The following is a 57,239-nucleotide window of genomic DNA, read 5'->3' on the forward strand; positions in this document are numbered from 1 at the left end:
ACCTCCACCCCCCCCCCCCCCTCAACTCCCCCCGGTAACCACCAACCTTCCCCACCCCCCCGCTCTCCCGAGGGGGGGGGGGGCGGGGGGGGGGCGCGGCCGATCTGGGATCATCCGGCCGCGCACCGGGCCCGGCGGAGCGGGTCGTTTCAGGAAGTGGGTTCAGGAGGCGGGTTCAGGAGGCGGGTTCAGGAGGCGCAGGTCAGCACGGGAGCCGCCCAGTCGATCCGGTCGTAGCGGTTGGTGTCGGGCCCGATGGTCCCCACCAGCCGCAGATACTGGGCACCCCGGAGGTCGGCGGTGAGCGGAACGGCCGAATCCCGCCAGGTGCGCAGCCCGCTGTCGGCCCGCTTGGTCCCGTCGGCCCAGATCTCCGCCGTGACCGTCCCCTGGTCCGGCTCGCGCGGATCGCGCTCGTCGTCGACGCCGACGTCGGTGGCGAATCCGGTGCACCGTCCGCCGAGGTAGTAGACGAGCTGGACGGGGGCGTGGGTCCCGAGCCCCTTGGCGTAGGTGACGCCGTTGACGGTGAGCGTGCGGCCGTCCCCGGCCTTGGCCCCGCCGTTGGACATGTCGCGCTCCACGGGCCCGTAGCCGTTGCTCGCCCAGGCCCAGGTGAGCTGCCCGAGATCGGAGACGCCGGCCGGGACGGGCCGCGGCACCGTCAGGATCTCGTCGGCGGTCCGCTCGACCCTGCCGTGGCGGGAGGTGCGGAAGGTGAGCCCGGTGGCGAGGGGGGCGGTGCCGGGGGGCGTGGCGGCGGGCGGGGTGAGGCGCCAGCGGGCGGTGAGGGTCTTGCCGGTGGTGAGGACGTCGGTGTCGTTGTCACCGAGCGACTTGAGGCGCCAGCCCTCGGGCGCGGTCAGCCGCAGCCGGGGGGAGAGCAGCGGGGTGCGGCCCTGGTTGGTGGTGGTGACCTTGACGGTGAGGCTCCTGCCCGCGGGGGTGATGTTGCCCGGCACTCCCTGAGCGGCCGACGGCAGGTGCAGCCCCAGTTCGACGGCGGGCGGCTCCTCGCGCCAGTCGCCGTCGGCCGAGACCCGGTAGAGCGCGGTGGCGTGCGCCGGGAGGGTGGCGCTGACGGTGCCGACGGTGTGCGCGTTCTGGCCCTTCCAGAGGTCGCGCACGACATAGCCGGAGCGCTGGGGCAGCCCGATCTCGGCGGCGGTGGTGCGGATGGTGGTGGTCTGCTCGGACTCGTTGAAGAGCGCCACGGCGATGTCCCCGCCGGCGAGGGGCTTGGCGAGCACCCAGTGCCCGTCCGCGCTGCGGACGACCCTCGCCTGGCGGCCCAGCGGGTCCTGGTCGACGGCGATGACCTCGCGGTTGGAGAGGATCTCCAGGGTCCGCGAGGTCGCCTTGCGCAGATCGGTGCCGATCAGCAGCGGGGCGGCCATCACGGACCAGAGGCTGAAGTGGGAGCGGTACTCGGTGTCCGTCATGCCGCCGTTGCCGACCTCCAGCATGTCGGGGTCGTTCCACCGGCCGGGTCCCGCGTGCTCGGCGAGCGGCGCGTTGAGCTTGAAGAGGTTGACCACGGACTGCCAGCTGTCGTTGATGTCCCCGGTGGTGCGCCAGAGGTGGCCGACGTCGGCGCCCCACTCCCAGGGCTTGTTCTCGCCCCACTCGCAGAGGGAGTAGACGATCGGGCGGCCGGTCGCGCGCAGCGCGTCCCGCATCGCGGTGTAGCGCTCCAGGGCGGGCCTGCCCTGGTTGTTGCAGTTGTCGTACTTGAGGTAGTCCACGCCCCAGTCGGCGAAGGTCCGGGCGTCGATCTCCTCGTGGTCGAGCGAGCCCGGCATCGTCTTCGCGCAGGTGAGGGTGCCGGCGCTGGTGTAGATGCCGAACTTCAGCCCTTTGGAGTGCACATAGTCGGCGAGGGCCTTGATCCCGCCGGGGAAGCGGGTGGGGTGGTGGGTGAGCCGGCCGGTGAGCGGGTCGCGCTTCTCGGCGGCCCAGCAGTCGTCGACGTTCACATACTCGTAGCCCGCGTCCTTGAGACCGGTGGAGACGAAGAGGTCGGCGGTGTCGCGGATCATCTTCTCGTCGATGGCGCAGCCGGTGGAGTTCCAGTTGTTGAAGCCCATCGGCGGGGTGGCCGCGAGGCCGTCGGGGAGCCGGGGCGCCGCGGTGGTGCGGGCGGGCTCCGCCGGGGCGCCGGCCTGGGCGGGGACGGTGAGCGGGGCGGTCAGCAGAGCCAGCCCCAGTAAGACGGTCAGGGGCCTGGGCATCGCGCGCATACGTACCCTCTCTATCGGGTCCTGCGGTACTGGGCTCGGATCTCGCCGGCGGTGAGGGCCCGGTCGAGGAACATCAGCTCGTCCATGCGGCAGGCGCAGGGGTTGCCCTCGCGGGTGTTCTGCGGATAGCTGCCGCCGATCTTGATGCCGCGCGGGTCGGTGGCCGACGCGGTGTCCGGTTCGGGTGGTCCGGCGATCTCCCAGGGGTCCCCGGTGCGGACATAGGAGCCGGACAGGGCGCGGCCGTCGCGGTGGAGGGCCATGGTGCCGCTGTCGTAGTCGAAGGTGGCGGCGAGATGGACCCAGCGGCCGGGCGGCAGCACCTGCCGCCAGTCGGCGTCGGCGGCGAAGGTCTGCGAGAGGCCGCCGTCCAGCCGGCGGCCGAGAGCCACGACCCTCATCACCCCGTCGACCTCGATGAGTTCGAGCAGGGCCCGTACGTCGTGGCCCTGGGAGGTGCCGGAGAGGACTCCGGCGAGCCCGATGGCGCCGTAGCGGTCGCCGGGGTCGGCGGAGTTGGAGTTGGGGGCGGGGTTGTCGCCGGTGGTCCTGAACCAGCCCATGACGGTGGCCCCGCGGGCGCCGTTGAGGGCCCGGAGGGCGGGGAGGCCGTCCGCTCCGTACACACCGGCCTTCCAGTCGTCGTTGCCCCGGGCGCCGGGGGTGTTCTGCCGGGTCTGGAGGACGGGACCGCGCTCGCGGTCGTGGACCCGCATCCGGGAGCCGCCGTTGACCAGGGCGATATCGGTGCCGGACCGGCCCAGGTCGCGCTCGCGGGAGGGGTCGCCGGGGACGGGGTGGGCGAAGTCGTAGTGCGCGACGAGATGGCGGCGCAGCCCCTGCGCCCCTTCGCCGGGCGCGGGTTCGGCGGCCACGGGGCCGGGGAGCAGCGGCAGCAGGGCGGCGGCGAGAGCGGCGAGGAGTGCCGTCCGGGGGCGGCGGGAGCTGTGGAGGCGGGGGCGGTGCGGCCGGGGTTCAGGGGGTGACCCGGACATCCGTCACCTTCCAGATCCGGCCGTTGGCCTTGGAGAGCACATACAGCGCGCCGGAGCGGTCGGTGCCGAAACGGAGATCGACCCGGGTGTGGCCGGCCAGCTCCGCCATGGTGGTGGGGGCGCCGGTGGCTCCGTCGATGAGCTGGAGCTGATGGGTGGTGGCGAGCGGGCCGCCCCGGCGCATCTCGCGGACGTCGGAGTGGAAAACGCGCCCGCCGACGCCCTCGGCGTAGAGGTACTTGCCGTTCAGCGCGGGGAGCCGTCCCCGGTGGACGAAGCCGCCGACGATCGCGCTGCCGCTGTCGGAGCAGGGCCTGGCGGCCGGCGGGGTGTGGTCGAAGGCGGCGACGGGGTAGGTGTAGCCGTTCTGGGCGTCGCCGTCGGGGAGCGGGAAGACTCCGCAGGTGGGGTTGGACGCCTTGCGGTACGCGAAGGGGCCCTCGCGGTCGCTCCAGCCGAAGTTGTCCCCGGCCCGGACCTCGTAGACCGACTCCACCCGGTGCTCACCGATGTTCGCGGTGAACATCTGCCGGCGGCCCCCGGTGTCCCAGCTGAAGCGGTGCGGGTTGCGCAGTCCGTACGCGTAGATCTCGCCCAGGGCGTCCGGCCGGCCGGCGAAGGGGTTGACGGCCGGGATGCCGTAGCGGCCGGAGGGGGCGTCGCGCCGGGCCGGGTCGATCCGGAGGATCTTGCCCTGGGGGACGGTCAGATCCTGCGGTACGGTGCCGCCCGCACCCGCCGCGCCGTCGCCGACCGCGACATAGAGCAGCCCGTGGTCGTGGTCCCGGGGGCGGGCGTTGGGGTTGAAGCCGATCTCCTGGATGTTGTGGTACGTGCTCTGGAAGCCGAGGCGCAGCACCTCGCGGCTGGTCCCGGCGAAGGTGGCGGCGCGCGGGTCGTCGGCGGTCCACTCGGTGACGACGCTGTGCAGCCGGGCTCCCTGCGGGGCGGGCAGATCGGGGGTCTTGGCGGTGAGGGCGGCGCGGCCCTCGGTGTGGACGGTGTAGAAGACGCCGTTGCGGGCGAACCCAGGGTGGAAGGCGACGGAGCCGAGCCCGCTGCCGAGCCCCTGGTGCGACCAGAAGTCGGCGCCGGTGGCGGTGCCCACGTCGAGGTACTCGCTGGGGGTGCCCGCGCGGTCGAGGAGATGGAGCTTCCCGTTGAGATCGGGCACGGCGAGCCGGCCGGAGCCGTCGGGGACCTCGCCGAGGTGGTTGATGCGCGCCCACCGCTTGAGCCGCGAGTCGGTGGGCGGGGGCACGGACTCGGACCGGGGGAGGGTGGAGAACTCGGTGAGGACGAGGGCGTGGCGGGAGGGGGTGGGGTCGGGGAGGGGGTCGGACACGGGGGTGTCGCCGTCCTGGGCGAGGGCAGGGGGGGCGAGGAGGGTGAGGAAGAGGGTGGCGGCGGCGAGTGGGGGGGTTCTTCGGGGGGTTCTTCTGAGGGGTCTTGGAGGGGTGGGCATCGCGGTCACCTCGGAGGGGTGGGGTGCGGGGCGGTGCGGGGCGCGGGGTGAGGAAGCGCTTTCTGGAAAGCGCTTTCCCACGCTACAAACGCACCTCTCGTGAGGCAACCCCCTCGGCAGGGGGGTGCGCGGGGCGGGGCGGGGAGGGCGGGGGGTGGTTTCTGGGCGTGGCCCGCGGGGTGCGGGGTCCTGTGGCGCGGGGTCCGTCCTCAAACGCCGGACGGGCTGGGATTGCTCGGGCCGCCCCAAGCGCCGGGCCGGCTGGAGTTGCCCGGAGTGGGCTCAAGCGCCAGGCCGACTGGAGTCGCCCGGGCCGCCGAGATGGCTCGGGACACCCGTGGCGCGGGGTCCGTCCTCAAACGCCGGACGGGCTGGGATTGCTCGGGGCGCCCCCAAGCGCCGGGCCGGCTGGAGTTGCCCAGGGTGGGCTCAAGCGCCAGGCCGACTGGGGTCGCCCGGGCCGCCGAGATGGCTCGGGACACCCGTGGCGCGGGGTCCGTCCTCAAACGCCGGACGGGCTGAGATTGCTCGGGGCGTCATCAAACGCCGGACGGCTGGGATTGCTCGGGCCGTCATCAAGCGCGGGACGGGCTGGGTTGGCTCAGGCCGGTGGGAGTTGCCCGGGCGGGGGTGAAGGTGAGAGAAGTCTCGGAGAGGGGGAATTCCGGGTCCGAGCCCAGGGCGTGTTCGGCCACCCGGGCGACGACGGAGGCCGGAATGTCGTCCAGTCCGTACGTCGCGTGCGTGTCGTGCGGCACCACCACCCCCAGCCCCCGGCCCAGCGCCCCCTCCGCCGTGGCCCTGACGCACATCTCCGACAGCACCCCCGCGATCACCACCCGCTCCACCCCCCGCCGCTCCAGCAGCTCCCCCAGCCCGGTCCCCTCGAACCCGTCGTCCTCCTCCTTCGCGACCACGTGCTCGTCGGCCGACTCCCGCACCGGGAGACACAGCTCCCACCCCGGCGCCCCGGGCTCGTCCACCGCGCCGGGCTCCCCGTCGTTGCGCAGATGCACCACCAGCGCCCCGGCCGCCCTGGCCCGTTCCAGCAGGCGGGCGAGGCGCTCGGCGAGCGCCTCCGCTCCCGGCACCGCCTCCGCCCCGGTCATGAATCCGCACTGGACGTCGACCAGGATCAGCGCCTGCGCCGGCGCGATCGCCCCGGCCGGCCGGGGGACGGAGAGCCAGACCCCGTTCCGTACGAACCCGCCCGCCGCGGCGTCCCGCATGGCATTCCTCCGCAATCCGTGGTGAGGGAAAAAGCAACGGCGTGCGGGAAGTTGCCCGCACGCCGTGGATGGATGAACCGTGGTGTCCGATAAGTGTTCGTTCGATGTCATGACAGCAGGCGCCGGAGCCTCAGGTGAGGAGGAAGTCCGCCTGCCCGGACTTCGCTCCCTGAATGAATGCCGCGATCTCACCGGGTGTGTAGATCAGCGCGGGACCGTCCGGGTCCGCCGACTGGCGCACCGCCACCCGGCCGTCGGCCAGCTTCATCGTCTCGAAGCAGTTGCCGCCGTTCCCGCCGCTCCACGGCTTGTGCCAGCCCACATCGCCCAGCTCGGTGGCCGGCATGCCGTTGTATACGTGATTCATTCACAGCTCCTTGCGGAGATCCCGGAGGATCTCCTTCGTGCGTTGTGCAGTCGCGGCCTGGGCCGCCATGCGGTCCAGGACCTCCAGATGCGAGGCGACCTCGGGGCGCGCGTCGAGATAGACCGCGCCGGTCAGATACTCGCTGTAGACCATGTCCGGGAGTTCGGGGACGGCGAACCGGAAGAGCACGAACGGACCGTAGGTGCCGGGGTGGTGTCCGGACGCGAACTCCGCAATCTGAAGGGTGACATGGGGCAGCTGGGCGCCTTCGAGCAGCCGGTCGATCTGGCCTCGCATGACGGCGGGACTGCCGACGGGCCTGCGGAAGACCGTCTCGTCCATGATCACCCACAGCTTGGGTGAGCCGGGCTGGGTGAGCAGAGCCTGGCGTTCCATTCGCAGCGCCACATGGCGCTCGATGTCCTCGGGGTCGGTCTGTCCCACGGCTCCGCTGAGCATGATCGCTCGCGCGTACTCCTCCGTCTGGAGCAGACCGGGCACGAAGTGGGGCTCGTAGGAGCGGATGAGGCTGGCCGCGCCCTCCAGGCTGACGTACATGCTGAACCAGCCGGGCAGCACATCGTGGAACCGCTGCCACCAGCCGGGCTTGTTCGCCTCCTCGGCCAGCTCGATGAAGCCGCGCGCCTCCTCGTCGCCGATGCCGTAGGCATTCAGCAGCAGCTGGACATACGGGATCTTCAGGGCGACCTCGGCGGTCTCCATGCGGCGGATGGTGCCCGCGGCGACGCGAAGGACCTTGGCGGCTTCCTCGCGCTTGAGCCCGGCCCGCTCGCGCAGATCCTGCAAGCGCTTGCCGAGTACGACCTGCCCCACGGTGGGGGCGGACCGCGGTTCACTCACTTCGAGACCTCCCCACGTGCTTGTTGCGATGCAGTCTGCCACGCGCCCGCATCGATGAATATGCCCACTCTGAAAAATTCAGAGTGGCTCTTGCCAAGCTGTCCATTTCAGGGCGACAGTGTTCGGGTGAACCGTGACGCGCTCCACGCCCCACTCCTGGACCCGTGCTCGGGTGTCGACCACCACAGGTACGGCTTCGAGCTGCCGGCGCGCGTCGAGTACGTCTCCAGAGCCCGCAAGCTCACCCGTGACCGGCTGCGCTGCTGGGGCATCGGCGGGGATGTGCACGACACCGCGATGCTGGTGGTCTCCGAGCTGGTGACCAACGCGGTCGTGCACAGCGGCAGCCATCTGATCTCCTGCGAGCTGACCAACGGCGTCGAGCGGCTGCGGATCAGCGTGCGGGACCAGGGCAGCGCGCCCACCGGCCCGCACGTGTGCCACACCCTGGCGGCCGAGGAGCGGGGGCGCGGCCTGCTGCTGGTCGAGTCCGTCTCCAGCTCCTGGGGGGCCCACGCCATCCAGCGGGGCGCCGGCCGCGTCGTCTGGGCGGAGCTGGCGCACACCGCCGTACCGTACGGGGCCGACTTCCCGGGACGCGAGTTCCCCCGGGCCAAGGCCCGCCCGGCGCACACCGCGCCGTCCGAACCCCGCCGGCCGCACCCCCGCGCCGAGCTGACCAGGGCCGAGATCCCCTCGGCCCGTCCGGGACTGCCGCACGGAACGGAGAGGCCATGCTGAGACATATGCCGCCCCTCCTGACCTGGAGCGGACGTCTGGGCGACGGCACCGGGCTGACCCGGCTGCGCCCGCCGGCCCGGGTCGAGCCCGATCTGGGCTGCGACGCGGTGGGGGTGCCCGCGCGCCACGGTCTGCGGCTGCTGGGCCGGCTGCCGCGCAACGGCTGTGTCTTCGCGGACGCGGAGTGGTGGTGGTGGATCGTCCCCGCCGGCTCCGACCACGAGCTGATCTGGCCGCTTCCCTCGCACTACGCGAAAGGAGCCTACGTACCGGCGACGGGCCCCCGGCTGATCAGCCGGCCCGACGACAGCAGTCCCTACACACCACCGATACCGCTCTATCTCATGGCCTGCCAGCTGACCGGAACCGCACCGCGGTGGCCGGCCGGCGTCAGCGGGCCGGCATGACCGCCGCGCGCACCGCGGCGCCCGTTCCCGACCGCCTGAGCGGGGACGGGCCGGATACCCTTCCGGGCATGTCGGAAGCCAGCCCGGGCCCGCGGCGACAAGGGCTCACACCACGTCAGGCACGCCTTGTCCGCACCGCGCTCTCCACGGTCATCATGATCGCGGCGGGTCTGGCCCTGGCCCTTCGGCTCGGCAGCACGCACTCGGTGCTCACGATGGGCTTCTACGGCATCGCGCTGATCCTCTCGGGGAGCGCGCTGGTGCTCAGCAGACAGGGGCGCACGAGAGTGGCGACCGCCGTCCTCGGGACGTGCGTCGTCCTCGCGGTCGCCGCGGAGTGGGCCGTCGCGTCGACGCGCTGACGGTGGAACGCGCCGGTCCGCGAGGCCCGGCGCACCAGAGCACACGGGGGAACAGGGGGGAGGGACCAGGTCCTCGCGCGGGGGAAGCCGAGGACCCGGTCCCGGAGCGCCGGTCCGCGTTCGGCCGCGGGGCAAGGGGGGTGGCCGCAACCGACGGACGGGTGCCGGCGGTGCGCCGGGGCAGGGGGCCCCGGCGCACCGCCCCGTACCGGCACGGACGAACGGCCCGGCGCGCGGCGGCGCCCCGGTGGACGGGAGAGGCGACGTCCATCGCGCGGGCCCGCGCGGTGGACGGCACACGCCCGAAGAGCACGAAGACGAAGAACACGAAAGAAACACGAAGAAACACGAAGGAACACGCAGCAAACGAAGAGAAAACTGTCCCTGGAGAGGTCCACGGTATGGCGAACCGTGTCACCGGCCCGGACGATCCGGGTCCACGCGGATTCGGTGGTCCCGCGCCACACCCCCTGGCACCCCGGGAGGTCGCGCCGCCGCGCCGCACTCGGGGCCGCCCGGGCCGGCGCGTCCCGGCCCGTCCGGTGCGCGCGGACGGACCCTGGGCGGCGGGTGCCCGCCCGGCGCGGGTCCGGGGGGCCGGAGGCCGGCCCCCGGCCCCCCGGGCCGCGGACGATCCGTGCGCCCTCCGGGGCGGGCCGGGCCATGGCGTCGTGGCGCGGCGGGTCCCCGGCCGCGGCACCCCAGCGGCCCCGGAACGTCCCGACGCGCGGAGACGGCGGCCCCCGTGGGACCGCCCGCCCCCGCGCAGGCCGGGTCCGCCGGGACCGCCGCGTGTCTCAGCCGCTGGAGACGGCCCGCAGATGGGCCTTGCCGCGCCGCACCGGCGGCGGCGCGGTGGTGCCCCGGTGCTCGCGCAGGACGAGCGTCATCCGGGTGTACCCCCGGTCCTGGAGGGTCGCCGGGGTCTCGTCGACGATCCGGCACTCCGAGCGCCCGTACCGGGGGTCCGGGTGGTGCAGCGGCCGCACCGCTCCGTCGTGGTGGACGGCGGCGGCACCGGCCAGCCGCATCCAGTGCGGCAGTCCGCAGCGGTAGGCGGCGTCCATGATCGGGTCGTCCGCGATCTCCCCGCGAATGGCCTGAAGCACACCGTCGTCCTCATAGCGCTCCAGCGCGGATTCCAGCTGGGCCAGCAGGGGCAGGCACCAACTGGTCTCCCGGTCGCCGAGGACCGAGCCCGCGTCCGGGTGGAAGAGCACGAACCGCAGGAAGTTCTGGTCCGGCATCGCCGTGGGGTGGGCGCCCATGCCCCGGAAGAGCGCCTGGAACGCCGGGTTCACATGGGTGACGTCCCACCGCCGGTCGAAGAGGACCGAGGGCAGCGGCACGGCGTCCATCATCACCGAGTAATCGTGCAGATACTCCCGGGTGGTGGGGTCCGCCGGCAGGGGCGTCTCCACCGGCGCGGAGCGCTCGGGGGGCAGCACCGGGGGCAGCGGCGCGTACGGACGGGTCAGCCCGGACGGGAAGGCCGGTCCGGACGGCCGGGCGGGGCCCATCGGGGACGCGGTCCTCGGACGGCCCGCCAGATGGGCCGGCGGCTCCCGGTCCACGGCGAGCCGGAACAGCCAGCCGCCCTGCTGGTCGGTCATCTCCAGGGCCTTGACCAGCGCGTAGAGCCGGTCCTCGGTCCAGTCCTCGGAAGGAGTGCACTCCCACGTGTTGTAGGCGCGGGTGCTGATGTCGAGCCGGGCGGCCACCTCGGCCACGCTCAGCCCCAGCTCTTCCCTGCGCTCGCGCAGTATGTCGGTCAGTCTTCTGGACCGGAGTGAGCCTCGGCCCGCCCCCGTGCACCCTCGACGCCCGTGGACACCCGAACGGTCGGAACCCGCCTCATGTGTCATCGAGAACGCCACCCTTCTCGAAGTCCCGCTGCGGCAGCGCCCTTTGGATCTTCACCCCGCCCGGCGATCCTGCTACCGCGAGAGGCGTCATGTCAACTATCGTGGCATTCGGCGCCACCGAACGCTCAGAATGCGCCACAGCTGTGGCAAGTCCTGGCTGTACGTCCGGGAAGCGGATAATCTCCGGGCAGCCAACCGTGTGCGGAGCCATCTCGCGTGATCTAGGAGACCCACTGGTGACAGACGGCTTCTTGGTTCCGGGCCCGGCAGCCGCAGGCCCTCTTGCGGCGTCGGTTGCCCGCGTCACCGAACTCGCAGGCAGACTCGGTCTGAGCCACGGCGAGGTGTTCGACGTGGATCAGCTCTCCGAGGCCTCGGGTGTGCCCGCCGATGTGGTGGGTGCCCTGCTGGAGGGCCGGCCCGCGGGCCAGCCCGACCTTCAGGCACGCTTCCTCCAGCGCTTCGACCTGCTGCGGCGCACCCGGCTCAAGCCCAATGGGCGCCGCTACACCCAGCAGGAGATCGCCGACGGCGCCGGGATGTCCCGGCAGCAGGCGGGGGCCCTGATCAACGGCGACCGCCGCCCGACGATGGAGCACTGCGACGCGATCCAGCGGTTCTTCAGGGTCCACGCGGGCTTTCTGACCGCCGGGGACGCGGACGCGCTCAACAGCGCGCTCCAGCGCACCGAGGCCCGTCTCCTCCAGGACTGCGCGGGCGACGGCGACCCGCTGGAGCGGCTCCTCCAGGACCACGGCGTACGGGGTATCGCCTGGCGGGCCGCCCAGTTGCCCACCGACAAACACCGCGACAAGGTGACCGAGTGGCTCGATCTCCTGCTGGAGAGCGTCAAGCCGGTGGAACCGGCCGATTCCGCAAAGCCGACGGAAAGATGACTTCAGAAAGCCCCTGATGTCAGGGCAGGGTTGAGGCCGCACGTGTGCGCGCGGCCGTGCGGGGGAGAGGAGAACGGTGAGCATTGGCAAGGAGATGCGTCGGCTCTGCGGCGAGCTGGTAGCCGGACTCGGCCTGCCCGCGCCGGCGGAGCCCGCCGATCTCTATGCCGCCCTGTGCGGCCAGATGAGCAGACGCCGCGGCCGGCCCGTCCGCTACCGGATGTCCACCTTTCCCCCGGGCACGGCGAGCGGCCTCTGGCTGGACATGACGGACCAGGATCTGATCGTCATCGAGGAGCGCACCGCGCCCGACCATCAGCTGGTCATCCTCGGCCATGAGCTGTGGCACATGAACGCCGGGCACTGCACCCACCACATCGAGGGCGCGGCGGTCGCGGCGCGGCTCCTCTCCGACGAGGCGGACCTCCAGGCGACCGTGCTCAAGGTCGCCGCGCGCACCCGCTTCGACCAGAGCGAGGAGAACGAGGCGGAGAGCTTCGGGCTGCTGCTCGGCAGCAAGTGCCGCTCCTGGCTGGCGGGTTCCACCGGCCGGGGGCCCAAGCGGCGGGAGGGGCTCGCCGGACGGATCGAGGCCTCCCTGGGATACCGCGGGCCCCAGGGCTGATCCGTGGAGAGAACCACTCGCGTCAGGCTGGCCAGTGCCGTCAGCCGGGACCCGCTGGAGCCCAAGGCGGGCCGGGACACGGTCCGCCGCCACAATCTGAGTCTCGTCCTGCGCGCCGTGAAGGACTCCGGCGAGACCACCCGGGCCGGGGTCGCCGCCCGGGTGGGGCTGACCCGTGCCGCGATCTCCTCCCTGGTGGAGCAGTTGCTGGAGAGCGGATTCCTCTCGGAGTCGGGGAAGACCTTCAGCGGCCAGGCGGGGCGTCCGGGCACGGTGCTGAAGGTCGCGCGGACCGGGGTCGCCGGGCTCGGGGTCGAGATCAATGTCGACTATGTCTGCGTCTGCGTGGTCGACCTCGCCGGTACGGACCGGGTACGGCTGGTCGAACACCTCGACAACCGGGACGCGCCGCCCGCTCAGGTGCTGCGCCGCGCGGCCCAGATCGCGGCGCGGGCGCTGGTCTCGGCGGGCGAGCAGGAGCTGCGCCCGGTCGGCGCGGCGCTGGCGCTGCCCGGCCTCGTCTCCTCCGGGACGGTCCGGCAGGCACCCAACCTCGGGTGGACCCGGGTCCCGGCCGAGGAGCCGTTCGGCGCCGCGCTCGCGGCACTGCGGCCGAGGCTGCCCGTGCTCCCGGTGCGCTCGGAGAACGAGGCGAACCTCGCGGCGCTGGCGGAGCTGTGGTTCGGCGCGCTCGGTCCGGTGCGCACCTTCCTCTATCTCTCCGGCGAGATCGGGATCGGCGGTGCGCTCGTCCTCGACGGGGAGCTGCTGCGCGGGGCCCACGGTTTCGCGGGGGAGATCGGGCACGCGGTGGTGGCCGCCGACGGGCCCGAGTGCCGCTGTGGCGCGCGCGGCTGTCTGGAGCAGTACGCGGGCCAGACGGCGCTGCTGCGGGCGGCGGGGGTCGACGAGACCCATGGCGCGAGCGCCGTGGCCGAGCTGGAGCGCCGGGCCCGCGCGGGCGACGAGCGGGCGGTGGCCGCGCTGGAGCGGGCGGGGCTGATGCTGGGCCGGGTGCTGTCGGGCGCGGTGAATCTCCTCGACCCGGCGGCGGTGGTGCTCGGCGGGATCTACCGGCCGCTCTCCCCCTGGCTGATCCCGCGCGCCGCCGGTGAGCTGTCCACTCGGATCGTCTCGGGTCTGTGGCCCCGGGCGGGCGCCCGTCTGCGGCCCTCGTCCCCGGCGGCGGACGCGGCCCGGGGCGCGGCGGCCCTGGTGGTGCGGGATGTGCTGACGGACCCTCTGGCCTTCGGGGACCGCGCCGCGGCCGGATGAGCGGGCCCGGACACCATCGGGACGCCCGGACACCTGGGCATCCGGCCCCCGGACACCCGGCCCCCGGACACCCGGCCCGCGCCGCCCGGGGCGCGGCGGGAGCGGGAGGAGGCGCGGCGGGAGCCGGAGGGGTGCGGTCAGCGGGCCGCGAGCAGATGGTCCAGGGCCAGTTGGTCCAGGACCTCGAAGGCCATCCCCCGCTCCCCCGCCGCGTCCGCGTCGAACTCCTCGTGCGCGGTGCGGTCGGCGAGCAGCCCGGCGAGGCCGTCGGGTGCCGTCGGGCGGGCCAGTTCGTCGAGCCGGGCCGCCCGCAGGGCCTCCCGCACCCGGGGGTCGGCCCGGAACGCCGCCGCCCGCTCGCGCAGGATCAGATAGTTCCGCATGCATCCGGCGGCGGAGGCCCACACCCCGGCGGAGTCCTCCGTGCGCGGCGGCTTGAAGTCGAAGTGCCGGGGACCCTGGTAGCCGGCCGTCTCCAACAGGTCCACCAGCCAGAAGGCGGAGCGCAGATCGCCCGCGCCGAACCGCAGGTCCTGGTCGTACTTGACGCCGTTCTGGCCGTTGAGGTCGATATGGAGGAGCTTGCCGGCCCAGAGCGCCTGCGCGACGGCGTGCGGGACGTTCAGCCCGGCCATCTGTTCATGGCCGACCTCCGGGTTGACCCCGTACAGCTCCGGCCTCTCCAGCCGCTCGATGAAGGCCAGGGCGTGGCCGACGGTGGGCAGCAGCAGATCCCCGCGCGGCTCGTTGGGCTTGGGCTCGATGGCGACGCGGAGGTCGTACCCCTGGCCGGTGATGTACTCCCCCAGCAGGTCGAACGCCTCCTTCAGCCGGTCCAGCGCGCAGCGGACGTCCTTGGCCGCGCCGGACTCCGCGCCCTCCCGGCCGCCCCAGGCGACATAGACGCGCGCGCCGAGCGCGGCGGCGAGGTCGAGGGAGCGCAGGGACTTGCGCAGGGCGTACCGCCGGATGTCCCGGTCGTTGGCGGTGAAGCCGCCGTCCTTGAACACGGGGTGGGTGAAGAGGTTGGTGGTGACCATCGGCACCGCCATCCCGGTCCGGTCGAGCGCGCTCCGGAAGCGGCCGATCCCGGCCTCCCGGGCCGCCGGCGAGGCACCGGAGGGGACCAGGTCGTCATCGTGGAAGGTGACGCCGTACGCCCCCAGGGCGGCGAGCCGGTGGACGGACTCGACCGGGTCGAGGGGTGGCCGGGTGGCGTCCCCGAAGGGGTCCCTGCCCTGCCAGCCCACGGTCCACAGGCCGAAGCTGAACCGGTCGCCCGGGGTGGGGGTGAGGCTCCCGGCCCCGGTGAGCACATCCGTTGTCGCCGTTGTCGCCGTCATCGCCGTTGACCGCCTTCGCTCCGCTGTCGGTGTCCCTGCGCCGTCCCCCGCGCCCGCCCGGATCTCCGTCCCCCCGCGCTCGTCGCGCGTTCGCCGTGCGCGCGCCCCGTGTCCGTCCTCGGCCGGCTGTCCGCTCGCTCACTGTTTGTTCTCTGCGCTGATTAATGATGCACACCGGACGCGTTCCGCAGAAGACCCCAACATCTTTTGATCCGGCGAGGGTTGGCGTAATTTGTTCGCACCATGCCCAAAATGGGCGGCGGAAGAGGGAGAGGTGAGGGCGATGCCCGCACGGACGGTCGTCATCGGGGTGGACAGCTCCACCCAGTCGGCCACAGCGGTCCTCATCGACCCGGCGACCGGCAAGACGCTCGCCACCGGCCGGGCCCCGCACACGGTCACGGGCGAGGCGGGCGCCCGGGAGAGCGACCCCGACCAGTGGTGGCGGGCCCTGCGGGAGGCGGTCGCCGCCGGGCTCGCGCGGACCGGGGTCCGGCCGTCGGCCGTGACGGGCATCGCGGTCGCGGGCCAGCAGCACGGACTGGTGGTCCTGGACCGCGCCGGGCGCCCCGCGCGGCCCGCGCTGCTCTGGAACGACACCCGCTCGGCCCCGCAGGCCGCCGCCCTCACCCGCGCCCTCGGCGGCCCCGATGTCTGGACCGCGCGTACCGGATCGGTGCCGGTCGCCTCGGTCACCGCCACCAAGTGGCAGTGGCTGCGGGAGCACGAGCCCCGCACCGCCGACGCGGCGGCGGCCGTCCGGCTGCCCCACGACTATCTGACCGAACGGCTCTGCGGCACCGCGGCCACCGACCCGGGCGACGCGTCGGGCACCGGCTGGTACGCCACCTCGACCGGCGCGTACGACCCCGAGATCCTGCGGCTCATCGGCCTCGACCCGGCCCTGCTGCCGGAGCCGGCGGCCGGCGGCGGCACCCGGGTGGGCTCGCTCACCCGGGCGGCGGCCACCGCGCTCGGCCTCCCGGCCGGGATCGCGGTCGCCGCGGGCACCGGCGACAACATGGCCGCCGCCGTGGGCCTGGGGCTCGGCGGTACGGGGCTGCTGGACCACCCGGTCCTCGGTCTCGGCACCTCCGGCACGGTGTTCGCCGCCACCCGCGCCCGCCCCGTCTCCCCCGCGCTCTCCGGGTTCGCGGCGACCGACGGCACGTATCTCCCCCTGGGCTGCACCCTGAACTGCACCCTCGCCGTGGACCGGATCGCGGCCCTGCTGGGCCTGGACCGGGAGGCGGCCGAGCCGGGCGGGGAGGCCGTGCTGCTGCCGTATCTCGACGGCGAGCGCACCCCCGATCTGCCGGCCGCCGCCGGTCTGCTCACCGGGCTCCGGCACACCACCTCCGGCCGGCAGATCCTCGGCGCCGCCTACGAGGGCGCGGTGGTCACGGTGTTGCGGGTGCTGGACGAGGTGCTGCGCTCCTGCGGTCTCGACCCGGCGGCCCCGGCGACGGCCGGCGCGCCGCTGCGGCTGGTGGGCGGCGGGGCGCGCGGCAGGTTCTGGGTGGAGACCGTGCGCCGGCTCTCCGGCCGCCCCCTGCTGGTCCCGCGCGCCGCCGAACCGGTGGCGACGGGCGCGGCGGCACTGGCGGCGGCAGCGGCCACCGGCGAGGACCCGGTGGCAGCCGCCGTCCGCTGGGGGGCGGGCCAGGGGCGCGAACTGCCTCCCGTGGAGCGGGACACGGAGACCTGGGAGCGGGTGTCGGGGGTGCTGGAGCGGGCCCGGCCGGGACTGCTCGGGGAGTAGTCCCGGCCGGGCGGGCCCGCTCGGGGAGTAGCCGCGCCCGGGCGGGGCAGGCATTCCCGGCAGCCGCCCGCCCGGTCGGCCGCCCCCATGGACGGAGCCGGATATTCCGGATTCCCGGCCCCGCCGGGGGCCGAGGGTGATCCACTTTCGTAGACTGTCTGGTACACCTCAACCCACCGCACCGCTCACCCGCCCACGGTGAGAGGACGACCCACGCCTTGGGAGGCGAGCATGGGCACCCGTCGCACCTCACTGCCGGGAGTCGGGACACAGTACGACTTCACCACCGAGGAAGGCCGGCACATCTCCGTCGTCGTCCACCACGACGGCAGACGCTTTCTCGGCTTCTACGCCTCCGACGACCCCGACGCCTGCCAACTGGCGGTTCCGCTCTCGTCCGATGAGGCCACCGCGCTGGCGCATCTGATCGACCCCGAGCCGATCGACGCCGTGCGCACCGACGGGATCGATCTCGTCACCGAGCACATCCAGGTCGGCACCCGCTCCCCCTACGCCGGGCGGGTGCTCGCCGACACCCGGGCGCGCAGCCGCACGGGCGCCTCGGTCGTCGCCGTCCTGCGGCGCACCGGCGCGCACCCGTCGCCGGGGCCCGACTTCCGGTTCGCCATCGGGGACACCCTGGTCGCGGTCGGCACCCGCGAGGGCGTCGACGCCCTCGCCGAGATCATCGCCGGAGGCTGACCGTGCACGAGACCACCACCCTGCTCATCGAGCTCGGGGCGATCATTCTCGGGCTGGGGCTGATAGGCCGCTTCGCCGGGCGCATCGGCCTCTCCCCCATCCCCCTCTATCTCCTGGTCGGCCTCGCGTTCGGCACCGGCGGCCTGCTGCCGCTGAGCGCGAGCGAGGACTTCGTCGCCGTCGGCGCGGAGATCGGCGTCATCCTGCTGCTGCTCCTGCTGGGCCTGGAGTACAGCGCGTCCGAACTGGTCGGCAGCCTCAAGACCCAGTACCCGTCGGGCGCGGTCGACTTCGCGCTCAACGCCCTGCCCGGCGCGGCGGCGGCGCTGCTGCTGGGCTGGGGCCCGGTGGCGGCGGTCGCCCTGGCCGGTGTCACCTGGATCTCCTCCTCCGGAGTCATCGCCAAGGTCCTCACCGACCTGGGCCGGCTCGGCAACCGGGAGACCCCGGTGGTCCTCGGCATCCTCGTCATGGAGGATCTGGCGATGGCGGTGTATCTGCCGCTGCTCACCGCGCTGCTGGCGGGTGTGGGCCTCGCGGGCGGCAGTGTCACCCTGCTGATCGCGCTCGGCGCGGTGGGGATCGTGCTCTATCTGGCGCTCCGGCACGGACGCCTGATCAGCCGTGCGGTCTCCTCGGACAATCCGGAGATGCTGCTGCTGGTGGTCCTCGGACTCACCCTGCTGGTGGCGGGCATCGCCCAGGAGCTGCAGGTCTCCGCGGCCGTCGGCGCCTTCCTGGTCGGCATCGCGCTGTCGGGCGAGGTCGCCGAGGGCGCGCGCAAGCTGCTCACCCCGCTGCGGGACCTCTTCGCCGCCGTGTTCTTCGTCTTCTTCGGACTGTCGACCGACCCCACCGACATCCCGCCGGTGCTGCTGCCCGCGCTGCTCCTCGCGGTGGTCACCGCCGTCACCAAGGTGCTCACCGGCTGGTACGCGGCCCGGCGGGCGGGCATCGGCCCGCGCGGCAGGCTGCGGGCGGGCGGCGCGCTGGTGGCGCGCGGCGAGTTCTCGATCGTGATCGCGGGTCTCGCCGTCGCCACGGAGCCGAGGATCGGACCGATCGCCACGGCGTATGTGCTGATCCTGGTGGTCCTGGGGCCGCTCGCGGCGCGCTGGACCGAGCCGCTGGTGTCGCGTTACGGCGGTCTGTCGGAGGCGGCGCGGCCGGGCACCCCCGGCGGTCCGCCGGCGGCCGGGCCCGTGGGTACGCGGGCCCCGGCCACCGAGCCCTGCGCGGCGGAGGCCGCGGCGGCGGAGCCCGGTGACACACCGCCCGGCGCGCCCGCTCCGGCGTCCGGCGGCCCGGGCCCGGCGCAGGGCGGCTGACACCCGCCCGCGCGATGCCCCCGTCCCCTCCCCGACCGGAGCGGGCGGGGGCATCGGTCTTCCCCGGCCGGTCCGGCCGGACCGCGGAACCCCCCGGGGCGGGCGCGAGTTGTCCGTACGGGGAGGCCGCGCGCCGCGCCGGTGGCCGTGCCGTCCCCGTACCGACGCGACCCCCGGAGAGATGCCCGTGTCCGCTGCCCCCGTCCCCTTCCGGCTGCTCCCCGGAGCCGCCTCCTCGCCCGTGATCCTGCATGTGCCGCACGCGGCGCGGACGATCCCCCCGTCGGTGCGCGAGGGCATCCTGCTCGGGGACGCCGCGCTGGAGCGGGAGCTCGACCACATCACCGACGCCCACACCGCCGAGCTGGCGCGGGCCGCCGCCGGGCTCTGCGCCGTCACCCCCTGGCGGTTCGTCAACGGGCTGTCGCGGCTGGTGACCGACCCCGAGCGGTTCCCCGACGAGCGCGAGGAGATGCGCGCGGTGGGCATGGGCGCCGTCTACACCCGGACGACGCACGGCGAGCCGCTGCGCCCGGAGACCGTGGACCCCGCCCCGCTGATCGAGCGGTACTTCACCCCGTACGCGGAGGCCATGACGGCGGCGGTCGCGGACCGGCTGGCGGCGACGGGACGGGCGGTGGTGATCGATGTGCACTCCTACCCCACACAGCGGCTGCCGTACGAACTGCACGGCGACGGCCCCCGTCCCCCGGTCTGTCTGGGCACCGACCCCTTCCACACCCCGCCGGGGCTGGCCGCCCTCGCGGAGCGGGCGTTCACCGGTTTCGGCGGCACCGGGACCGACAGCCCCTTCGCGGGCGCCTATGTGCCGCTGGAGTTCCACGGGCGGGACGCCCGGGTCGGCGCGCTGATGGTCGAGATCCGCCGCGACGGATACATGAGCGAGCCCGGGGGCCCGGCGGGCCCGGGGCTCGGCGCGCTGGCGGGCGCGCTCGCGGAGCTGGTGGACGCGGTCCCCGGGGTGTGAGCGGCGGTACGGGTCCGCCCCGCGCGCGACCGCCGGATCGGGGCGGTGGCGCGCGGGGCGGGGAGGCGCGGGGGGATCAGTCCGTGCCGCGGCCGGTCAGCTCCCGCAGCGCGATGTTGAGCGCGAGGACATTGACCCGGGGTTCGCCGATGAATCCGAGAATCCGGCCGTCGGTGTGCTCCCGCACCAGCTTCTCCACGGCGGCGGCGGCGAGGGAGTTCCGCTCGGCGACCCGGTGGACCTGGAGTCGCGCGTACTCCGGGGAGATGTGCGGGTCGAGGCCGGAGCCCGAGGAGGTGACCGCGTCGGCGGGCACATCGGCGGGGTCGACCCGGTGGCCGGCGGTGGAGTTGTCCCTCACCACGGCGGCCTTGGCGTCCCTGACCCACTGGAGCAGCTCGGCGTTGTCGCCGGAGCGGTTGGTGGCGCCGGAGAGGATGAGGGAGTACCGCGTGTTGACGCTGTTGCTGCCGAGGCCGTTGGAGGGGCGTGGCTGGAACCAGGTGAGGTCCGGCTCCGGGGTCTCCTCCGGGTCGCCGGGGTCCTTCAGCGGGAGGTGGTAGGTCTGGCCGATGAGCGAGGAGCCGACGACCTCGCCGCCGGCCGTCACCTCGGAGCCGTTGGCCTTGTCGTTGAAGAGGGCCTGGGCGACGCCGGTCACGGCGAGCGGGTAGAGCACCCCGCAGACGACGGTCAGGACGAGAAGGGCGCGCAGGGCCGCCGAGATGAGCCGGCCCGTGTTGCGTACGGAGGTGTTCATGGTCGTCACCCGATGCCAGGGATGAGGGAGATGATCAGGTCGATGAGTTTGATGCCGATGAACGGGGCGATGAGCCCGCCCAGTCCGTAGACGCCGAGGTTGCGGCGGAGCATCCGGTCGGCGCTGGTGGGCCGGTACCGCACGCCCCGGAGGGCGAGCGGGACCAGCGCGATGATGATCAGCGCGTTGAAGACGACGGCGGAGAGGATCGCGGAGTGGGGCGAGGACAGCTGCATGATGTTGAGCTTGTCCAGGCCCGGGTAGGCCGCGGCGAACATCGCCGGGATGATCGCGAAGTACTTGGCGACGTCGTTGGCGATGGAGAAGGTGGTGAGGGCTCCCCGGGTGATGAGGAGCTGTTTGCCGATCTCAACGATCTCGATCAGTTTGGTGGGGTTGGAGTCCAGGTCCACCATGTTCCCGGCCTCCTTGGCGGCCGAGGTGCCGGTGTTCATCGCCACGCCGACATCGGCCTGGGCCAGCGCCGGGGCGTCGTTGGTGCCGTCACCGGTCATCGCGACCAGCTTGCCGCCGGCCTGCTCCCGCTTGATGAGGGCCATCTTGTCCTCGGGGGTGGCCTCGGCGAGGAAGTCGTCGACCCCGGCCTCCTCGGCGATGGCCCGCGCGGTCAGCGGATTGTCACCCGTGATCATGACCGTGCGGATGCCCATGCGGCGCAGTTCCCCGAACCGCTCGCGCATGCCCTCCTTGACGACGTCCTTGAGGTGGATGACGCCCAGCACCCGGGCGCCCTCCCGGTCCTCGACGGCGACCAGCAGCGGTGTGCCGCCCGCTTCGGCGATGGTGTCGGTGACGCGGTCGGCGTCGGCCGGGACCTCGCCGCCCCGCTCCCCGACCCAGGAGATCACGGAGGCGGTGGCGCCCTTGCGGACCCTGCGGCCGTCGGCGTCCACCCCGGACATCCGGGTCTGGGCGGTGAAGTCGATCCACTCGGCTCCGGCCAGTTCGCCCCGGTGGCGTTCGCGCAGTCCGTACTTCTCCTTGGCGAGGACGGCGATGGAGCGGCCCTCGGGGGTCTCGTCGGCGAGCGAGGAGAGCTGGGCGGCGTCCGCGAGTTCCGCGGCGGTGACGCCCTGGAGGGGGACGAACTCGGCGGCCTGCCGGTTGCCGAGGGTGATGGTGCCGGTCTTGTCGAGCAGCAGGGTCGACACATCGCCCGCGGCCTCGACGGCCCGTCCGGACATGGCGAGGACATTGCGCTGGACCAGCCGGTCCATACCGGCGATGCCGATGGCGGAGAGCAGCGCGCCGATGGTGGTGGGGATCAGACAGACCAGCAGCGCGGTGAGCACGATCAGGGAGGTCTGGCCGTCGGCGCCCGCGTAGACGGCGAACGGCTTGAGGGTGACCACGGCCAGCAGGAAGACCACGGTCAGTGAGGCGAGCAGGATGTTCAGCGCGATCTCGTTGGGGGTCTTCTGCCGGGCGGCGCCCTCGACGAGGGCGATCATCCGGTCGATGAAGGTCTCGCCCGGCCTGGCGGTGATCTTGACGACGATCCGGTCGGAGAGGACCTTCGTCCCGCCGGTGACCGCGCTGCGGTCGCCGCCGGACTCCCGGATGACCGGGGCGGACTCACCGGTGATCGCGGACTCGTCGACGGAGGCGACACCTTCGACCACATCGCCGTCGCCGGGGATGGTGTCACCGGCCTCGCAGACGACCAGATCGCCGATGCGCAGCCCGGTGCCGGGCACCCGCTCCTCGGTGGTGCCGCTGAGCCGGCGGGCGACGGTGTCGGTCCTGGCCTTGCGCAGGGTGTCGGCCTGGGCCTTGCCCCGGCCCTCGGCGACCGCCTCGGCGAGGTTGGCGAAGAGGGTGGTCAGCCAGAGCCAGGCGGTGATCGCCCAGCCGAAGCCGTTGGACGGATCGCTGATCGCGAGGGCGGTGGTGACGACCGAGCCGACCAGGACGACGAACATCACCGGGGACTTGACCATGACCCGCGGGTCGAGTTTGCGCAGCGCCTCGGGGAGGGACCTGACGAGCTGTCCGGGGTCGAAGAGGCCGCCGCCGACCCGGCCCGGCCCGGGCGTGTGCCCGGTGGGCACATCGGAGTGCGGTGCTCGGGTGGGAGTGATCGTGCTCATGAAGCGAGCCCTTCGGCAAGCGGTCCCAGCGCGAGCGCCGGGAAGTAGGTCAGACCGGTGATGATGAGGATCGCCCCGACCAGCAGCCCGGTGAAGAGCGGCTTCTCGGTCCGCAGGGTGCCGGCGGTGGCGGGGACGGGGTGCTGCTCGGCCAGCGAGCCGGCGAGCGCGAGCACGAAGACCATCGGCAGGAACCGGCCGAGGAGCATCGCGATCCCGATGGTGGTGTTGAACCACTGGGTGTCGGCGTTGAGCCCGGCGAAGGCGGAGCCGTTGTTGTTGGCGCCCGAGGTGTAGGCGTAGAGGATCTCGGAGAAGCCGTGGGCTCCGGAGTTGGTCATCGAGTTGCCGGGGGTCTCCAGGGCCATCGCCGCGGCGGTGAAGCAGAGCACCAGCGCCGGGGTGATCAGGATGTAGCAGGCCGCGAACTTGATCTCCCGGGTGCCGATCTTCTTGCCGAGGTACTCGGGGGTGCGGCCGACCATCAGGCCCGCGATGAACACGGCGATGATCGCCATGATCAGCATTCCGTACAGTCCGGAGCCCACTCCGCCGGGGGCGATCTCGCCGAGCTGCATGCCCAGCATGGTGATGCCGCCGCCGAAGCCGGTGTAGGAGGAGTGGAAGCTGTTGACCGCGCCGGTGGAGGTGAGGGTGGTGGCCACGGCGAAGATGGCCGAGCCGCCGATGCCGAACCGGGTCTCCTTGCCCTCCATCGCCCCGCCGGCCTCCTGGAACGCGGCTCCCGGGTGGGCGAACTCGGTCCACATCATCAGCGCGGTGAACCCGAGCCAGATCGTGACCATCGTGCCCAGGATCGCGTACCCCTGGCGCACATTGCCGGCCATGCGGCCGAAGGTGCGGGTCAGGGAGAAGGGGATGACCAGGATGAGGAAGATCTCCAGGAGGTTGGAGAGGCCGTTCGGGTTCTCGAAGGGGTGGGCGGAGTTGGCGTTGAAGTAGCCGCCGCCGTTGGTGCCCAGCTCCTTGATGGCCTCCTGGGAGGCGACGGCGCCACCGTTCCACTCCTGGGTGCCGCCGGTGAACTGGCCGACCCCGTGGATGCCGGCGAAGTTCTGGATCGCCCCGCAGGCGACCAGCGCGACCGCCGCGATCACCGAGATCGGGAGCAGAATCCGGATGGTGCCCCGGACCAGGTCGGCCCAGAAGTTGCCCAGCTCACCGGTGCGGGAGCGGGTGAAGCCCCGCACCAGGGCCACGGCGACGGCGATGCCGACGGCGGCGGAGACGAAGTTCTGCACCGCGAGGCCGCCGGTCTGGACGACATGGCCCATGGCCTGCTCGCCGTAGTACGACTGCCAGTTGGTGTTGGCGACGAAGGACGCGGCGGTGTTGAACGCCTGGTCCGGGTCGATGGACCGGAATCCGAGCGAGCCGGGCAGTGAGCCCTGGAGCCGCTGGAGCAGATACAGGAAGAGCACGCCGACGGCGGAGAAGGCGAGGACCCCGCGGAGATAGGCGGGCCAGCGCATCTCCGTGTCCGGGTCGGCGCCCACGGCCTTGTAGATCCACTTCTCCACCCGGAGATGCCGGTCGGAGGTGTAGACACGGGCCATGTGGTCGCCCAGGGGGCGGTGGGCCAGGGCGAGCGCCACCATCAGCGCCAGCAGCTGGAGCACACCGGCAAGTACGGGACTCATTCCGGGCTAGAACCTCTCCGGGTACAGAAGGGCGAGGACGAGATAGCCCAGCAGGGCGACGGCCACGATCAGACCGACGATGTTCTCGGCAGTCACAGCTTTGCCACCCCCTTGGCGATGAGAGCCACCAGCGCGAAGACCGCGATCGTGGTGACGACGAAGGCCACATCGGCCATCGTGAGCTCCTGTAGGACTCGGGTTCGGACCGTCGGACACGGAGCGGGCGGACGAATCCGCCGGATGCCGGTCTGCTCGGACAATCTGACTGTCCGAGGAAACCGCGCCCCGGCCGCGGTCCGGCTCCCGTTGATACGTCCCATACGTGGCCGTCGTCGCTCTTGACGGTTCCTGTACGGCCGCCCGGGGCGGGGGGCCGCCGTGACGGGCCGCCGGGCGCGAGGGGCGCGCCCCGCACCGGGCTGCCGAGCGCGGCCCGGCGGGCGACGATGGGAGCGCGGACGCCCGGACCATCCGGCCGATGAACAGGGAGTGTGCGCCCATGACCGGCACTCAGGCCGAGACCGGGCCCCGCCGCGGGGGCGCGGAGGCGGGCCGGCGCTGCCGTGCGTGGCTGCTCGACGGCCTCAGCGAGACCACCGCCCGCCACCCCGGTCCGCACGGCACCCCGCCCCCCGAGCACCGGGGACACCGCTGGTGGCGGGTCATGTGCCTCACCGGTGTGGACTATTTCTCCACCCTCGGCTACCAGCCCGGTATCGCGGCGCTCGCCGCCGGTCTGCTCTCCCCGCTCGCGACCCTCGTCCTGCTGGCCCTCACCCTGCTGGGCGCGCTCCCGGTCTACCGCCGGGTCGCCCGCGAGTCACCGCACGGCGAGGGCTCGATCGCCATGCTGGAGCGGCTGCTGCCCTGGTGGTCGGGGAAGATCCTGGTGCTGGTCCTGCTCGGGTTCGCGGCGACCGACTTCATCATCACCATCACCCTTTCGGCCGCCGACGCCTCGGCGCATGTGGTGGAGAACCCGTACGCGCCCTCCTGGCTGCACGGCGAGAGTCTGTGGATCACCCTCGGTCTGATCGGGCTGCTCGGCGCGGTCTTCCTCAAGGGCTTCCGCGAGGCGATCGGCGTGGCCGTGGTCCTGGTCGCGGTCTATCTGTCGCTGAACGTGGTGGTGCTGGCCTCCGCCGCCCGGGAGGTGGCGAGCGCGCCGGTGGTGGTCCCCGACTGGTGGGACGCGATGACCGCCGAGCACTCCTCCCCCTGGGTGATGATCGGGGTGGCGCTGCTGGTCTTCCCCAAGCTGGCGCTCGGCATGTCCGGGTTCGAGACCGGGGTGGCGGTGATGCCGCAGATCAAGGGCGACGCCACCGATACGTACGAGCGTCCGGCGGGCCGTATCCGCGACACCCGCAGGCTGCTGACCACCGCGGCACTGATCATGAGCTGTTTTCTGCTGCTCTCCAGCCTGGCCACGACCCTGCTCATCCCCCAGAAGGACTTCGAGGCGGGCGGGCCGGCGAACGGCCGGGCGCTCGCCTATCTGGCGCACCGCAATCTGGGGGAGCAGTTCGGCACCGTCTACGACATCGCCACCATCTGCATCCTCTGGTTCGCGGGCGCGTCCGCGCTGGCCGGGCTGCTCAATCTCGTACCGAGGTTTCTGCCCCGCTACGGCATGGCACCCGAATGGACGCGGGCGGTCCGGCCGCTGGTGCTGGTGTTCGTGGCGATCGCGGCCGGCATCACCGTCTACTTCGACGCGAACGTGGACAAGCAGAGCGGGGCGTACGCCACCGGGGTGCTGGTCCTGATGCTGTCGGCGGCCTTCGCCTCGGCGGTGGCCACCCGCCGCCGGGGCCACCCCAGGGCCGCCGCCGGCTTCGCCGTGATCACCGCGGTCTTCCTCTACACCACGGTCGCCAATGTGATCGAACGGCCCGACGGCATCAAGATCGCGGCGCTCTTCATCCTCACCATCCTGCTGACCTCCTTCGCCTCCCGGGTCCACCGCGCGTTCGAACTGCGGGCCGCGGAGGTCGTCTTCGACCCGACGGCGGCGCGGTTCCTGGACGAGGCGGCGGCGTCCGGGCCGCCGCGGATCATCGCCAACGAGCCCCGGGAGCACAGCGCGGAGGCGTACCGGGACAGGGAGCACGGCCAGCGCCGCGACACCCCCATTCCCAGACGCCGGCCGGTGCTCTTCCTGGAGGTCTTCGTCCGGGACTCCTCGGACTTCTCGGCGGATCTGACCGTGCGCGGGGACGAGCGGTACGGGGTGCGCAGGCTCCGGGTGGAGGGCTCGACGGTCCCCAACACGATCGCCGCGGTCCTGCTGGGCATCCGGGACCGGACCGGGACCGTGCCGCACGCGTACTTCACCTGGACGGAGGGCCCGCCCTTCGGGCGTCTGCTGAGCTTTCTGGTCTTCGGCGAGGGCGAGACCGCTCCGGTGACCCGCGAGGTGCTCCGCCGGGCGGAGCCGGACCCGGAGCGGCGGCCGAGAGTCCACGTGGGGTGAGCGGCCGGCCCGGCGCCGCCGCTGGTCAGGGTCTGCGCACCTCGCACAGGAAGCAGCCGTGCTCCACCGCCCGTATCTGCACCAGCGCCACCCGGGGGTCGCCGAAGGCCGTGTCCAGCGCCCGGTCCAGGACCTCCCGCGCCCCGGCGGGGTGCTCCGGCAGCCGCACCAGCGCCCCGCCGGTGATCCGGCCGTCGGCGCTGTAGCGGCGGAGCACACGGGAGGCCCCGGTCTCGGCGAACGGATACCCCGGCGCGGGGTCCGGGCCCTCGCAGGGGTCGGCGTGGATGAAGACCGGCCCCACCTCGTCGTAGGCCCCCGGGTCGGCGCCGGTCCGTGCCGCCCACCGGCGCAGCGGAGCGTACGACACCAGCGAGATCCACTCCCCGGCGCGGGCGCGGCGCAGACAGCACCGCAGGGGCGCCCCGCCGCGGTCGTCGGCGCGGGGGCGGCGGGCTCCCGCGTCGTCGCACGCGCGGAGTTCGCCGAGCACACGGGGAGGGATGGCCAGGGGATGATGTGTCGCTGTCGTCATGCGCTCAGGCTGGGTGACCGGGACCGCGGGCGCCGGCGGGAATCGGACGACGACCTGGGGCACGGCCTCGCCGAGCCCCACCCCGGGGCCGCGCGGCGGAAATTCGGTCGCGCGGGGCAGCACGCCTTGATAGGCATGGCCCATGACCACTGAGCTGCGGGTTCTGCGCGCGTCCGAATGGGACCGCTGGTACGAGGGATTGGAACTGGCCTTCGGCGGCGTGGCCCAGTCACCGGAGAAGCGCGAGCTGATCCGCGGTCTCACCGATCCCGGCCGCGCGATCGCCGCCTGGGACGGCGACCTGTGCGTCGGCAGCGCCGCGTCGTTCCGCTTCGAGGTGACCGTGCCCGGCGGAGGGCTCGCCCCCATGGCGGGAGTCTCCATGGTGCATGTGGCCGCCACCCACCGGCGGCGCGGTGTGCTGACCGCGATGATGCGCCGCCAGCTGGACGACTTCCGCGCCTGGGGCGAGCCGCTCGCCATCCTCGGCGCCTCCGAGCCCGCGATCTACGGGCGGTTCGGCTACGGCGCGGCGACCCGTCTGCTCCGGGCCGACATCGACACGGCCCGGGTGCGGCTCGCCGTACCCGAGGGCACGGACTCCGTCCGTATCCGCACGGCCCCGCCGAAGGACGCGCTCGCCCGCTGCGAGGCGGTCTACGCCGAGCTGGTCCCCACCCGCCCCGGCATGATCGCCCGGCTGCCCGGCTGGGACCGGCTCGGCGTGCTCGACGCCCCCGAGAACCGGCAGGGCACCTCGCACCTCCAGTGCGCGCTCGCCGAGCGCGACGGGCGGACCACCGGTTACGTCCTCTTCCGCATCCGCCCCTCCTGGGAGCACGCGGGCCCCAACGGCACCATCGAGGTGCAGGATCTGTACGCGCTCGACCCGGCGTCCGGCGCCGCGCTGCTGCGCTACCTCTTCGGCATCGATCTGACCTCGACCGTCACCATGGAGAACCGGCCGCTGGACGACGCCTGGCAGCATCTCGTCTCCGACATCCGCCGCTGCGGCATCCGGCTGCGCGACGAGGGCTATGTACGGCTGGTGGAGGTGGGGGCGGCGCTGGAGGCGCGGGCCTACCGGGTGCCGGTGGATGTCGTCCTGGAGGTGTCGGACTCCTTCTGCCCCTGGAACGAGGGCCGGTGGCGGCTCTCCGGCGACACCAAGGGCGCGTCCTGCGCGCGGACCTCCGACGCGGCGGACCTCGCGCTGGACGCGCGGAGCCTGGGCGCGGCCTATCTGGGCGATCTCACACTCACGGAGCTGGCGGCGGCGGGGCGGGTGCGGGAGCTGCGCGCGGGGGCGCTGGCGGAGGCGTCCGTCGCCTTCGGGAGCGACAGCGCGCCCTGGGTGCCGCACGACATCTGACCCGCGCCCGGGCGTCCGTCCGGTTTCCCGTACAACCGGACGGGCCCCGTGGAGGTCCTTTCCGTGGGCACACCCCTGATGTGTGCACGGAATAATGGACAAAGGGGAATTTATGACCGTGAATCGCAGGAACCTCATGGGGGGCCTCACCGCGGGCGCGCTGACCGTGGTGGCCTCGGGAGCCGCGGCGCCGGCCGCCTCGGCCGCGCCCGGGAACGCGGCGAACGGGGCGAACGGGGCGAACGGGGCGGGGAACGCCCCGGCCGCCACCCCGGGGACCGTGCGGGCCGAGACCTTCGTCACGGACTCCACCGTCAACTCGGCCTCCTTCAAGACGACCTCGACGACGGCGCACACCGCGACCATCCACCAGGCCGGGAAGTCCGGCGGCGGAGTGGCGCTGAACATCATCTCGGACAACCCCGACAACTCCGCCGTCTATCTGACCGGCCATGAGAGAAACGGGCGCGGGACCCTGAAGATCTCCCACATGGGCTACGCGGACGGCGGTGACGCGGACGTCGCCGCCGTCTCGATCGACCTGCGGACGGCCGGCACCGCGGCCCAGGGCATCTATGTGACCGCGACCAATGGCCCCACCAGCGGCAATCTGATCTGTCTCCGCAACAACGGGCGCGACGACTTCGTCGTGAAGGGCAGCGGACGGGTCGGCATCGGCATGGGTGTGGGCAACAACCCCTGGTCGCAGCTCCACATCATCCAGCAGGCGGGGGTGGGGTCCGCGCTGATGGTCGAGGGGGTGGTGCGCGTCGTCGACGTGGCGACCGCGCCGACCGCGGTCGACTCGCGCGGCGGTGGCGCGCTCTACGCACAGGACGGCGTCCTGTGGTGGCGGAGTTCGGACGGCAAGCCGCCCACACGCATCGCGCCGCCCGCGCCGCCCACCACGCCCGCGCCGACCGCCACACCTTCGCCGACCGGCCCGACACCGGCCGCGCCTCCCGTCTGAGCCGGCCCGCATCGAACAGAGCCGGACCTGGGTCGTCTCTTTCGGATCGTGCCGGGGCTCGCGAGCCCTGGCACCGCGCCCCGCCGCGCTCTCGTCCGTCGCCGACGCTCCGCGTGGGCTCCCTCCCCCGCCCCGCGATCCACGGCACCGGACCCCGCTCACCGATCCGGCACGACCCGACCCGACCCGACCCGAAAGAAACTCCCCAACCCGTCCGAACCGCCGTCGTACCACCGGAGAAGACCATGCAGTTGACCACGGAAGAACTGGTGACCGAGTTCCATGACGCGGTCATGGAACTCCACTTCGCCCGCAAGCGCGTCGCGGCCCTGGAGGCCGAGAACACCGCGCTGAGGGCGCGACTGGCCGAGCCGGAGCAGCCGGACGCCGGTACACCGCTCGGCCCCCGTCCCTGAGACGGCCCCGCGCGGCCTCCGCACACCGATGGCACCGTTCCCCGGCGAGGGGAGCGGTGCCATCGGCCGTGCGGGGCGCGGGCCCGGTGTCAGCGCCGGGGCGCGTCCCGGACCTTCCCGGTGAGCACGGGGCCCTCCACGAAGCCGGCGTCACCCTGGTGGGTCGACACCCGTGTCCGCAGGGACTCCTCCGGCTCGGTCAGTGTGTCGGCGGCCGTGGGCACGGACACCTCGGTGCCCGTCCCGTCCCCGGGGATCGTGGCCCAGAGGGGGAAGCCGGCCCCGGACAGCGGCAGCTCCGGGTCCGGGGTCCCGCCCCGTTCGGCGAGCCACTCCGGGTCGACGTCCTTCGTGGACAGCTCAGCGCCCCCGCTCACCGGCAGAAAGGTGATCAGCGTGTCGAAGGCGGTGTCGGCGGGGTGGGAGAGCCCCAGCTTCCAGGTGAGCCGGCCGCCCTCGGCGACCGAGTCGGCGACCGGCGTCGCGGTGACCGTGGGCACGGGGTCGTCGTTCCTGACGAGCACTCCCCCGGCGGCGGCGCCGACCGCCGCGCCGCGCACGGGCTTGGCCGCGACCTCGTGGTCGAGGTCGTGGCTGTAGCGGGAGTTGCCCTCCACCGTGACCGGCACGTCCACGGAGCGGCCGGCCTCCACCCTCACCTCACGGACCGTGGACGCGTGGGTCCTCGGGTCGCGGACGGCGAGCCTGATCACCCCGGTGCCCCGACCGGTGGTCCGGACGGGCACCCGGTAGGTGCGGGTCCCCGAGTCGCCCTCCTCGACGGTCGTCCGGCCGATGTCGACGCGCGGAAGCGCCGCGGCGCCCGCCGCCGGGGTGCCGGGGCGCCAGCCCCAGGCGTCCATCAGCCAGAACGTGCCGGGGCCGCCGCGCGGGGTCAGCTCCAGCGACCGCGTCCGCCGGAGATCCAGACCGGCGGCGACGGCGGCCTTCAGCGGGACGCGCACCTCACGCGCCCAGTGCGCGGCCGTCATCCGGGAGCCCGGAAGGCCGTCGACGGTGACCCGGCCGAGCCCCGCCCGCCTGCCGGAGGTGTCGGTGAGGGCGATGTCGAGCCGGGTGTCCCGGGTGTTCGGCGGCACGACCACCCGCAGGGCGAGCGTGTCGGAGCCCGCCAGCGAGAAGGCCCGCCCCGGGGTGAGCCGGACCGGGGTGCCCGGCGCGGTCCAGCGGGCCGTGACCGCGTTGCGGCCGGGCTCGTTGTCGGGGGCGGCGCCCCAGGCCGCGAAGTGGGGCGACCGGCCGGAGTGGAAGTCCGGCGCGCAGGCCCGGGCGGCGTCGGCCGTGATCTGCCGGCACACGCGCCCGTTCGTCACCGCGAGCGGGGCGTCGGGCAGGATCGCCGGGGTGCGGTGGCCGCCGACGGCGTGGGTGAGGACCCGGGCGGGCCCGGCCGACGGCGCGCGCCGGCCGGAGCCGTCGAGGAGCGGGCGGACCCGGTCGTCCCCCGCGAGGAAGAGCCGTGCGGCGGCGGCGATGTAGGTGGTGCCCGCCGTCCGCTGCTGCGCGGCGCTCAGCCGGGTCGCGGCACCCGGTGAGCAGACCGGGTCCGGATCGCTCGCGTCGTGCGGGAAGTCGTCGGAGGCCGGGGCCTCGGCCAGGCCGGGCGTCCACTCCGTGTTGAAGAAGTTGTGGTTGGCGCCGACCATGTACACCGCGCTGTGCAGCGCCCTGCCCCGGCCGGCGCCCCGGGTGGCGTCGAGGTGGAGCTGGCCCTGGAGGTCGCTCACATCGCCGTCGCAGCCCGGCAGGATGGTCAGGGAGGGCACGTCGGGGGCGGGGTTCTGGCCGAAGAGGGTGGGGCCGATCAGGACGGTGCCGCGGATGCGCCACCGTACCGGCCCGCGGTGGCCGTTCTCGGCGGGCGGCGGCGGGGAGACGCTGTCGAGGGCCGCCCGGTTGACGCCCTCGCCGCCCCGGGAGTGGCCGACCAGGAGCACCTTCGACAGGTCGGCGGGGGCCATCGACCGCACGGCGCGTGGAGCCTTCGCGGGGTCGGCTCCCCACTCCGCCCAGAGGGCGAGGTGCCGGCGCACCAGGGACGAACGGGCCTGGGCCCCGGCGTCCGCCACGCCGAAGTCCTGCGCGTTGACACTGTTCGCGGAGATCGAGACCGTCACATGGCCCTGGGAGGCGAGGCGCTTCTGGTCGTGCAGATGGCCTCGGTGGCTCGGGACGGACTTGTGGCCCGGCCGGCACGGCCACTCCAGCGTCGGCATGTCCCGGCCGGGTTCGTAGCAGGTGGCGGTGCGGCCGTGGAGGAAGAGCGCCAGCGGTCGCTTCCCCGGGGCGTCCGTCGGGCCGACGACCGAGGCGCGCATCTCCACGGGCTCCGCGTAGCCCGGCAGCCGCACCGCCTTCAGGGTGTACTCCCCACTGGTGGTGCGGTACTTCCCGGGGACACCGGGATCGACCGCGTTGACGGGGAGCCGCTCACCGGGCGCGGCCGGGACCGGTGCGCGCCGCTGGCCGGGGGGCCCGGCCGGCCCCCCGGCGTCCAGCCGGCGCGCGCCGGCGACCACCTGGAGTCCGCTCACCGGTCCGGTCCCCGCCCCGCCGAGGCGGAGCCGGAAGGTGCGGTGGTCGGGAGAGGGCTCCGGGACGCCGAGGGTCCGCTGCCCCGAGCGGAACTCGACCCGGGCACCGCCCGTGCCCACCGGGTCGGGCGAGCTCCAGACCAGCTCCCCGCCCGCGAGGCGCCACCCCTCCGGCAGCCGCTCCCCGGAGGCGCCCGGCGGCGCGCCGGGTATGGACGCGCCGGGCGGCTGCGCGTGCGCCGGCCCCGGCGCACCCGCCGCCAGTGCCACGACCGCCAGTGCGGCCGTCAGCGCGCGTGAGACCAGTCCCACGATGGTGTCTCCTCGTCCTTGATGGTGCGTCAGCGCCGCCGGAGCCCCGGGAGCGCCCCCCGCACCGGGGAGACCGTGACGTCCCGTCATCGGTTCACCGGGGCCGGGAATCTGACGGGAGGCGCACGGGAATCACACAGGAATCGAACAACAAGAGGGATGGGGTGGGCCCCCGCGGTCGTGTCTCCGTCCGTGGAGATCGGTGCCGGGCCGTCGGCTGGGGGCGTCGGCGCTGGTCGTCGGCTCGGGTCGTCGGCCGGGGCGGCCGCCGTCCCGTCGAACCCGCTCGCCGCTGTGCCGGCCGCTCCCGGAAACCCGTCCGCGCCGCACGCGCCGCCCCGCCGGGCGACACGTGCGGCGCCGCACCCGGGCTCAGGCCGCGCCCGCCTCGGCGGGCCGCTCCTCTCTCTGCGGGGAACCCTGCGCGGGGGCGGCGCGCAGGGTGAGCAGGGACGCGAGCGCGCCGGCGGCGGCGAGGGCCGCCGCGCCGAGGAAGGCGGCGGAGAACCCGTTGGTGAGCGCTTCGGGGTCGCCCGGCTCACGGGCGCCGTACGCCGCGGACACGGCCGTCATCGCGGCGAGCCCGAGAGCGGAGCCGACCTGGTAGCTGGTGTTGACGATGCCGGAGGCCAGGCCGCCCTCCTCGGGACGCGCGCTGGACAGGGCGGTGCCGAGGGAGGGGATGAACGCCAGCGACATACCGGCCGCCGCCAGCAGCGAGGCGGGCAGGACGTCGACCCAGAAGGTGCCGTCCGCCCGGGCGAAGGAGAGCCACAGCATGCCTGCCGCGAGGGCGAGCAGACCGGTGACGATCAGTGGCTTGGTCCCGAAGCGGGCGATCAGACGGGGCGCCAGGACGATCATCATGATCATGATGGCGACGGTCATGGGCAGCAGGGCGGCGCCGGAGGCGAAGGCGCCCAGTCCCAGGACCTGCTGGAGGTAGAGGTTGAGGAAGAACCACATCGGAATCCACGCGGCGGCCATCAGCAGCTGCGCGATGTTCGCTCCGGCCAGACCGGGCGCCCGCCAGATGCCCAGCCGCATCAGCGGCTCGCGCCGCTTGGACTGGATGGCGATGAAGGCGGCGATCAGGGCCGCACCGGCCAGCAGCACGAGCCAGGTCCGGGCCGAGCCCCAGCCGGTCTCGGGGGCGCGGACAATGGCGTAGACGGCGGTGGCCAGTCCCAGCGTGACGGTGGCCGCTCCCGCGAGATCGACGGAGCCGCGGCGGACGGGGGCCGAGGGCATGACAGCGGGCGTGAGTGCCAGCACCACCAGGGCGATCGGGATGTTGATGTAGAACACCCAGGGCCAGCTGGCGTACTCGGTGATGACACCGCCGAGGAAGACACCGGCGGTACCGCCCGCCGGGGCAGCGGCGCCGTACAGGGCCAGCGCCTTGGTCAGCTCCTGGGGACGGGCGCCGAAGAGCGTCATCAGCAGGGTCAGCGCGGCCGGGGCGATCAACGCGGCGCCGACACCCTGGAGGGCGCGGCCGGCCAGCTCGACCCAGACCTCGGACGCGAGGCCGGCGACCAGAGATCCCGCGGCCATCACGGTCCAGCCGGCGACGAAGATCCGCTTGGCGCCGAACAGATCGGACAGCCGTCCGCCGAGCAGCAGCAGCCCGCCGAAGGCGATGACGTAGGCGTTGAACACCCAGGACAGGCCCTCAGGAGAGAAGCCGAGGTCAACCTGCATCTTGGGCAGGGCCACACCAATGATGGAGGTGTCCATGATGACCGTGAACTGGGCCAGGGCTATGAGCACGAGCGCCGTCCAACGGCGCGGACTGGGAGGGGCGATGGGGGTTGACATGACGGTCTCCTATACCGGAGGGGGGTATATCTCCTCGGGTCAGCAATATACCCCCCTCGGGTACCCGGGGCCGCTCCGGTACCCGAATCGCCGAGACTCCCCCACCCCGGGGGGGCCGGGCGGGCGGGCCGCCGCACCGCGCGGAGCGAGGAGAGCCGGGTGCGGCGGACGGGGCGGCGCGGCCCCGCGGGAGCACGTACGGCACAGGCACCGCGCCGAGAAACGGGCCACCGGTGGCCCCCGGGGCGGGTGCGGTGCCGGGGCACGGGCAACCGGCCGAGCCCGGACAGCAGGCCCCAGAGGCACGGCGGACCGGGCGGCGCGGCCCCGCAGAGGCACGCACGGCACAGGCACCGCGCCGAGAAACGGGCCACCGGTGGGCCCCCGGGGCGGGTGCGATGCCGGGGCACGCGCAACCGGCCGAGCCCGGACAGCGGAACCCAGAGGCACGGCGGGTCGATCAGCGGGTGAGGCCCCGGTTCGCGGCACCGCCGGCGGGACGCGGGTCGGTGAGCGGACGGTCCGCCGTTCGGATGTGGTGGTGCATCATGGCCGCGTCGGCGTCCAGCCCTCGGTCGGTGTAAATCGTCGCGGCCTCCTGCCAGCAGGCGATGGCCTCGCTCACCAGCCCGAGGTGGTTCAGCGACGCGGCGAGGACGGCGAGAGGCCAGGCGAGTGTCTCGTCCTGGCTGCCGAGGGACGCGCGGCCGAGCGCGATCGCGCGCCGGCAGTGAGTGATCGCCGTGTCGTGGTCGCCGATTCCCTGCCGACCCCTGGCGATGGCCGAGAGCGCGCACGCCTCGCCGTCGGTGTCACCGAGCCGGTGGCGCAGCCACGCGCTGCGGGTGCCGTGGTCGATGGCCTGCCGATGGTTGCCGAGATCGGCGTGGAGTTGGGCGATATTGCCCTCCGCCACCGCTTCCCACCGCCCGGTGTCGAAGCCCCGGCTGAGCACGCACACCTCCTCGAAGTGGTGCAGCGCCTCGGCGAACCGGGTCTGCCGGCGGAGCAGTTGGCCGAGTTCGGTGCGGGCGGCGATCTGGATGTGGAGGTTGCCCGCGTCCCGGGCGAGCGCGCAGGCACGGGTGAGGTCCGGCTCCGCGTCGGGGCGCCGCAGATGCGCCAGTGCTTCCCCGCGGGCGAGCAGCACATTGGCCTCGTGCTCGGTCCGGCCGGACCGCCGCGCCGCCCGCAGGCCCGCGGTGGCGGTCTCGACGCGCTCCTCCCAGCCACCCATGAGCACGAGGAAGCCCAGGGCGTCGACGAGGTGCAGGGCGTACCGGTCCATGGTGCGGTCGACGGCGTGGTGCAGGACGGCGACCAGATTGGCCCGTTCGGCGGTGAACCATGCCCAGGCGTGGTCGCGGTCGGCCACGGGATGGGGGTGGGCGGGCTCGTCGGGGTGCGCCACCAGGCGCGTGCAGGTGGGGTAGAGCAGTCGGTCGGCGGTGTGCGCGGTGTGGCTGTACCAGGTGAGTACGGCGTCGAGGGCGTGGCGTCGCTCGTCCTCGGTGTCGTGTGCGCGGGCCAGCTCGTCCGAGTAGGCCCGCAGCAGGTCGTGGAAGCGGTAGCGGTCGTGCGCGGACGGCTCGATGAGATGCGCGTCGGCCAGCGCGCCGAGCAGCCGGCGTGTCTCGCGGAGCGGCAGCCGCGCGAGGGCCGCCGCCGCGGATGCCGAGATGTCCGGACCCGGGTGCAGGCCGAGGCGCCGGAACAGATGTGCCTGTGGCGCGGTCAGCTGTTCGTAGGACCAGTCGAGTACGTTGCGGACCGCGGCGTAGGGGTCCTGGCCCCAGCTCAGCGCGTCGAGCCGGGCCGTGTCGTCGTCGAGTTCGGTGACGATGTCGGCGACGGAGACGTGTGCGTGCGCGGCAGCGCGCCCGGCGGCGATCCGCAGCGCCAGCGGCAGCCGTGCGCAGAGCCGGATGAGGTGCTCCACCGCGCCCGGCTCCGCCCGGGCCCGGGCGGGTCCGATGATGCCGACGACCAGGCTCAGGGCCTCGGCCGGGGAGAGCACGTCGAGGGTGAGCCGGTGCGCGGCCTCGGTGACCACCAGACCGGTCAGGCTGTCGCGACTGGTCACCACGACCATGCATCCGGGGACTCCCGGCAGCAGCGGTCTGACCTGCTCGGCGCTGTTGGCGTTGTCCAGCAGGACCAGTATGCGGCGCCCCGCCGCCAGCGTACGGAACAGTCCCGAGCGGGCGCCGGTCCCGGCGGGCACCGCCGCCGGGTGCACGCCGAGCGCGACGAGGAAGTCGTCCAGCACCTCGTCGGGGCTCGCGGGCCTGCCGGGGCCGTAGCCGCGCAGGTTGGTGTGGAGCGTGCCGTCCGGGAACCGGTCCTGGACGCGGTGTGCCCAGTGCACGGCGAGCGTCGTCTTGCCCACTCCCCCCGACCCGTCGAGCGCGGAGATCACCACGGCCTGCCCGCCGGCGGCCGGCAACAGGGCGTCGAGCGCGGCCAGGTGGTCGGCGCGGCCGGTGAAGTCGCGGATCGTCTGCGGGAGCTGGCGGGGCACGGGGGACACGGCGGTCCAGGGCTGCCTCGGGGCGGGCAGCGCGCCGAGGGCCCGGGCGGGGCCGTCGGCGCGGGAGGGCTCGTCCCGGTGGGGGCGGCCGGCGCGGCGCGGGCGGGGCTCTCCGCGCAGGATCTGCTCGTGCAGCCGCCGCACATCGGCTCCGGGGCCGACTCCGAGTTCCTCGTCGAGGCGGGTTCTGAGGCGGTGGAAGACGTGCAGCGCGTCCGCGCGGCGGCCGCAGCGGTCGAGGGCCGCCATCAGCTGCGCGTGCAGCCCTTCACGCAGCGGGTGCTCGTGGGCGAGATCCGCGAGATCGTCGGCGACCTCGTGGTGCTCGCCGAGTTCCAGCCGCCATCCGCCGCACAGCTCCAGCGCGCTGAGCCGCTGTTCGTCCAGGCGCGCGGCGGATCTGGTGAGCACCGGGGTGCCCAGCCCGTCGAGCGCGGGCCCGCGCCAGAGGGCCAGGGCCGGCCGGATCGCCCGTACGGCCCGGTCCAGCCTGCCCTCGGCGGCGTGGCGGCGGCTGTCGGCGACCCCGGCGGCGAACCGCAGCGAGTCGAGCCGCTCCGCGCCGACACGGATCCGGTAGCCGGGCTCCTCGGTGAGGATCAGCCGCTGGTCGGTGTCGCCCAGCCGCTCCCGCAGCGCCGAGACGGAGTTCCGCAGTTGCTTGCCGGCCGTGGCGGGGGGCTCGTCGTCCCAGGTCATCTCGGAGAGCCGGGACAGCGGGACCACCGAGTTCGGCGCCAGCAACAGCGCGGCCAGCACCCGCTGACGGCGCGCTCCGGGCAGAGGGACCCGCTCACGGCCGCTGTGGACCTCAAGCCGGCCGAGGACGCGAAAGTCCATCCCCCCACCCCCGCCTCTCACCCAAAGTAATCGGATCAGAGCATAGCGTTGGCGGTGATGCCCGCCCAACGGCCGTGGTGACGCGGCGATGACGCCATGGGGACGGCGCGGGAGACGCTGATCGCCGTCCGGCACAGCCCCCTGGGAGCCGGTCGCCGAGGCCATCCGCGACACGGCGGCGAACAGGGGGAGCGGACGACCGGGCGGGCCCGGGATCGGCGCGCCCACCATCCGACCCGATCGAGGGGATCAACCGTGGAACTCAGGGCAATGTTCGTTCGACTCGCCGGTACCGGCGCGGCGATGGCCTTCGGCTCGGCGCTGCTGGTCGGCGCCGAGACCTCGGCGCAGGCGGCGCCGGTGAACTACCAGGTGGTCAACGGCAACAGCCGCAACGCCTGCCTTCAGCTGGTGAACGTCTCGGCGGACAGGAAGAACCTCGTCCTCGCCACCTGTGACCGCAGCGCGAAGCAGGTGTGGCGGATCGCCGGCGGGGTCTTCAGCAACCCGGCGTCGGGCTTCTGCCTGGACGGAGACGGCGCGGATGTCTACGCGCTGCGATGCAACGGCGGCGGCTACCAGAAGTGGACGACCACGTCCGGCAGTCCGAAGTCCATCAGGCACAACCAGAGCGGCAGGTACCTGCACGCGGACGGGGAAGCCGGGGACCAGGTGGTCTTCAAGCCCACCAAGGCGACGGCGTCCCGCTGGGTGCTCGACCGGCTGTGAGCCGTCCGGCTCCATGAGAGCGGCGGGCCGTCCCCACACGGCCCGCCGCCCCGGAAGACGGTTCCCGGGCCCGGCCGGGGATCACGGACGGCGTGCCACGAAGACGAACTCCCGCCCCGGCCGGTCGGGCGCGTCGCGGACGTCCTCCACCGCATAGCCCTGGTCGACCAGGTCCCGCTCGACCTCCTCGCGCTCCCGGAAACGCAGCGTCGAATCCGATGTCAGCACCGCCCCGTCCGCCGCGAACGCGTACGTCCAGCGGAAGGTCACCAGGGGCAGGCTCACCTCGGTCACCCGGACCCAGGTCTCGACCGCGCCGACGCCCGCGATCTCCGTCACCCGGCGGGTGTGCTCGCGGGTCCACTCCTCCCAGGCCCGCCGCGCCGGGTCGCGGGTCTCAAAAACCAGATGCCCACCGGGGCGCAGTGCCTCATGGGCTCCCCGCAGCGTCCTGTGCCATGTGTCCGGGTCGGTGATCTCCTGGGCGACGTTCGCCGTCATCGTGGCGAGGTCGACCCGCAGCGGGGGCAGGTCCGTCGCGTCGCCGCGGATCCAGCGGACCCGCTCCGCGCCCGGTTTCGCCCGGGCGACATCGAGGGAGGCCAGGGCGGGATCGACGCCGACGACCCCGATTCCGCGGTCGGCGAGGAGAAGCGCGAACACCCCGGTGCCGCAGCCGATGTCCAGCACCCGGCGGGCCCCGGACTCCTCCGCGAGCCGGAGATAGGCGTCGAGATCGCCGCGGTCGGGGTCGAGCGGATCGTAGAGCGCGGCGAGCCGTGGGTGCGCGAAACCGTCGTCAGCCATGCGAGCGAAGGTAGCCGTGGGCGGGCCCGAGCAGCCACGGGATTTCCCCGCCGGTCTCCCCCGCTCTCCCCCGCTCGCCCGGGCCCGGGCCCGCCCGGTGTCCGGGCCCGGGCCCGCCCGGCGCGGCACGGAAGGCGGGGGCCGTCAGACCGCCGGTCCCGGATCGACCGGGTGGGCGGCCAGGGCGTGCACCGTGACATCCATCCAGGGCCAGACCGGCAGCGCCGAGATGACGCTGTGGAGTTCGGTGGGGTCGGCGGCCCGCCACAGCCCCCAGTTCTCGGTCCGGCCGGGCACCCGCCACATGCGGACCAGATGTCCGGACGCGGCGAGTTCGGCGGCGCGGCGGCGCTCCTCTTCGGAGACCGCCGCCTTGAGCCCGGGGTCCATGCCCTCGGGCCAGGTGATCTGGATGTTGACGAGAAATTCCATGGGAGGTGTCCTGTTCCTGAGGGGCCGGGAAGGGTTCCGGAAGGGGCGGGGGCCGGCGGCGGGCGGTCAGTCGCCGAACGGGTCGGCCGGGGTGCCGTACTCGGTGACGACCGACTTGGTCTGGAGGAACTCGGCGACCGCCTCGACGCCGTTCTCCCGCCCCAGGCCGGACTGCTTGTAGCCGCCGAACGGCACGCTCCAGTGCAGCAGCCGGTAGGTGTTCACCCAGACCACGCCCGCCTCCAGCCGCCGGGCCACCCGGTGCGCGCGGGCCGCGTCGCGGGTCCAGAAGCCCGCGGCCAGGCCGTACTCGACGGAGTTGGCGAGCGCGACGGCCTCGTCCTCGGTGTCGAAGGGGTGCACGGTGACGACCGGTCCGAAGATCTCCTCCCGGCAGACCGCGAGATCGGGCGCGGCGTCGGCCAGCACGGTCGGCTCGTACCAGAAACCCGCTTCGGCGGGCGCGGCGACGGCCGCCCGCCGCCCCCCGGTGACCGCCCGCGCGCCCTTCGCCAGGGCGTCGTCCACATATCCCTCGATCCGCGCCAGGGCCGCCGCCGAGGCCACCGGTCCGACGTGCGTGCGCGGATCGCGGGGGTCGCCGACGCGCAGCCGGCCGACCGCCTCCCCGTACCGGCGGAGGAACTCCTCGTACACCTCGCGCTGGACCAGGACCCGGGAGCCCGCGACACAGGTCTGGCCGGCCGCGGCGAAGGCGCCCTGCCGGGCCGCGACCACGGCGGCGTCGAGATCGCCGTCGGCGAAGACGATGTGCGCGGACTTGCCGCCCGCCTCGCAGACATAGCGCTTCATCCGCTCGGCCGCGCGCGCTCCGAGCGCACGGGCGACCGCGGTGCTGCCGGTGAAGGTGACCATGGCGACGTCGGGGTGGTCGGTGAGGCGGCGGCCCTCGTCGGCGCCGCCGATGACCACGCTGATCACCCCGGGCGGGAAACCCGCCTCCAGGGCCAGTTCGGCGAGGCGCACCGAGGAGGCCGGGGCCTGCGGCGGCGGTTTGAGGATCACGGTGTTGCCCGCGGCGAGCGCGGGGGCGAGCTTCCAGGAGCCGAGCGAGAGAGCGCCGTTGAAGGGGGTGAGCGCGGCGACGACGCCCAGCGGCTCCCGGGTGATGAGCGCCCTCGCCGTGCCGCCGAGGGGACGGGAGACGTCCTCCATGGTCTCCGCAACGGCCGCGAAGTAGCGGTACCAGCGGGCCAGCGCGCCGACCTCGCCCCGGGTGGCCGTGAGCGGTTTGCCGTTCGCCCGGGTCTCCAGCGCCGCGAGTTCCTCGGTGTGCGCCACCAGCACATCGCCGAGGCGGTGGAGCAGATCGGCGCGGGCGTGGGCGGGGAGCGCGCCCCAGGAGGGGGCGAGGAAGGCGGCGCGGGCGGCGGCCACGGCCGGGTCCACGGCGTCCGGGTCCTGGTGGGCGCGGGCCCAGATCTCGCCGGTCGCCGGATCGGTCAGCGGCACCGCCGTACCCGCGGGCGCGCGCCGGGCCCCGCCCGTGTGGGAGGTGTAGTCCTCGATGGCCGGCGGGGTGTCGGGGGTGGTCATGGAGCGGTGGTCCTTTCCTGGGACGGGGACGGGGACGGGGACGGGGACGGGTGCGGGGACGGGCTCTCGGCCGCCGGGATCTCCGGGGACGGGACCTTCGGGGACGGACCCTTCGGGGACAGGGCGGCCCGTACGTCGGGCGCGTCGGCGTGGTGGCAGGCCAGAGTGTGCCCGGGCGCCCCGGCGGCGACCGTCGGGGGCGGCGCGCCCTCGCGGCAGACCTCGGTGGCGAACGGACAGGAGCGCTGGAAGCGGCAGCCCGGCAGCGGATGGGCCGGGTCCGGGGGTTCCGCGCGGGTGCGGATCTCGCCGCGGAGGCCGGGCGCCCGGGGATCGGGCACGGGGACGGCCGCCAGCAGCGCGTGGGTGTAGGGGTGGCGCGGCGCGGCGAACACCTCGTCGCAGGGGCCGCTCTCCATGATCAGGCCCCCGTACATGACGATGACATGGTCCGAGATGTGCCGTACCACGCTCATGTCGTGGGAGATGAAGAGAAAGCTGACGTCCTGGTCGCGGCGGAGGTCCTTGAGGAGGTTGACGATCTGGCCCTGGATGCTGACGTCGAGCGCGGAGACGATCTCGTCGCAGACGATGAAGCGGGGCTCGACCGCGAGGGCGCGGGCGATGGCCGCGCGCTGGCGCTGGCCGCCGGAGAGTTCATGGGGGTAGCGGTCGGCCAGCTCCGGGCGGAGGCCGACCTGCGCGAGGAGTTCCCCGACCCGCTCCCCGGTCCTCTCACGGGGTGCCGTCCGGTGCACGGTGACGACCTCGCGGATCATCGCCCTGATGGTCATGCGCGGGTTGAGACTGGCGTACGGGTCCTGGTGGACGATCTGCGCGAGCCGGGGCAGCCCGCCCTCGCGGCGGATCTCGTCCAGGGCCCGGCCGTGCATGCTGACCCGGCCCGAGGCGATGGGCGAGAGGCCGACCAGAGCGCGCCCGGTGGTGGTCTTCCCGCTGCCGCTCTCGCCGACGAGGGTGACGATGCCGCGGGCGGGGACGGTGAAGGAGACGCCGTCCACGGCGTGCGCGGTGCCGGTGACCCGGCGCAGGACTCCGGTGCGGATGGGGAAGTGGACCCGCAGATCGGAGACGGCGACAGCGACGGCGTCGGAGGCGGAGGCGGCGACTGAGCCGGAGGCGGACACGGGTTGCCCGGCGCCGGCGGGGGGCGAGGTGTCGGCGGGGGGCGAGGTGTCGGCGGCGTTCATGAGCGCTCTCCTCGGTGGTCCGGCGTGCCGGCGGCGACCGGTTCGGTGTGGGGGCAGCGGACGAGATGCCCGGGAGCGGCGGAGGTGAGGGTGAGCAGTTCCGGTACGCGGTCCCCGCACTCCGCGCGGGCGGCGGCGCACCGGGGCTGGAAGGCGCAGCCGGGCGGCGGCGCCGCGGGGTCGGGCGGGAAGCCGGGGATGGCGGGCAGATACTCCACCCGCTCGCGGTCCATCCGGGGAATGGACTCCATCAGCGCCCGGGTGTAGGGGTGGCCCGGCTGGTCGAAGAGCGCGGTGGTGGGCGCCGTCTCCACGATCCGGCCCGCGTACATCACCGCGATCCGGTCGGTGACCCCGGCGACGACCCCGAGGTCGTGCGTGATGAGGATGAGGGCCATCCGGAGGTCCTTGCGGAGCCGGTCGATGAGCTGGAGCACCTGGGACTGGATGGTGACGTCGAGGGCGGTGGTGGGCTCGTCGGCGATCAGGACCCGGGGTTCGCGGCTGATGGCCATGGCGATCAGCACGCGCTGGCGCATACCGCCGGAGAGTTCGTGGGGGTGGCTGCGGAGCCGTTCACGGGCGCCGGGGAGGCCGACGAGGTCCAGGAGTTCGGCGCACCGCGCGGCGGCGGCCCGCCGGCTGAAGCCGTCGTAGTGGATGAGGGGTTCGGCCATCTGCGTGCCGATGGTCATGGCCGGATTGAGCGCGGAGAGCGCGTCCTGGGAGACGAGCCCGATGCCGGAGCCCCGGACGGTGCGCATCTGGCGGGGGGTGAGCGTGGTCAGGTCCCTGCCGTCGAAGGTCACCCGGCCGGAGATCTCGACGCCGGTGGGGGCGAGCATCCGCAGCACGGCCAGCATGGTCTGGCTCTTGCCGCAGCCGGACTCGCCGACGACGCCGAGCGATTCGCCGGCGGCGACGCTGAAGGAGACATCGCGCACGGTCTCCAGGGGGGCGCCGTCGCCCCGGTCCTGGCCGTGGTGGGCGACCCTGAGGTGTTCGACTTCCAGTACGGTCACGGTGAGGTCCTCCCTCTAAGCCAGTTTGATCTTCGGGTTGAAGTACGCCTGGACCACGTCGACCAGGAAATTGATCAGCACGAACGCGATGGCGATCACCAGAATCCCGCCCTGTACGAGGGGGATGTCCCGGGTGGAGATGGCCTGGTGGAGGGCGAGGCCGATGCCCGGCCAGGAGAACACCGTCTCGGTGAGCACCGCGCCGCTGAGCAGGAATCCCGCCTGGAGGCCGATCACCGTGACGACGGACGGCATGGCGTTGGGGAGCACATGGCGGACGATCACCCGGAACTCGCCGACGCCGCGTGAGCGGGCGGTGCGGACGTAGTCGTTGCCGATCACCTCCAGCACCGATGAGCGGGTCATCCGGGCGATGACCGCCAGCGACCAGGCGGCGAGGGTGATGACCGGCAGCACCATGTGGGCGGCGACATCGAGGGCTCCGCCGCCGCCGATGGAGGTCATTCCGGTGGCGGGGAGCATCCTCAGTTGCAGCGAGAAGACGACGATGAGCACCAGTCCGAACCAGAACGACGGTACGGAGTTGAAGAACAGCACCCCGACGGTCAGGCCGCGGTCGCGGGCCGAACCGGGTTTCTGCGCGGCCCAGGTGCCGATGGCGACGCCCACGACCGCCGCGACGACGATCGCGGTGCCCGACAGCAGCAGGGTGTTGAGCAGCCGGTCGGAGAGGACCTCGGAGACCGGCCGGCCGAAGGTGAGCGAGCGGCCCAGGTCGCCGCTGAGGAGACTGCCGAGGTAGGTGAAGTAGCGGGAGACGGCCGGTTCGTCCAGGCCGAGGTCCTCGCGGAGCGCCTGGCGGTCCTCCTCGGACGAGGTGGGGCCGAGCAGGGCGCTCGCCTGGTCGCCGGGGATGATCTGGCCGAGGCCGAAGGTGGCGATGGTCACCCCCAGGATGACCGGGAGCATGTGCAGCGCGCGGCGCAGCGTGAAGGTCAGCATGGTGAGTCTCCAGGGCTGTTCATGACCGGCTCCACCGGGTCCGCGGGGTGCGTGTGCCGCCGCGCGCGGCCCGGGACGTGCGGCTGCGCGGGTCCAGACGGTCGCGGATGCCGTCCCCGAGCAGGTTGAACCCGACGGCGAGCACGACGATCGCGAGGCCGGGGATGGTGGCGACATGCGGCGCCGTCACCAGCAGGGCGCGTCCGCCGCTGAGCATCTGGCCCCAGTCGGGGGTGGGCGGCTGGGCGCCCAGGCCGAGGAAGGCGAGGCTGGAACTGAGGATGACGTTGCGGCCGGTCTGGAGGGTGGCGAAGACGACCACGCCGCCGAGCAGGTTCGGGGTGATGTGGCGGAACGCGATGCGCGCATGGCCGTAGCCGAGGGCGCCCGCGGCCTCCACGTACTGCTCCTGCCGCAGGGCGATGACATTGCCCCGGACGATCCGCCCGAACTCGGGGACGGTGACCACGACCATGGCGATGACCATGGAGGTGATGCCGGGGCCGAGGGCGACGCCGATGCCGAGGGCGAGCAGAATCCCGGGGAAGGAGAACATCACATCGAAGACGCGCATCAGCGTGCTGTCGAGCCAGCCGCCGACATAGCCGGAGAGCAGTCCGACGCAGCCGCCGATGACGAGCGCCGCCAGCGTCGGCAGCACGGCGACCAGCAGGGCGAGCCGGGTGCCGTACATCAGCCTGCTGAGAATGTCGCGGCCGACCTCGTCGGTGCCGAGGAGGTGGCCGCCGCTGAAGGGGCCGAGTCCGATGGCCGAGGGGTTGGTGGCGAGCGGGTCGTCCGGGGCGATCAGCGGGGCGAGGAGGGCGACCAGGATCGTGGTGGCGACGATGGCACCGCCGATGAGGGCGGTGGCGTTGCCGGAGCCCGTCAGCGCGCGGAGGCGGGTGCGCCGCCGGGGGGCTCCGGCCCGCACGGCGGCGGGGCTGGGTGGTGGAGCGGTGGCCTTCATGGCTGTGATCTCCTCACCGGCGGCGGATGGTGGTGTAGTCGATGTAGACGGACGCGGCGGGCACGACCCCGTCCACCGCGCGGCTCAGCAGGCGGGGCAGCCGGTCCTGGTAGAGGAAGACCCAGGGCGCGTCGGCCGCGATGCCGGCGGCGGCTTCCCGGTAGAGCGCCGTACGGCGGTCCGCGTCGGGTTCGCCCCGGGCGCGGTCGAGGAGTGCGTCGACGTCCCGGTCGCGGTACCAGCCGCGGTTGACGCCGTTGGGGGGATGCAGTTCCCCGCTGAACATCCGCTCCAGGAAGTCGGCGGCGTCGGCTCCGGTGGTCCATCCGTTGAAGGAGCCGTGGGTGGTGCCGTTGTAGCCGTTGCCCTCCTCGGCGACGAGCGAGGCGAACTCCATGTACTGGGTGTCCAGCCGGACGCCGACCGCTCTGAGGTCCTGCTGGATGAGCGACATGATCTCGGTGGCCTGGGAGAAGCCGGGGCCGCTGTCGGGTGCGAGCATCCGCAGCCGTACGGGGGTGGGCACCCCGCTCTCGCGGATGAGCCGGCGGGCCCGTTCGGGGTCGTACGAGTCGGCGGCGGCTCCGGCGCTCTCCCGGTACGCCTCGTTGCCCCGGGGCAGCGGCCCGGTGGAGGGGGCGACCTGCCGGCCGGTGAGGGTGGCGATCGCCCGGCGGTCGACGGCGTGGTTGAGCGCCTGCCGGAAGAGGGCGTTGTCGGTCGGGGCGATCCGGGTGTTGAGCCGGAGGAAGTACTGGTTGGCGGGTTCGGGGTACTGCACGGTCATGGTGCCGCCGCCGGCGAGCTGCTGGACCTGCTGGGCCCCGGCGCTGAGGATGGCGTCCACCTCGCCGGTCTGGGCGGCGATGGCGAGGGTGGTGGGGTCGGTGACGGACTCCACGATGATGGAGGGGGTCTTGGGGACACCGCCCCAGTAGGCGGGGTTCCGCTTCAGTGTGATGCGTTTGCCGCGGTCGGCGGACTTCTGGGTGAAGGGGCCGGTGCCGACGGGGTGGAGGCCGATGTCGTCGGCCCGGTGCGCGCGGAGCGCCGTGGGGCTGATGATCGACATCCTGCGGTCGGTGAGCACCCGGGGCAGGCCGGCGTACGGCTCGGTGAGTCCGAGGGTGACGGTGTGCGGGCCGCGGACCTCGACCTTCTTGATCCAGCGGGTCAGGAACTTCATGTTGCCGGCGGCCGTCGGATCGTGGAAGGCGGACTTCTCGTCCATGATCCGGTCGAAGTTGGCCTTGACGGCCGCGGCGTCGAAGGGCGAGCCGTCGGCGAAGTCGACCCCCTCGCGGAGCTCGAGGGTGTACGTCCGCGCGTCCGGGGAGGCCCGCCAGGACTCGGCGAGCCCGGGGCGCAGCTCGGGCGCCTGGGCCGTCTCGGTGCCGAGGTCCTCGCGGATCAGCGGGTCGAAGAGGGCGTCGATGACGCGGAGCACCGGGGTGCCGGAGGCACGGTGCGGGTCCAGCGTGGGGATCTCGCCCTCGGCACCGATGATCAGGGTGTCCCGGTCGCGGCCGAAGGAGGGGTTGGCGCTGCAACCGGTGAGCAGGAGGCCCGTGACGGCCACACCGCTCACTATGCGGCTCAGTTGTCTTCCTCGTGGGCGCTGGCGCCCACTGCGGTGCGAAAGCCTCATGCTTATCGCCTTTGCTCGTGGTGGAGGTCGTGGAGAACCGCTCCGGCCGTGTTCCTGCCTGGTGTTCCGGTGATGTAGCCGCCGGGCCATGTCCCGGCGCCGCTGACGTAGAAGCCCCGGAGGGGGGTGCGGTAGGCGGCGACCTCGGGGTGCGGGCGGGCCCCGAAGAGGTTGCCGGGCAGCATGTCCCCGTGGGTGATGTTGCTCTCCGGCAGGCCCAGTTCGCTCTCGATCTCCACGGGATTCATGAACCGGTGGTCGATGACGCGCTCGGCGAGCCCCGGCATCAGCCGGGACAGCTCCTCGACGCACCGGCGCCCGAAGCGCTCCGTGCGCTCGGCGTCCCAGGGGCCGTCGTGCGGACGGTAGGGGGCGTGCCAGGCGTTGACGCTGATGAGATGGGTGTTCCCCGGGGTGAGTCCGGGCGAGGTGAGGGTCGGTATCAGCCCCCACATCAGGGGCTCCTCGCTGGCGTGGCCCCGCAGCGCCCAGGAGATCGACTCCTCGATCCGGCCGAGCGAGGAGCCCACCCGGAACTGGCAGGCCCGCACCCGGCCGGGATCGGCGTCCTCGGGGAGCCCCGCGTAGGCGGGCAGCGAGTCGACCTCCAGGACGACCTTGAACGCCGATCCGCGCATCGCCGTGCCCGCGACCTCCGCGCGGATCTCGGGTCCCATCGCCGCGTCGTCCAGCAGATCGCGGAAGAGGTGGACGGGGTTGACCGCCGACACCACCCGGTCGGCGGTGAACTCCTCACCCGACGCGGTGACCACACCCCGGACCCGGGCGTCTTTGTGCAGGACGCGCGCCACCGGGGACGCGGTGCGCAGGGTGACCCCGTGGGCGCGGCAGCACTCCTCCAGCGCGTCCGCGATCGCGCTCATCGACCCGACCGGGAGACCGGTGGAGCCGCGGAGCGCGACCCGCTCGGCGGCGTCGCCGGAGCGGGTCGTGCCCGCCGCCGCCAGGGCGAACGGACGCATCATCAGTCCGACGGCGCTGCCGGGTGTCGAGGGCGGTACGAGCTGGGCGTTCAGCGCCAGCAGGGCGAGCAGCGCCTTGGCCTGGTCCGACCGGAGACGCTCGTCGAGGAGGCCGGTGAGGCTGCCGTCGAAGACGGCGGCGAAGAGGTCGCGCTCCTGGGGGTCGGTCAGCCGCTCCCGGAGGGCGGAGAGCGCGGGCGGGGGGTCGTCCAGGGAGACCTTCAGGCTCGCGCCGAGCCGTTCGAGAGCGCTGATCAGCCCTCGGTAGCGGTCGGCCTCGCCCGGTGCGAAGGCGTCGAGCTGCCGGTCGACGCGGGCGGGGTCGCGCCAGCCGAGGAAGCACCGGCCGTCGAACTGCTGGACGACGGTCGGATCGGCCCGGATGAACCGGAGACCGTGGTCGGCGAGCCGGAGTTCGCTGACGACGGCCGGGTTGAGCGACCCGGGCGAGTTGGTGAAGGCGAGGCTGCGGCCGGGCAGGAACTCATAGCTCCCGCAGGGCCCGCCGAGTCGCCGGCGGGCCTCGACCACGGCGACGCGCAGTCCCGCCCGGCCCAGATACGCGGCTGTCACCAGCCCGTTGTGGCCGCCTCCGACGACCACGACGTCAAACCGGTTCATGACCACCCTTCCTCTCCGCGTGCACGCCGTCGTCTCCGCTGCCGTCAGTTCCGGGGGCCGGCCACGAAGCCGGCGTCGAACATCCGCAGCCAGTTGCCGCCGGAGATCCGCTCGATCTCGCTCTCGCTGAATCCGCGCTTGCGCAGCTGTTCCAGGACGGCGGCGTAGCCGCTGCCCGCGGCGAACCACTCGGGGAACTCGACGGGTCCGGAGATGGGGACCATGGGCTTGCGGCTCCAGCGGCCCTGCCGCCACCAGTGGAGTTCCTCGTCGCCCTGCCCGGCGTAGTAGTCGGAGCCGAGTCCGACGTGGTCGACGCCGATCAGGTCGGCGGTGTAGGCGACCATGTCGCAGAACTGGCCGACGGTGCAGTCGACGCCGCTGGGGGCGATCCTCGGGTACATGCTCAGCCCCACGACGCCGCCGGATTCGGCCGCCTTCTTGAGGACCGTGTCCGATTTGTTGCGGAAGGCCAGTTCGACGTTCTCGCCCACGAATCCCCGGGGGTTGGAGTGGGTGATCGCCACGGGCCGTTCGGACGCCTCCAGGGCTTCGAGGGAGGTGCGCTCATTGCAGTGGGAGACGTCGATGAGCATGCCGACCCGGTTCATCTCCCGGATCAGATTGATTCCGTAGGTGCGGGAGAGGCCGGCGTCGTCGCCCTCCCAGCAGCCCGCGCCGGCGGAGTTCTGGGTGTTGTAGGTGAGCTGGGCGATCCGCACCCCGGCCTGGTGGAAGGCGCCGACGAGGTCGAGGTCGTCCTCGAAGGGGCTGCTGTTCTGGAATCCGAGGACGACGGCGGTGCGGCCGTCGTTCCCGGCGGCGCGGATGTCGTCGCCGGAGCGGCCCTCCCGGAGGAGGTCGGCGTTCTCCGCGAGCAGCCGCTGCCAGCGGCCGACCTCGCGCATGGTCTCGGTGGAGTCCTCCCAGATGGCGACGGTGGCGTGGACGCCGGCTATCCCGGCGGCGTGCCACTCCTCGAATCGCTCGCGGGCGGGCTTGACGAACTGCAATGCGTCTACCAGCACGTGCTGTCCTCTTCTGACGGGTGGGGCCGTGTCGTCCGGGCGGGGTGCCGGCCCGGCCGTGCGGCCCGGTGGGGTGCGGTGGGTTTCTTCGGGGTGCGGTGGTGTGGCGATCGGCCGCGATGGGGCGGGTGGCGCCGGTCGCCGCGGTGGGCCCGGCCGGTGTCAGACCACGCGGCCGAGGCGGCCGAGCTGGGGGATCTCGTCGCGGAGCCCCAGGGTCCGCAGGGCGCTCCAGAGGGAGGCCTGATTGCTGGTCACCACGGGGCGCCCGGTGTCCATTTCGAGGTAGGGCAGGATCTCGAAGGTCCGGTAGGTGCCGCAGGAGATCAGCAGCGCGTCGGCGTCGGGGGCGGCCCTGTGCAGCCTGCGCCCGAGCCGGTAGGCGCTGTCCGCGTCGTGGACGCTGGCCTCGTAGGGGTCGGTCATCTGGAGCCCCTCCATCACGGGCACCTCGAAGCCGACGGCGGTGAGGTACGCGCGCAGCGCCTCATTGACCTCGTCCGTGTAGATGCTGCCGACGGCGACCGAGGTGGCGCCCACGGCGCGCAGGGCGTCGACGGTCGCCTGCATCATGGTGATCGCGGCGATCCCGGTCTCGGCCTTGATCTCGTCGGTGACCTTCTCATCGGTGCCGGGGCCCGGGATGAAGGTACCCGGCGCGCCGCACTGCACGATCAGGTCCACCTTGGCGGTGGCGAGTTGCCGGGAGGCGTCCAGCACCTGGCTCATCATCGTGCGGAGACCCTCCGCGTCGACGCGGGGAACGATGGTGCGGGCGTCGGCGAAGGCCACTCCGGTGGGGGCGACCGAGCGCCACTCCTCGGCCCCTTCGATCGCGGTCGCGGGGCGGATCTGTCCGATTCGTGCACGCCAGCCGAGCATCATAGGGCATTTCTCCTGAAATAAGCCGTATCTACGGAAAGATGGGAGTGTCGGGCAGGTCGAGGTCCACCGGGACTGATGTGGTGCACGGATTCTGCTGGGTGGAACGTCGCCCGCATAGCGGCAAAGGTCCCGCTTCCCTCTGGGATCGACCGAGGTCAGCGGCGTCGTAAGCAATCTGGGACAGTGGACCAGATCGTTTGGGACACCGTACCTACGGGTTTCGGCCAGGTCAATGGGGAGGTTTTGCGGCGGGGCGGGGCGGAGGTGAGAGCCGGGGCGGGCCGCGGCGCGGTCCGGCGCCCCGGCCACGGCGGCCGGGGCGCGGCGGTGCACTGGGTGCGGGCGGGGGTCTGCTCGGTGCGGGGCGGGGTGGTGCGACCGGTGCGGGCGGTGCGGGGCCTGCGATGCGGGCGGGGGTGCGGGCGGTGCGACTCGCGGAGGCCCGACCCGTGCGGGCGGGGGTGCGGGCGGCGGTCTGCCCGGTGCGGGCGGCGCCGGGCCTGCGGTGCGGGCGGTGGTCCGACACCTGCGGGCAGTGCGGGCACGGTGGTCCGACCCGTGCGGGCGGTGATCCGCCCGGTGTACGACGGGCGGTGCCGGGCCTGCGGTCGCGCTCCGTTTACGACGGGCGGCGGGCGGCAGACGCGGGTGGCGGGCGGCGGGCGTGAGCCCATCGGGGTGCGGGGCGTGCCCGCCGGGAGGGGCACGCCCCGCACCGCGAACGCGGGCGGCGGGCGAGTCGGCGAGGGCGACGAGGGGCCTCGGGGCCGGCGGTTCCCGGGAGCCGTCTCTCCGGCGGTCCCGGCGGGCCACCACGGTCGAGCGAGACTCTCGCGGAGTACGGGAGGAGCGCGGCACGCGAGTGCGGGGAAGCCGGCCGGGGCGGGCCGACGGCGCGGTGCGCGCACCGGCGCGGCGGACCCCGGTCAGCCGGGGCGGCAGGTGGGCCGGTGCGTGGGCGGGCGGGCGGGTGTCAGACGGGCTGGCGCCAGCGGATGGCGATCTGGGCCGCCGCCGCCTGGAGGGTCGGAACCAGCTCGGCCATGCGCTGGTCCGCGAGCCGCGCCTCGGGACCGTAGATGCTCAGCGCCGCGGTGACCGTGCCCTGGGTCGCGATGGGCACGGCCACCCCGCACCCGCCCATGATCCACTCGCCGCGGCTGAAGGCGTACCCCCGGTCGCGGGCGGCGGCGACCCGGTCGACGATCTCCACCGCGTCGGTCGCGCCGGTCGCGGAGACATGCTCCCGCACCAGGTGGTCCAGATGGGCTTCGGGCAGCATCGACAGCAGCACCCGGCCCGTCGCGCCGGAGAAGAGCGAGTAGGGGCGGCCGACCCCCGTGATCAGACGGAGCGGCTGGGAACTCTCCACCTCGTACACCGTCACCCGGCGGCCGTCGACTACGGCGGAGACGCACGCGGTCTCACCCGTCGCGGCGGCGATGCGGGCCGTGGCCTCCGAGGCGGCGGTCACCAGATCGCTGTTGGCGGCGTGGCGCCAGGCCAGGGTGAGCGCGGCCGGACCGATCACGTACTTGCGGGAGTTCTCGTCCATGACGGCGAGCCCGACCCGCTCCAGGGAGGCGAGAATCCGCTGGGTGGAGCTCTTGCTGATCTCCAGGTCCCGGCTCAGCTCACGCACCCCGCGCGGCCGGTCGGCCTCGGCGATCGCCTTGAGCACCAGCAGGGCGTGGTCCACGATCTGCACCGTGCTCGCGGGGGGCGTCCGCTCCCCCGCCGCGCCCGCCGGGGACGCTCCGGCCCGCGAGGAGGTCTCCGCGGACTCCGGCCCCTGTTCGTTCTCCATGGGGCCGGTCCTCTCCCTCGGGAAGCACGGCCCTGTGCGAGGGCCCCCCACCGGGGCGGCCCGGACCCTGTCCGCGCGTTGCTTGAATGATCGCTCGCGATTATCACACAGTGGCCGCCACACCTCGTCATCCACGACCGCCGCCCCGCCGGCCGTCACGGCGACGCGGTGGCGGCGGTGGAGCGCGCGGCCGGTCCCAGGGCGCTGCCCCCGCGCCCCGGGCCGGGCCGGCGGTCCCGCCGCGAGCGGTGCCGCACGGACCCGTTCCCGCCGACCGCCTCCGACCGCGCCCGGCTAGCCGATCCGTGAAGCGAGTTCGCCCAGGATTCGAGCCGCCGGTGCCGGCTCGATCAGCCACTTCAGATGACTGCCCTCAAGGGTGCGCACATCGTACGGATTGTCCGGTGTGAGGGTGTCGCCCTCGCGGATCAGCCGGTCCTGTATGGCGAGCGGCAGGCTGGTGTCGTCGGCCAGGCGGACGTAGGTCTTCGGGATACGGCCCCAGGTCCCGGCCTGTGCCCGGTCGGCGGAGGTGCCGACATCCAGGTTCTCGTCCGGCTGGAAGAGGTTCAGGAAGGCCAGGAACTGCTCGTCGGTGCCGTCGGCCAGGAAGGCCGCCTTGAAGGCCGCGAGGGCGTCCGGGTCGGCGGTGCGGAAGTTGACGCGGAGCAGACCGAGTTCGGCGGGGTCCCCGGCCAGCGCCATGGCCAGGGAGGCGGCGTCGACCGTGGCCATCTCGGGCTCGGCGTAGTAGGCGCTGACGTCGAGGTCGACGGGGCACCAGGCCGAGACGTACACGATGCGGTCGATCAGATCCGGCCGCGCGTTGGCCGCGGCCGTGGCCGTCACTCCGCCGCGGCTGTGGGAGACGAGGATCACCGGCCCGTTGCGCTTGGCCCGTTCGAGGACTCCGATCAGATGCGCGGCGTTGTCGGCGAGCGTGACACCCCTGGTCGATCCGGGTGCCGCGGCGAGTCCTCCGGGATCTTGTGGTGCCTGGTAGGCGTGTGTATAGGTCGCCGCGAAACCGTGGCCCGGCAGGTCGACGGCGACCGACCGATGTCCCAGAAGGCCCAGTTCGGCCTGGAGCGGTGCGAAGGAGAAGGAGTTGGAGAAGGCTCCGTGGACCAGGACGAGTGTCGGTTGCACGTATCTGCTCACTTTCTGGCGTCCCGTGGCATCGGCGGCCCGCGCGCGCAGCCGGTCCGGCCCGCGGTCATCCGCCGCCGCCCCCGCACACGCGGCCCGGGCCACTCGATCTTCGAATGACACAACGTAATGATCATCGAGGCTCATGGCAACGACAGGAGTCCGACGGCGCAAGGGGCCGGCCGGGCGTGGGCGGATCTACAGATCCCGCAGCCAGGAGGCCAGAGCTGTTCCGATGTCGTGGGGCGCGTCCTCCTGGACCATATGGCCGCCCGTGAGCGTCAGATGTGTCTGATTCGGCCATGACCGGGCGATGGCACGGTGCGCTTCGAACATGACACCCGGGACCGACTCGATGAAGAGTTTGGGAATCGGCGAGGTGGCGAGCCACTCCGCGTAGCCGGTGATGATGTCGTGGACGTCCTTGGGTTCGCCCGCGACGGGGACTTGCCTCGGCCAGGTCAGGGTGGGCCTGCGGGACTCACCCGGCTCGGTGTAGGGGCGCCGGTAGACGGCCATCTCCTCCTCGGAGAGCCCTCGCAGTACCTGATGCGGCAGAACATCCTCGACGAGCATGTTCCGGCCGAGGACCATCTCCTCCCCCGCGGTGGACCGGATCGCCCGGAGGAACTCGGCTCCCTGGCCGGGCATGTCGTCCCAGGAGGGGATCGTGGCCACGAAGGCCTCCATGTAGGCGATGCCCCGGACCGCGGCAGGGTGCCGGCGGGCCCAGTCGAAGCCCAGGGCCGATCCCCAGTCCTGGACCACCAGGGTCACCCGCTCGCGCACTCCGAGGGCCTGGAGGAGTTCATCCAGGTATCTGCGGTGTTCGACGAAACGGTAGGAGTCGGGGCCGCTTCCGGGGAGCTTGTCCGAGTCACCCATCCCGATCAGATCCGGCGCGATACAGCGCCCTTGGTCCACCACATGCGGTATCACATGGCGCCAGATGTACGACGACGTCGGATTCCCGTGCAGGAGGACGATCGGGTCGCCCTCCCCTTCGTCGATGTACGCCATGTCGAGGCCGCCGACCCGGACGCGGTGCTTCTGGTAGTGGTCCTGTGACGACATCGTTCCTGCTCCTCGCTCTCGGGTTGGCCCGTCCAACCGAGCCACTGGTCGCCGGTGTCCCGGGTCCGGTGGAGCGGGCGGACCGGTCAGGGTACAAGAACGCGCCCCTGGGACGCCGCCCGGCCGCGCTCCCGTGATCACCCGGCAGAGACGGCACGGGGAATGTCGGGTGCCCGGAGCAGGTGGCGCCGCACGATGGGGCCATGGACGACACGACCCTGGTATCCCGTTTCCTTCGCGACGGCTTCGTGAAGCCGGAGGGCGCGGTCGCGCCGCGTGTGGCGGCGGACTGCGCGCGGCTGCTGTGGCGGGAGAGGGGCCGGCCACCGGCCACTCGCCCTTGCCACCGGGTCCCCGGGTGATGTCTTCCTGTGCCATCCGTTCCTGGCGCACGCGGCGCAACCGCATCATGGGGTGCGGCCGCGCTTCATGGCGCAGCCGCCGCTGATGCCCGCGGCACCGTACGCACTGGAGCGGGCCGACGGCGCGTACTCACCCGTGGAGACAGCGATCCGCCGGGGCCTGGGACGGGACATCCCTGGTCGGAGCGGAGATCTCGCACGGCCATCGCCGGTGGAGCGGCCATGACGGAAGAGGAAGGACGCCGGGCGTGCTGGAGCGGCTGCACCAGGCCATGGAGCACATCGAGTGCCATCTCGACCGGACCGTCGACATGGCGGAGCCGGCACGCCTCGCGGCGACCTCGGAGCACCATCTGCGCCGGATGTTCTCGGCGCTCGCGGGCATGCCGCTGTCGGAGTACATCCGGCGCCGCCGGCTCACCCTCGCGGGCGCCGAGGTACTCGCGGGGCGTGCCACGCTGCTGGAGATCGCGGTGCGCTACGGCTACGGCTCCGGCGAGGCGTTCGCGCGGGCGTTCCGGGCCATGCACGGCATCGGACCGGGCGAGGCCCGGCGTACCGGCGCCGCGCTCAGCTCCCAGTCCCGGATGGCCTTCCGCCTCACCGTCGTAGGGAGGAGCGGTATGCGCTACCGCATCGTGGACAAGGCGGACTTCACGGTCGCGGGGCCCAGGACCCGGGTACCGCTGGTGCATAGCGGGCCGAACCAGGCGATCATGGACTTCGTCCGTGGGCTCGACCCGCGGACCCTGGAGCGCCTGGAGAAGCTCTCGGACCAGGAGCCGCACGGCATCGTCGCGGTCTGCGACGGCCTGGACCCCAGCCGCGCCGAGGGCACCGAACTCGACTACCACCACGGCGTGGTCACCTCCGCGAGAGCTCCGGAGGGCATGACCACACTGGCCGTCCCCGCCGGCACCTGGGCGGTCTTCACCACCTCCGGGCCGGTGCCGCGGGCCATCCAGGAGCTGTGGCGGGACGTGTTCACCGAGTGGTTCCCGTCGAACCCGTACCGCACCCGCACCGGTGCCGAGATCCTGCGCACCCGTCTGCCACCGGAGGGGACCGAGGCGGACGCCGAACTGTGGCTGGCCGTGGAACCCGAGCACCACTGAACACAGCGGCGCCCCCTGACGGCCGAGCGACCCGCCCACCCTGCCGGATACCGGCACCGCAGACGCCCCGCCCCGCACCGGTGCCGGCCCGGCCCGGCCGGGCATCGGGCAGCAGCCGACAAGATCCCTCGACAAACGAAAAACTCCCAGCACGGACGAATCCGTACCGGGAGTTCTGTGATGGAGCCGTGGTGTCCGAGGGGGGACTTGAACTCTCCACTCAGGCACCAGCCTTTACATGCCCTGACCTGCATAAATACCCGATGAACGGCGGTATCCAGGTGGGCGCTTCTCCAGTTCTTTCCTGCTGTTTCCTGCGGCTTCCGTGCGCTGTTGGTCATCCGTTGGTCACATGACCAACCATCCCGCTCATGACGGAAGAGTCGAGTACCGCTCAATGCTCGCTCGGCCCGTGGACCGGTCGAGTAGGCGCAGCTCCCACGGTCCGGTGTTCACGTCAAAATCCTTGCCGAACCCCACCCACTTACCCGCCATGCGGCGGCCGGTGGGCTCGATCAGCATCTGAATGGCCCCGTGATAGCGGGCTCCCTGGTAGTAGCCATCGGCCGCAGTCTGTTCGGTCCAGGTGCCCGTGATGACGTTTCGTTCATGCTGGACTCGATCCCGTACCACCACTTCACGGGCCGGCACTTCGGCCGGTACATCCACCACGTTCCCGACTGGGCGACGGGCGCGACTCGCAGGACGGCGGTCCGCTGGTTCTGGAGCGGACGATCAACGCCATCAAGGCGGCCGGGTTCGAGATCGACCCCGATCTGTGGGATATGGACAGCGCGGCCGACTGCAACCAGTGCCACGCCGGATGCCACGACTCGCCCAAGTAGAGCTGAAAAGCGCATGAGTTGGGGCTCACCCCCGTACGTTGGGGGCGAGCCCCGCTCCCGGAGAGGAACACTGCATGTCATTGGCTGAGTCCTGGGACAGGTACGCAGTCGGGAGTACGCCCCGTAGGGACAGAAACGCCAACGGAGACACGACCTGGCTGAACTGGACTCAGTACGCCGACCACGGGCCGAACGAGGGTCTTCTAGGTACTGTCGCCGGA

47 protein-coding genes and 1 pseudogene (1 of these 48 running past the window's edge) are annotated in these 57,239 nt (G+C 73.2%); 17 read left to right on the plus strand and 31 right to left on the minus strand.

Annotated elements, in window-relative coordinates:
- Positions 1 to 188: 188 nt before the first annotated feature.
- From ABT122_RS16370 to ABT122_RS16395, 6 genes are all read right to left on the minus strand, one after another.
- Positions 189 to 2,240 (minus strand): NPCBM/NEW2 domain-containing protein, encoded by a 2,052-nt coding sequence (locus ABT122_RS16370; protein WP_351551596.1) that lies wholly within the window; start codon positions 2,238 to 2,240, stop codon positions 189 to 191.
- An 11-nt stretch (positions 2,241 to 2,251) separates the two neighbouring features.
- On the minus strand, positions 2,252 to 3,235 hold the full coding sequence (locus tag ABT122_RS16375) for a LamG-like jellyroll fold domain-containing protein (protein WP_351551598.1): 984 nt from the start codon (positions 3,233 to 3,235) through the stop codon (positions 2,252 to 2,254).
- Positions 3,216 to 4,700 (minus strand): PQQ-dependent sugar dehydrogenase, encoded by a 1,485-nt coding sequence (locus tag ABT122_RS16380; protein ID WP_351551600.1) that lies wholly within the window; start codon positions 4,698 to 4,700, stop codon positions 3,216 to 3,218. The genes ABT122_RS16375 and ABT122_RS16380 overlap by 20 nt, the downstream gene beginning before the upstream one ends.
- A 575-nt stretch (positions 4,701 to 5,275) precedes the next feature.
- Positions 5,276 to 5,929: an isochorismatase family protein gene (locus tag ABT122_RS16385; RefSeq protein WP_351551603.1), complete on the minus strand. Its 654-nt coding sequence runs from the start codon at positions 5,927 to 5,929 to the stop codon at positions 5,276 to 5,278.
- A gap of 130 nt (positions 5,930 to 6,059) precedes the next feature.
- Positions 6,060 to 6,296: a DUF397 domain-containing protein gene (locus tag ABT122_RS16390; protein ID WP_351551606.1), complete on the minus strand. Its 237-nt coding sequence runs from the start codon at positions 6,294 to 6,296 to the stop codon at positions 6,060 to 6,062.
- Positions 6,297 to 7,157: a Sco1979 family transcriptional regulator gene (locus ABT122_RS16395; RefSeq protein ID WP_351551609.1), complete on the minus strand. Its 861-nt coding sequence runs from the start codon at positions 7,155 to 7,157 to the stop codon at positions 6,297 to 6,299.
- A 126-nt stretch (positions 7,158 to 7,283) separates the two neighbouring features.
- On the opposite strand from ABT122_RS16395, the gene ABT122_RS16400 reads away from it, so the two are divergent.
- The 3 genes from ABT122_RS16400 to ABT122_RS16410 all read left to right on the plus strand — a co-directional run bounded on the left by ABT122_RS16400 (position 7,284) and on the right by ABT122_RS16410 (position 8,667).
- Positions 7,284 to 7,898: an ATP-binding protein gene (locus tag ABT122_RS16400; RefSeq protein ID WP_351551612.1), complete on the plus strand. Its 615-nt coding sequence runs from the start codon at positions 7,284 to 7,286 to the stop codon at positions 7,896 to 7,898.
- Positions 7,899 to 7,903: 5 nt separating this feature from the next.
- Positions 7,904 to 8,305 (plus strand): hypothetical protein, encoded by a 402-nt coding sequence (locus ABT122_RS16405; RefSeq protein ID WP_351551615.1) that lies wholly within the window; start codon positions 7,904 to 7,906, stop codon positions 8,303 to 8,305.
- Positions 8,306 to 8,373: 68 nt separating this feature from the next.
- A complete protein-coding gene (locus ABT122_RS16410; RefSeq protein ID WP_351551618.1) occupies positions 8,374 to 8,667 on the plus strand; it encodes a hypothetical protein in 294 nt (97 codons plus the stop codon).
- Positions 8,668 to 9,464: 797 nt separating this feature from the next.
- Here the strand turns inward: ABT122_RS16410 and ABT122_RS16415 are convergent.
- Complete coding sequence (locus ABT122_RS16415; RefSeq protein WP_351551621.1) at positions 9,465 to 10,397, minus strand: MmyB family transcriptional regulator; 933 nt, start codon at positions 10,395 to 10,397, stop codon at positions 9,465 to 9,467.
- Positions 10,398 to 10,768: 371 nt separating this feature from the next.
- On the opposite strand from ABT122_RS16415, the gene ABT122_RS16420 reads away from it, so the two are divergent.
- From ABT122_RS16420 to ABT122_RS16430, 3 genes are all read left to right on the plus strand, one after another.
- Positions 10,769 to 11,428 carry a helix-turn-helix domain-containing protein gene (locus ABT122_RS16420; protein ID WP_351551624.1) on the plus strand — a complete coding sequence of 220 codons (660 nt, stop codon included), beginning with the start codon at positions 10,769 to 10,771 and terminating at the stop codon, positions 11,426 to 11,428.
- 94 nt (positions 11,429 to 11,522) lie between these two features.
- Positions 11,523 to 12,053 carry a toxin-antitoxin system, toxin component gene (locus ABT122_RS16425; protein WP_351551782.1) on the plus strand — a complete coding sequence of 177 codons (531 nt, stop codon included), beginning with the start codon at positions 11,523 to 11,525 and terminating at the stop codon, positions 12,051 to 12,053.
- A 3-nt stretch (positions 12,054 to 12,056) separates the two neighbouring features.
- The gene (locus ABT122_RS16430; RefSeq protein WP_451067335.1) at positions 12,057 to 13,328 is read left to right on the plus strand and encodes an ROK family protein; all 1,272 of its coding nucleotides are present in this window, start codon (positions 12,057 to 12,059) and stop codon (positions 13,326 to 13,328) included.
- Positions 13,329 to 13,465: 137 nt separating this feature from the next.
- Here the strand turns inward: ABT122_RS16430 and xylA are convergent, their stop codons facing one another.
- The gene (gene xylA / locus ABT122_RS16435) at positions 13,466 to 14,671 is read right to left on the minus strand and encodes a xylose isomerase (RefSeq protein ID WP_351551627.1); all 1,206 of its coding nucleotides are present in this window, start codon (positions 14,669 to 14,671) and stop codon (positions 13,466 to 13,468) included.
- 283 nt (positions 14,672 to 14,954) lie between these two features.
- Between xylA and xylB the strand changes: the two genes are divergently transcribed.
- From xylB to ABT122_RS16455, 4 genes are all read left to right on the plus strand, one after another.
- Positions 14,955 to 16,433, plus strand: coding sequence for a xylulokinase (xylB, locus tag ABT122_RS16440; RefSeq protein WP_351551630.1), 1,479 nt, complete (start codon positions 14,955 to 14,957; stop codon positions 16,431 to 16,433).
- Positions 16,434 to 16,664: 231 nt separating this feature from the next.
- Positions 16,665 to 17,135, plus strand: coding sequence for a cation:proton antiporter regulatory subunit (locus ABT122_RS16445; RefSeq protein ID WP_351551633.1), 471 nt, complete (start codon positions 16,665 to 16,667; stop codon positions 17,133 to 17,135).
- A gap of 2 nt (positions 17,136 to 17,137) precedes the next feature.
- Positions 17,138 to 18,463, plus strand: a complete 1,326-nt coding sequence (locus tag ABT122_RS16450; protein ID WP_351551636.1) for a cation:proton antiporter — start codon at positions 17,138 to 17,140, stop codon at positions 18,461 to 18,463.
- 181 nt (positions 18,464 to 18,644) lie between these two features.
- Positions 18,645 to 19,451, plus strand: a complete 807-nt coding sequence (locus ABT122_RS16455) for an N-formylglutamate amidohydrolase (RefSeq protein WP_351551639.1) — start codon at positions 18,645 to 18,647, stop codon at positions 19,449 to 19,451.
- A 76-nt stretch (positions 19,452 to 19,527) separates the two neighbouring features.
- Here ABT122_RS16455 and ABT122_RS16460 read toward each other — a convergent pair whose 3' ends face one another.
- The 4 genes from ABT122_RS16460 to kdpF are packed head-to-tail and all read right to left on the minus strand — an operon-like array spanning position 19,528 to position 24,079.
- Positions 19,528 to 20,211, minus strand: coding sequence for a potassium-transporting ATPase subunit C (locus ABT122_RS16460; protein WP_351551642.1), 684 nt, complete (start codon positions 20,209 to 20,211; stop codon positions 19,528 to 19,530).
- 5 nt (positions 20,212 to 20,216) lie between these two features.
- Positions 20,217 to 22,322 (minus strand): potassium-transporting ATPase subunit KdpB, encoded by a 2,106-nt coding sequence (gene kdpB / locus ABT122_RS16465; protein ID WP_351551644.1) that lies wholly within the window; start codon positions 22,320 to 22,322, stop codon positions 20,217 to 20,219.
- Positions 22,319 to 23,983: a potassium-transporting ATPase subunit KdpA gene (kdpA, locus tag ABT122_RS16470; protein WP_351551646.1), complete on the minus strand. Its 1,665-nt coding sequence runs from the start codon at positions 23,981 to 23,983 to the stop codon at positions 22,319 to 22,321. Before kdpA ends, kdpB begins: the two co-directional genes overlap by 4 nt.
- Before the next feature lie 6 nt (positions 23,984 to 23,989).
- A complete protein-coding gene (kdpF, locus tag ABT122_RS16475) occupies positions 23,990 to 24,079 on the minus strand; it encodes a K(+)-transporting ATPase subunit F (RefSeq protein WP_037701211.1) in 90 nt (29 codons plus the stop codon).
- 403 nt (positions 24,080 to 24,482) lie between these two features.
- On the opposite strand from kdpF, the gene ABT122_RS16480 reads away from it, so the two are divergent.
- Positions 24,483 to 26,459, plus strand: coding sequence for an amino acid transporter (locus tag ABT122_RS16480; protein ID WP_351551649.1), 1,977 nt, complete (start codon positions 24,483 to 24,485; stop codon positions 26,457 to 26,459).
- A gap of 25 nt (positions 26,460 to 26,484) precedes the next feature.
- On the opposite strand, the gene ABT122_RS16485 is transcribed toward ABT122_RS16480, so the two are convergent.
- Positions 26,485 to 26,994, minus strand: a complete 510-nt coding sequence (locus tag ABT122_RS16485) for a DUF1203 domain-containing protein (RefSeq protein WP_351551652.1) — start codon at positions 26,992 to 26,994, stop codon at positions 26,485 to 26,487.
- A 142-nt stretch (positions 26,995 to 27,136) separates the two neighbouring features.
- On the opposite strand from ABT122_RS16485, the gene ABT122_RS16490 reads away from it, so the two are divergent.
- From ABT122_RS16490 to ABT122_RS16500, 3 genes are all read left to right on the plus strand, one after another.
- Positions 27,137 to 28,366 carry a GNAT family N-acetyltransferase gene (locus ABT122_RS16490; RefSeq protein ID WP_351551655.1) on the plus strand — a complete coding sequence of 410 codons (1,230 nt, stop codon included), beginning with the start codon at positions 27,137 to 27,139 and terminating at the stop codon, positions 28,364 to 28,366.
- A gap of 112 nt (positions 28,367 to 28,478) precedes the next feature.
- Positions 28,479 to 29,336: a hyaluronoglucosaminidase gene (locus tag ABT122_RS16495; RefSeq protein WP_351551658.1), complete on the plus strand. Its 858-nt coding sequence runs from the start codon at positions 28,479 to 28,481 to the stop codon at positions 29,334 to 29,336.
- A gap of 245 nt (positions 29,337 to 29,581) precedes the next feature.
- A complete protein-coding gene (locus tag ABT122_RS16500) occupies positions 29,582 to 29,752 on the plus strand; it encodes a hypothetical protein (protein ID WP_351551661.1) in 171 nt (56 codons plus the stop codon).
- Between the two features lie 89 nt (positions 29,753 to 29,841).
- Here ABT122_RS16500 and ABT122_RS16505 read toward each other — a convergent pair whose 3' ends face one another.
- The 3 genes from ABT122_RS16505 to ABT122_RS16515 all read right to left on the minus strand — a co-directional run bounded on the left by ABT122_RS16505 (position 29,842) and on the right by ABT122_RS16515 (position 37,810).
- Positions 29,842 to 32,619, minus strand: a complete 2,778-nt coding sequence (locus tag ABT122_RS16505; RefSeq protein WP_351551664.1) for a hypothetical protein — start codon at positions 32,617 to 32,619, stop codon at positions 29,842 to 29,844.
- Positions 32,620 to 32,991: 372 nt separating this feature from the next.
- Positions 32,992 to 34,440: an MFS transporter gene (locus tag ABT122_RS16510; RefSeq protein WP_351551667.1), complete on the minus strand. Its 1,449-nt coding sequence runs from the start codon at positions 34,438 to 34,440 to the stop codon at positions 32,992 to 32,994.
- A 460-nt stretch (positions 34,441 to 34,900) separates the two neighbouring features.
- A complete protein-coding gene (locus ABT122_RS16515) occupies positions 34,901 to 37,810 on the minus strand; it encodes an AfsR/SARP family transcriptional regulator (protein ID WP_351551670.1) in 2,910 nt (969 codons plus the stop codon).
- A 255-nt stretch (positions 37,811 to 38,065) separates the two neighbouring features.
- Between ABT122_RS16515 and ABT122_RS16520 the strand changes: the two genes are divergently transcribed.
- Complete coding sequence (locus ABT122_RS16520; RefSeq protein ID WP_351551673.1) at positions 38,066 to 38,539, plus strand: RICIN domain-containing protein; 474 nt, start codon at positions 38,066 to 38,068, stop codon at positions 38,537 to 38,539.
- A gap of 81 nt (positions 38,540 to 38,620) precedes the next feature.
- Here ABT122_RS16520 and ABT122_RS16525 read toward each other — a convergent pair whose 3' ends face one another.
- From ABT122_RS16525 to ABT122_RS16590, 14 genes are all read right to left on the minus strand, one after another.
- Entirely contained in the window at positions 38,621 to 39,346 is a 726-nt protein-coding gene (locus tag ABT122_RS16525; RefSeq protein ID WP_351551676.1) for a class I SAM-dependent methyltransferase, read from the minus strand.
- 144 nt (positions 39,347 to 39,490) lie between these two features.
- Positions 39,491 to 39,778: a muconolactone Delta-isomerase gene (locus ABT122_RS16530; protein ID WP_351551678.1), complete on the minus strand. Its 288-nt coding sequence runs from the start codon at positions 39,776 to 39,778 to the stop codon at positions 39,491 to 39,493.
- Positions 39,779 to 39,844: 66 nt separating this feature from the next.
- Positions 39,845 to 41,335 (minus strand): aldehyde dehydrogenase family protein, encoded by a 1,491-nt coding sequence (locus ABT122_RS16535; protein ID WP_351551680.1) that lies wholly within the window; start codon positions 41,333 to 41,335, stop codon positions 39,845 to 39,847.
- A complete protein-coding gene (locus ABT122_RS16540) occupies positions 41,332 to 42,546 on the minus strand; it encodes an ABC transporter ATP-binding protein (RefSeq protein ID WP_351551682.1) in 1,215 nt (404 codons plus the stop codon). Before ABT122_RS16540 ends, ABT122_RS16535 begins: the two co-directional genes overlap by 4 nt.
- Positions 42,543 to 43,568, minus strand: coding sequence for an ABC transporter ATP-binding protein (locus ABT122_RS16545; protein WP_351551685.1), 1,026 nt, complete (start codon positions 43,566 to 43,568; stop codon positions 42,543 to 42,545). The genes ABT122_RS16540 and ABT122_RS16545 overlap by 4 nt, the downstream gene beginning before the upstream one ends.
- A gap of 15 nt (positions 43,569 to 43,583) precedes the next feature.
- Positions 43,584 to 44,531: an ABC transporter permease gene (locus ABT122_RS16550; RefSeq protein ID WP_351551688.1), complete on the minus strand. Its 948-nt coding sequence runs from the start codon at positions 44,529 to 44,531 to the stop codon at positions 43,584 to 43,586.
- Positions 44,532 to 44,550: 19 nt separating this feature from the next.
- Positions 44,551 to 45,501, minus strand: coding sequence for an ABC transporter permease (locus tag ABT122_RS16555; RefSeq protein ID WP_351551691.1), 951 nt, complete (start codon positions 45,499 to 45,501; stop codon positions 44,551 to 44,553).
- Positions 45,502 to 45,514: 13 nt separating this feature from the next.
- Positions 45,515 to 47,149: an ABC transporter substrate-binding protein gene (locus ABT122_RS16560; RefSeq protein WP_351551694.1), complete on the minus strand. Its 1,635-nt coding sequence runs from the start codon at positions 47,147 to 47,149 to the stop codon at positions 45,515 to 45,517.
- A gap of 2 nt (positions 47,150 to 47,151) precedes the next feature.
- Positions 47,152 to 48,753, minus strand: a complete 1,602-nt coding sequence (locus ABT122_RS16565) for a phytoene desaturase family protein (RefSeq protein WP_351551697.1) — start codon at positions 48,751 to 48,753, stop codon at positions 47,152 to 47,154.
- Positions 48,754 to 48,797: 44 nt separating this feature from the next.
- A complete protein-coding gene (locus tag ABT122_RS16570; protein ID WP_351551700.1) occupies positions 48,798 to 49,781 on the minus strand; it encodes a dipeptidase in 984 nt (327 codons plus the stop codon).
- Positions 49,782 to 49,943: 162 nt separating this feature from the next.
- Positions 49,944 to 50,666, minus strand: coding sequence for a maleate cis-trans isomerase family protein (locus tag ABT122_RS16575; RefSeq protein WP_351551703.1), 723 nt, complete (start codon positions 50,664 to 50,666; stop codon positions 49,944 to 49,946).
- A 973-nt stretch (positions 50,667 to 51,639) separates the two neighbouring features.
- Positions 51,640 to 52,473 carry an IclR family transcriptional regulator gene (locus ABT122_RS16580; RefSeq protein WP_351551706.1) on the minus strand — a complete coding sequence of 278 codons (834 nt, stop codon included), beginning with the start codon at positions 52,471 to 52,473 and terminating at the stop codon, positions 51,640 to 51,642.
- 294 nt (positions 52,474 to 52,767) lie between these two features.
- Positions 52,768 to 53,634 carry an alpha/beta fold hydrolase gene (locus ABT122_RS16585; protein ID WP_351551709.1) on the minus strand — a complete coding sequence of 289 codons (867 nt, stop codon included), beginning with the start codon at positions 53,632 to 53,634 and terminating at the stop codon, positions 52,768 to 52,770.
- A 186-nt stretch (positions 53,635 to 53,820) separates the two neighbouring features.
- Positions 53,821 to 54,696, minus strand: coding sequence for a haloalkane dehalogenase (locus tag ABT122_RS16590; RefSeq protein ID WP_351551712.1), 876 nt, complete (start codon positions 54,694 to 54,696; stop codon positions 53,821 to 53,823).
- 610 nt (positions 54,697 to 55,306) lie between these two features.
- On the opposite strand from ABT122_RS16590, the gene ABT122_RS16600 reads away from it, so the two are divergent.
- Entirely contained in the window at positions 55,307 to 56,173 is an 867-nt protein-coding gene (locus ABT122_RS16600) for an AraC family transcriptional regulator (RefSeq protein ID WP_351551715.1), read from the plus strand.
- Positions 56,174 to 56,542: 369 nt separating this feature from the next.
- Here ABT122_RS16600 and ABT122_RS16605 read toward each other — a convergent pair.
- Positions 56,543 to 56,782: pseudogene (locus tag ABT122_RS16605) on the minus strand (XRE family transcriptional regulator); the annotation flags it as partial.
- Between the two features lie 310 nt (positions 56,783 to 57,092).
- Here ABT122_RS16605 and ABT122_RS16610 point away from each other — a divergent pair.
- On the plus strand, positions 57,093 to 57,239 hold the start of the coding sequence (locus ABT122_RS16610; RefSeq protein ID WP_351551718.1) for a class I SAM-dependent DNA methyltransferase. 483 nt of this gene lie beyond the right edge of the window; only the first 147 of its 630 coding nucleotides appear in the window; its start codon is at positions 57,093 to 57,095; its stop codon lies beyond the right edge, outside the window.

It is taken from the genome of Streptomyces sp. NPDC001985 (assembly GCF_040296845.1).
GTDB lineage: Bacteria > Actinomycetota > Actinomycetes > Streptomycetales > Streptomycetaceae > Streptomyces.

Excerpts from the sequence above, each read along its gene's own strand:
- ABT122_RS16455 (WP_351551639.1), top strand. The coding sequence starts at position 18,645 with ATGCCCGTGTCCGCTGCCCCCGTCCCCTTCCGGCTGCTCCCCGGAGCC.
- ABT122_RS16525 (WP_351551676.1), bottom strand. The coding sequence starts at position 39,346 with ATGGCTGACGACGGTTTCGCGCACCCACGGCTCGCCGCGCTCTACGAT.
- ABT122_RS16500 (WP_351551661.1), top strand. The coding sequence starts at position 29,582 with ATGCAGTTGACCACGGAAGAACTGGTGACCGAGTTCCATGACGCGGTC.
- ABT122_RS16590 (WP_351551712.1), bottom strand. The coding sequence starts at position 54,696 with ATGTCGTCACAGGACCACTACCAGAAGCACCGCGTCCGGGTCGGCGGC.
- ABT122_RS16370 (WP_351551596.1), bottom strand. The coding sequence starts at position 2,240 with ATGCGCGCGATGCCCAGGCCCCTGACCGTCTTACTGGGGCTGGCTCTG.
- ABT122_RS16445 (WP_351551633.1), top strand. The coding sequence starts at position 16,665 with ATGGGCACCCGTCGCACCTCACTGCCGGGAGTCGGGACACAGTACGAC.
- ABT122_RS16490 (WP_351551655.1), top strand. The coding sequence starts at position 27,137 with ATGACCACTGAGCTGCGGGTTCTGCGCGCGTCCGAATGGGACCGCTGG.
- ABT122_RS16530 (WP_351551678.1), bottom strand. The coding sequence starts at position 39,778 with ATGGAATTTCTCGTCAACATCCAGATCACCTGGCCCGAGGGCATGGAC.
- kdpA (WP_351551646.1), bottom strand. The coding sequence starts at position 23,983 with ATGAGTCCCGTACTTGCCGGTGTGCTCCAGCTGCTGGCGCTGATGGTG.
- ABT122_RS16495 (WP_351551658.1), top strand. The coding sequence starts at position 28,479 with ATGACCGTGAATCGCAGGAACCTCATGGGGGGCCTCACCGCGGGCGCG.
- ABT122_RS16425 (WP_351551782.1), top strand. The coding sequence starts at position 11,523 with ATGCGTCGGCTCTGCGGCGAGCTGGTAGCCGGACTCGGCCTGCCCGCG.
- ABT122_RS16385 (WP_351551603.1), bottom strand. The coding sequence starts at position 5,929 with ATGCGGGACGCCGCGGCGGGCGGGTTCGTACGGAACGGGGTCTGGCTC.
- ABT122_RS16565 (WP_351551697.1), bottom strand. The coding sequence starts at position 48,753 with ATGAACCGGTTTGACGTCGTGGTCGTCGGAGGCGGCCACAACGGGCTG.
- ABT122_RS16480 (WP_351551649.1), top strand. The coding sequence starts at position 24,483 with ATGACCGGCACTCAGGCCGAGACCGGGCCCCGCCGCGGGGGCGCGGAG.
- ABT122_RS16405 (WP_351551615.1), top strand. The coding sequence starts at position 7,904 with ATGCCGCCCCTCCTGACCTGGAGCGGACGTCTGGGCGACGGCACCGGG.
- xylA (WP_351551627.1), bottom strand. The coding sequence starts at position 14,671 with ATGACGGCGACAACGGCGACAACGGATGTGCTCACCGGGGCCGGGAGC.
- ABT122_RS16460 (WP_351551642.1), bottom strand. The coding sequence starts at position 20,211 with ATGAACACCTCCGTACGCAACACGGGCCGGCTCATCTCGGCGGCCCTG.
- ABT122_RS16580 (WP_351551706.1), bottom strand. The coding sequence starts at position 52,473 with ATGGAGAACGAACAGGGGCCGGAGTCCGCGGAGACCTCCTCGCGGGCC.
- ABT122_RS16535 (WP_351551680.1), bottom strand. The coding sequence starts at position 41,335 with ATGACCACCCCCGACACCCCGCCGGCCATCGAGGACTACACCTCCCAC.
- ABT122_RS16540 (WP_351551682.1), bottom strand. The coding sequence starts at position 42,546 with ATGAACGCCGCCGACACCTCGCCCCCCGCCGACACCTCGCCCCCCGCC.
- ABT122_RS16390 (WP_351551606.1), bottom strand. The coding sequence starts at position 6,296 with ATGAATCACGTATACAACGGCATGCCGGCCACCGAGCTGGGCGATGTG.
- ABT122_RS16375 (WP_351551598.1), bottom strand. The coding sequence starts at position 3,235 with ATGTCCGGGTCACCCCCTGAACCCCGGCCGCACCGCCCCCGCCTCCAC.
- ABT122_RS16485 (WP_351551652.1), bottom strand. The coding sequence starts at position 26,994 with ATGACGACAGCGACACATCATCCCCTGGCCATCCCTCCCCGTGTGCTC.
- ABT122_RS16380 (WP_351551600.1), bottom strand. The coding sequence starts at position 4,700 with ATGCCCACCCCTCCAAGACCCCTCAGAAGAACCCCCCGAAGAACCCCC.
- ABT122_RS16410 (WP_351551618.1), top strand. The coding sequence starts at position 8,374 with ATGTCGGAAGCCAGCCCGGGCCCGCGGCGACAAGGGCTCACACCACGT.
- xylB (WP_351551630.1), top strand. The coding sequence starts at position 14,955 with ATGCCCGCACGGACGGTCGTCATCGGGGTGGACAGCTCCACCCAGTCG.
- ABT122_RS16575 (WP_351551703.1), bottom strand. The coding sequence starts at position 50,666 with ATGATGCTCGGCTGGCGTGCACGAATCGGACAGATCCGCCCCGCGACC.
- ABT122_RS16510 (WP_351551667.1), bottom strand. The coding sequence starts at position 34,440 with ATGTCAACCCCCATCGCCCCTCCCAGTCCGCGCCGTTGGACGGCGCTC.
- ABT122_RS16555 (WP_351551691.1), bottom strand. The coding sequence starts at position 45,501 with ATGAAGGCCACCGCTCCACCACCCAGCCCCGCCGCCGTGCGGGCCGGA.
- ABT122_RS16515 (WP_351551670.1), bottom strand. The coding sequence starts at position 37,810 with ATGGACTTTCGCGTCCTCGGCCGGCTTGAGGTCCACAGCGGCCGTGAG.
- ABT122_RS16560 (WP_351551694.1), bottom strand. The coding sequence starts at position 47,149 with ATGAGGCTTTCGCACCGCAGTGGGCGCCAGCGCCCACGAGGAAGACAA.
- ABT122_RS16550 (WP_351551688.1), bottom strand. The coding sequence starts at position 44,531 with ATGCTGACCTTCACGCTGCGCCGCGCGCTGCACATGCTCCCGGTCATC.
- kdpB (WP_351551644.1), bottom strand. The coding sequence starts at position 22,322 with ATGAGCACGATCACTCCCACCCGAGCACCGCACTCCGATGTGCCCACC.